The 51,593-nt window shown below is 61.3% G+C and carries 46 protein-coding genes and 2 pseudogenes; 24 read left to right on the forward strand and 24 right to left on the reverse strand.

Going from position 1 to position 51,593, the window contains the following annotated elements; genetic code table 11:
- A partial coding sequence (gene acs / locus GUY40_RS21910; protein ID WP_166571008.1) for an acetate--CoA ligase occupies window positions 1-1,408 on the forward strand: 1,408 nt, incomplete at its 5' end.
- 115 nt (window positions 1,409-1,523) lie between these two features.
- Here acs and GUY40_RS21915 read toward each other — a convergent pair.
- Entirely contained in the window at window positions 1,524-2,915 is a 1,392-nt protein-coding gene (locus tag GUY40_RS21915) for an FAD-dependent oxidoreductase (protein ID WP_166571009.1), read from the reverse strand.
- Window positions 2,916-3,066: 151 nt separating this feature from the next.
- On the opposite strand from GUY40_RS21915, the gene GUY40_RS21920 reads away from it, so the two are divergent.
- Window positions 3,067-3,942, forward strand: a complete 876-nt coding sequence (locus GUY40_RS21920; RefSeq protein ID WP_166571010.1) for a LysR substrate-binding domain-containing protein — start codon at window positions 3,067-3,069, stop codon at window positions 3,940-3,942.
- A 218-nt stretch (window positions 3,943-4,160) separates the two neighbouring features.
- On the opposite strand, the gene GUY40_RS21925 is transcribed toward GUY40_RS21920, so the two are convergent.
- The 3 genes from GUY40_RS21925 to GUY40_RS21935 are packed head-to-tail and all read right to left on the reverse strand — an operon-like array spanning window position 4,161 to window position 8,323.
- Window positions 4,161-5,492 (reverse strand): OprD family porin, encoded by a 1,332-nt coding sequence (locus GUY40_RS21925; RefSeq protein ID WP_166571011.1) that lies wholly within the window; start codon window positions 5,490-5,492, stop codon window positions 4,161-4,163.
- Between the two features lie 55 nt (window positions 5,493-5,547).
- The gene (locus tag GUY40_RS21930) at window positions 5,548-7,104 is read right to left on the reverse strand and encodes an MFS transporter (RefSeq protein WP_166571012.1); all 1,557 of its coding nucleotides are present in this window, start codon (window positions 7,102-7,104) and stop codon (window positions 5,548-5,550) included.
- Window positions 7,105-7,114: 10 nt separating this feature from the next.
- Window positions 7,115-8,323 (reverse strand): aspartate transaminase, encoded by a 1,209-nt coding sequence (locus GUY40_RS21935; protein WP_166571013.1) that lies wholly within the window; start codon window positions 8,321-8,323, stop codon window positions 7,115-7,117.
- Window positions 8,324-8,743: 420 nt separating this feature from the next.
- Here GUY40_RS21935 and nac point away from each other — a divergent pair, with 420 nt between their 5' ends.
- The 12 genes from nac to GUY40_RS21995 all read left to right on the forward strand — a co-directional run bounded on the left by nac (window position 8,744) and on the right by GUY40_RS21995 (window position 18,437).
- Window positions 8,744-9,655, forward strand: a complete 912-nt coding sequence (nac, locus tag GUY40_RS21940; protein WP_166571014.1) for a nitrogen assimilation transcriptional regulator NAC — start codon at window positions 8,744-8,746, stop codon at window positions 9,653-9,655.
- A gap of 107 nt (window positions 9,656-9,762) precedes the next feature.
- The gene (locus GUY40_RS21945; protein WP_166571015.1) at window positions 9,763-10,182 is read left to right on the forward strand and encodes an acetyl-CoA carboxylase biotin carboxyl carrier protein subunit; all 420 of its coding nucleotides are present in this window, start codon (window positions 9,763-9,765) and stop codon (window positions 10,180-10,182) included.
- 34 nt (window positions 10,183-10,216) lie between these two features.
- Window positions 10,217-11,569, forward strand: coding sequence for an acetyl-CoA carboxylase biotin carboxylase subunit (gene accC, locus GUY40_RS21950; protein WP_166571016.1), 1,353 nt, complete (start codon window positions 10,217-10,219; stop codon window positions 11,567-11,569).
- The gene (gene pxpB / locus GUY40_RS21955; RefSeq protein WP_166571017.1) at window positions 11,566-12,225 is read left to right on the forward strand and encodes a 5-oxoprolinase subunit PxpB; all 660 of its coding nucleotides are present in this window, start codon (window positions 11,566-11,568) and stop codon (window positions 12,223-12,225) included. The genes accC and pxpB overlap by 4 nt, the downstream gene beginning before the upstream one ends.
- A complete protein-coding gene (locus GUY40_RS21960) occupies window positions 12,222-13,193 on the forward strand; it encodes a biotin-dependent carboxyltransferase family protein (RefSeq protein ID WP_166571018.1) in 972 nt (323 codons plus the stop codon). Before pxpB ends, GUY40_RS21960 begins: the two co-directional genes overlap by 4 nt.
- Window positions 13,193-13,591: a biotin/lipoyl-binding protein gene (locus tag GUY40_RS21965; RefSeq protein WP_166571019.1), complete on the forward strand. Its 399-nt coding sequence runs from the start codon at window positions 13,193-13,195 to the stop codon at window positions 13,589-13,591. Before GUY40_RS21960 ends, GUY40_RS21965 begins: the two co-directional genes overlap by 1 nt.
- A 1-nt stretch (window position 13,592) precedes the next feature.
- The gene (locus GUY40_RS21970; protein ID WP_166571020.1) at window positions 13,593-14,363 is read left to right on the forward strand and encodes a LamB/YcsF family protein; all 771 of its coding nucleotides are present in this window, start codon (window positions 13,593-13,595) and stop codon (window positions 14,361-14,363) included.
- A 127-nt stretch (window positions 14,364-14,490) separates the two neighbouring features.
- Complete coding sequence (locus GUY40_RS21975) at window positions 14,491-15,243, forward strand: SDR family oxidoreductase (protein ID WP_166571021.1); 753 nt, start codon at window positions 14,491-14,493, stop codon at window positions 15,241-15,243.
- Window positions 15,244-15,351: 108 nt separating this feature from the next.
- Window positions 15,352-16,053, forward strand: a complete 702-nt coding sequence (locus GUY40_RS21980) for an amino acid ABC transporter permease (RefSeq protein ID WP_166571022.1) — start codon at window positions 15,352-15,354, stop codon at window positions 16,051-16,053.
- A gap of 6 nt (window positions 16,054-16,059) precedes the next feature.
- Entirely contained in the window at window positions 16,060-16,803 is a 744-nt protein-coding gene (locus GUY40_RS21985) for an amino acid ABC transporter permease (RefSeq protein WP_166571023.1), read from the forward strand.
- Between the two features lie 20 nt (window positions 16,804-16,823).
- Entirely contained in the window at window positions 16,824-17,552 is a 729-nt protein-coding gene (locus GUY40_RS21990; RefSeq protein ID WP_178117922.1) for an amino acid ABC transporter ATP-binding protein, read from the forward strand.
- A gap of 51 nt (window positions 17,553-17,603) precedes the next feature.
- Window positions 17,604-18,437 (forward strand): ABC transporter substrate-binding protein, encoded by an 834-nt coding sequence (locus GUY40_RS21995; RefSeq protein ID WP_166571025.1) that lies wholly within the window; start codon window positions 17,604-17,606, stop codon window positions 18,435-18,437.
- Between the two features lie 505 nt (window positions 18,438-18,942).
- Here GUY40_RS21995 and GUY40_RS22000 read toward each other — a convergent pair.
- The 3 genes from GUY40_RS22000 to GUY40_RS22010 form a co-directional block, all read right to left on the reverse strand.
- Window positions 18,943-19,830 carry an arginase family protein gene (locus GUY40_RS22000; protein ID WP_166571026.1) on the reverse strand — a complete coding sequence of 296 codons (888 nt, stop codon included), beginning with the start codon at window positions 19,828-19,830 and terminating at the stop codon, window positions 18,943-18,945.
- Window positions 19,831-19,869: 39 nt separating this feature from the next.
- Window positions 19,870-20,772 (reverse strand): DMT family transporter, encoded by a 903-nt coding sequence (locus GUY40_RS22005; RefSeq protein WP_166571027.1) that lies wholly within the window; start codon window positions 20,770-20,772, stop codon window positions 19,870-19,872.
- Between the two features lie 185 nt (window positions 20,773-20,957).
- A complete protein-coding gene (locus GUY40_RS22010) occupies window positions 20,958-21,887 on the reverse strand; it encodes a helix-turn-helix domain-containing protein (RefSeq protein ID WP_166571028.1) in 930 nt (309 codons plus the stop codon).
- A gap of 228 nt (window positions 21,888-22,115) precedes the next feature.
- On the opposite strand from GUY40_RS22010, the gene GUY40_RS22015 reads away from it, so the two are divergent.
- The gene (locus tag GUY40_RS22015) at window positions 22,116-22,445 is read left to right on the forward strand and encodes a hypothetical protein (RefSeq protein ID WP_166571029.1); all 330 of its coding nucleotides are present in this window, start codon (window positions 22,116-22,118) and stop codon (window positions 22,443-22,445) included.
- Between the two features lie 115 nt (window positions 22,446-22,560).
- Here GUY40_RS22015 and GUY40_RS22020 read toward each other — a convergent pair whose 3' ends face one another.
- From GUY40_RS22020 to GUY40_RS22035, 4 genes are all read right to left on the reverse strand, one after another.
- Complete coding sequence (locus GUY40_RS22020; RefSeq protein WP_166571030.1) at window positions 22,561-23,427, reverse strand: transporter; 867 nt, start codon at window positions 23,425-23,427, stop codon at window positions 22,561-22,563.
- Between the two features lie 95 nt (window positions 23,428-23,522).
- Window positions 23,523-24,875: a sugar MFS transporter gene (locus tag GUY40_RS22025; RefSeq protein WP_166571031.1), complete on the reverse strand. Its 1,353-nt coding sequence runs from the start codon at window positions 24,873-24,875 to the stop codon at window positions 23,523-23,525.
- A gap of 129 nt (window positions 24,876-25,004) precedes the next feature.
- Entirely contained in the window at window positions 25,005-26,684 is a 1,680-nt protein-coding gene (locus GUY40_RS22030) for a GMC family oxidoreductase (RefSeq protein WP_166571032.1), read from the reverse strand.
- 147 nt (window positions 26,685-26,831) lie between these two features.
- Window positions 26,832-27,767 carry a helix-turn-helix domain-containing protein gene (locus GUY40_RS22035; RefSeq protein ID WP_166571033.1) on the reverse strand — a complete coding sequence of 312 codons (936 nt, stop codon included), beginning with the start codon at window positions 27,765-27,767 and terminating at the stop codon, window positions 26,832-26,834.
- A 195-nt stretch (window positions 27,768-27,962) separates the two neighbouring features.
- Between GUY40_RS22035 and GUY40_RS22040 the strand changes: the two genes are divergently transcribed.
- The 6 genes from GUY40_RS22040 (at window position 27,963) to GUY40_RS22065 (ending at window position 34,570) form a co-directional block, all read left to right on the forward strand.
- Complete coding sequence (locus tag GUY40_RS22040) at window positions 27,963-29,609, forward strand: GMC family oxidoreductase (RefSeq protein ID WP_166571034.1); 1,647 nt, start codon at window positions 27,963-27,965, stop codon at window positions 29,607-29,609.
- 4 nt (window positions 29,610-29,613) lie between these two features.
- On the forward strand, window positions 29,614-30,660 hold the full coding sequence (locus tag GUY40_RS22045; protein ID WP_166571035.1) for an NADH:flavin oxidoreductase/NADH oxidase: 1,047 nt from the start codon (window positions 29,614-29,616) through the stop codon (window positions 30,658-30,660).
- A 1-nt stretch (window position 30,661) separates the two neighbouring features.
- Window positions 30,662-31,093 (forward strand): nuclear transport factor 2 family protein, encoded by a 432-nt coding sequence (locus GUY40_RS22050; RefSeq protein WP_166571036.1) that lies wholly within the window; start codon window positions 30,662-30,664, stop codon window positions 31,091-31,093.
- A 45-nt stretch (window positions 31,094-31,138) separates the two neighbouring features.
- Complete coding sequence (locus GUY40_RS22055) at window positions 31,139-31,573, forward strand: nuclear transport factor 2 family protein (protein ID WP_166571037.1); 435 nt, start codon at window positions 31,139-31,141, stop codon at window positions 31,571-31,573.
- Window positions 31,574-31,639: 66 nt separating this feature from the next.
- On the forward strand, window positions 31,640-32,731 hold the full coding sequence (locus GUY40_RS22060; protein ID WP_166571038.1) for an alkene reductase: 1,092 nt from the start codon (window positions 31,640-31,642) through the stop codon (window positions 32,729-32,731).
- 393 nt (window positions 32,732-33,124) lie between these two features.
- Window positions 33,125-34,570: a short-chain fatty acid transporter gene (locus GUY40_RS22065; RefSeq protein ID WP_166571039.1), complete on the forward strand. Its 1,446-nt coding sequence runs from the start codon at window positions 33,125-33,127 to the stop codon at window positions 34,568-34,570.
- Window positions 34,571-34,892: 322 nt separating this feature from the next.
- On the opposite strand, the gene GUY40_RS22070 is transcribed toward GUY40_RS22065, so the two are convergent.
- Window positions 34,893-35,369, reverse strand: coding sequence for a YbhB/YbcL family Raf kinase inhibitor-like protein (locus tag GUY40_RS22070; protein WP_166571040.1), 477 nt, complete (start codon window positions 35,367-35,369; stop codon window positions 34,893-34,895).
- Window positions 35,370-35,601: 232 nt separating this feature from the next.
- Here GUY40_RS22070 and GUY40_RS22075 point away from each other — a divergent pair, with 232 nt between their 5' ends.
- Together GUY40_RS22075 and GUY40_RS22080 are read left to right on the forward strand one after the other, a co-directional pair.
- Window positions 35,602-36,735, forward strand: a complete 1,134-nt coding sequence (locus GUY40_RS22075) for a hypothetical protein (protein WP_218585466.1) — start codon at window positions 35,602-35,604, stop codon at window positions 36,733-36,735.
- Entirely contained in the window at window positions 36,735-36,998 is a 264-nt protein-coding gene (locus GUY40_RS22080) for a MoaD/ThiS family protein (protein WP_166571042.1), read from the forward strand. Before GUY40_RS22075 ends, GUY40_RS22080 begins: the two co-directional genes overlap by 1 nt.
- A 19-nt stretch (window positions 36,999-37,017) precedes the next feature.
- Here GUY40_RS22080 and GUY40_RS22085 read toward each other — a convergent pair.
- The 11 genes and pseudogenes from GUY40_RS22085 to GUY40_RS22135 all read right to left on the reverse strand — a co-directional run.
- Window positions 37,018-37,128 (reverse strand): annotated as a pseudogene (locus GUY40_RS22085) (IS5/IS1182 family transposase); the annotation flags it as partial.
- A gap of 232 nt (window positions 37,129-37,360) precedes the next feature.
- A complete protein-coding gene (locus tag GUY40_RS22090; protein ID WP_166571043.1) occupies window positions 37,361-38,680 on the reverse strand; it encodes an OprD family porin in 1,320 nt (439 codons plus the stop codon).
- A gap of 192 nt (window positions 38,681-38,872) precedes the next feature.
- The gene (locus GUY40_RS22095) at window positions 38,873-39,706 is read right to left on the reverse strand and encodes a phosphodiesterase (RefSeq protein ID WP_166571044.1); all 834 of its coding nucleotides are present in this window, start codon (window positions 39,704-39,706) and stop codon (window positions 38,873-38,875) included.
- A 25-nt stretch (window positions 39,707-39,731) separates the two neighbouring features.
- The gene (locus GUY40_RS22100) at window positions 39,732-40,763 is read right to left on the reverse strand and encodes an ABC transporter ATP-binding protein (RefSeq protein ID WP_166571045.1); all 1,032 of its coding nucleotides are present in this window, start codon (window positions 40,761-40,763) and stop codon (window positions 39,732-39,734) included.
- Window positions 40,760-41,554, reverse strand: a complete 795-nt coding sequence (locus GUY40_RS22105) for an ABC transporter permease subunit (RefSeq protein WP_166571046.1) — start codon at window positions 41,552-41,554, stop codon at window positions 40,760-40,762. The genes GUY40_RS22100 and GUY40_RS22105 overlap by 4 nt, the downstream gene beginning before the upstream one ends.
- The gene (locus GUY40_RS22110) at window positions 41,551-42,369 is read right to left on the reverse strand and encodes an ABC transporter permease (protein ID WP_371924943.1); all 819 of its coding nucleotides are present in this window, start codon (window positions 42,367-42,369) and stop codon (window positions 41,551-41,553) included. The genes GUY40_RS22105 and GUY40_RS22110 overlap by 4 nt, the downstream gene beginning before the upstream one ends.
- A gap of 51 nt (window positions 42,370-42,420) precedes the next feature.
- Window positions 42,421-43,425 (reverse strand): ABC transporter substrate-binding protein, encoded by a 1,005-nt coding sequence (locus tag GUY40_RS22115; protein ID WP_166571047.1) that lies wholly within the window; start codon window positions 43,423-43,425, stop codon window positions 42,421-42,423.
- Window positions 43,409-44,428 carry a LacI family DNA-binding transcriptional regulator gene (locus GUY40_RS22120; protein ID WP_166571048.1) on the reverse strand — a complete coding sequence of 340 codons (1,020 nt, stop codon included), beginning with the start codon at window positions 44,426-44,428 and terminating at the stop codon, window positions 43,409-43,411. The genes GUY40_RS22115 and GUY40_RS22120 overlap by 17 nt, the downstream gene beginning before the upstream one ends.
- Before the next feature lie 447 nt (window positions 44,429-44,875).
- Window positions 44,876-45,649, reverse strand: a complete 774-nt coding sequence (hbdH, locus tag GUY40_RS22125; RefSeq protein WP_166571049.1) for a 3-hydroxybutyrate dehydrogenase — start codon at window positions 45,647-45,649, stop codon at window positions 44,876-44,878.
- A gap of 7 nt (window positions 45,650-45,656) precedes the next feature.
- A complete protein-coding gene (locus GUY40_RS22130) occupies window positions 45,657-47,048 on the reverse strand; it encodes a GntP family permease (protein WP_166571050.1) in 1,392 nt (463 codons plus the stop codon).
- Between the two features lie 292 nt (window positions 47,049-47,340).
- Window positions 47,341-48,759: a sigma-54-dependent Fis family transcriptional regulator gene (locus GUY40_RS22135; protein WP_166571051.1), complete on the reverse strand. Its 1,419-nt coding sequence runs from the start codon at window positions 48,757-48,759 to the stop codon at window positions 47,341-47,343.
- 147 nt (window positions 48,760-48,906) lie between these two features.
- On the opposite strand from GUY40_RS22135, the pseudogene GUY40_RS22140 reads away from it, so the two are divergent.
- Window positions 48,907-49,735 (forward strand): annotated as a pseudogene (locus GUY40_RS22140) (hypothetical protein); the annotation flags it as partial.
- 590 nt (window positions 49,736-50,325) lie between these two features.
- On the opposite strand, the gene GUY40_RS22145 reads toward GUY40_RS22140, so the two are convergent.
- Entirely contained in the window at window positions 50,326-51,021 is a 696-nt protein-coding gene (locus GUY40_RS22145; RefSeq protein ID WP_166571052.1) for a glutathione S-transferase family protein, read from the reverse strand.
- Window positions 51,022-51,593: the final 572 nt, after the last annotated feature.

Genomic DNA, 51,593 nt, shown 5'->3' on the forward strand with positions numbered 1-51,593 from the left:
CATCACCGCCGACGAAGGCCTGCGGGGCGGCAAGCGCACGGCGCTCAAGGCCAACGTCGACCTGGCGCTGACCAATCCCGAAACCAGCAGCGTGCAGAAGATCATCGTGTGCAAGCGCACCGGCGGCAACATCGCCTGGCACCAGCACCGTGACATCTGGTACGAAGACCTGATGAAGGTCGCCTCCAGCCACTGCGCCCCGAAGGAAATGGGGGCTGAAGAAGCGCTGTTCATCCTTTACACCTCCGGCTCCACCGGCAAGCCCAAGGGCGTGCAGCACACCACGGGCGGTTACCTGGTGTATGCCGCACTGACCCATGAGCGGGTGTTCGACTACCGCCCGGGCGAGGTCTACTGGTGCACCGCCGACGTCGGCTGGGTCACCGGCCACAGCTACATCGTCTACGGCCCGCTGGCCAACGGCGCCACCACCGTGTTGTTCGAAGGCGTGCCGAACTATCCGGACATCACGCGCCTGTCGAAGATCATCGACAAGCACAAGGTCAACATTCTCTACACCGCGCCGACCGCGATCCGCGCGATGATGGCTGAAGGCCAGGCCGCCGTCGCCGGTGCCGATGGCTCGAGCTTGCGCCTGCTCGGTTCGGTCGGCGAGCCAATCAACCCCGAAGCCTGGAACTGGTACTACAACACCGTCGGCAAGCAGCGCTGCCCGATCGTTGACACCTGGTGGCAGACCGAGACCGGAGGCGTGCTGATCAGCCCGTTGCCAGGCGCCACGGCCCTCAAGCCTGGCTCTGCAACCCGTCCGTTCTTTGGCGTGGTGCCGGCGCTGGTGGACAATCTGGGCAACCTGATCGAAGGCGCCGCCGAGGGCAATCTGGTGATCCTCGATTCGTGGCCTGGCCAGGCGCGGACGTTGTACGGCGACCATGACCGCTTCGTCGATACCTACTTCAAGACCTTCCGTGGCATGTACTTCACCGGCGACGGCGCCCGTCGCGACGAAGACGGTTACTACTGGATCACCGGGCGGGTCGATGACGTGCTCAACGTGTCCGGCCACCGCATGGGCACGGCCGAAATCGAAAGCGCCATGGTCGCGCACCCCAAGGTCGCCGAAGCGGCGGTGGTGGGCGTGCCGCACGACATCAAGGGGCAGGGCATTTATGTCTACGTCACCCTCAATGGCGGCGAGGAGACCAACGAGGCCTTGCGTATCGAGCTGAAAAACTGGGTGCGCAAGGAGATCGGCCCGATCGCTTCGCCAGACGTGATTCAGTGGGCACCCGGCTTGCCGAAAACCCGTTCGGGGAAAATCATGCGGCGTATCCTGCGCAAGATTGCCACGGGCGAGTACGACGCCCTCGGTGATATTTCCACCCTGGCCGACCCGAGCGTGGTCCAGCACCTGATCGACACGCACAAGACCATGAACGTCGCCTGATTGACCCAGGCGCTATCAAAACCCCGCCTGGCAAACAGCCGGGCGGGGTTTTCTGTCGGTGCGCCCGCCAGGGGCGCAAGGGTGTGTGTGAAAGTCTTGCGCAATGATCGGCGAGCTATCCCTTGTCCGCCTTGCCGGCGGCCGCGGCGAATTTTGCCAGGCGTACATCCAGTCGATGAGGGCGTCGGTCGTGATCCTCCGCATGCTCCTTGCGGCGAATGGCGTTGCGCACCATCAATGAACCCAAATAGCGGATGGGCTCCGGTGGGAAGTTGCCGAGCGGGCCTTGCACCAGCGGCGAACGCGTCCAGGGATTGTCCAGGCCCAGGGCCAGCGAGGAAAGGATCTGTCCGCCCATATGGCAGGGGCCGACGCCACTGCCGGAATAGCCGAAGCCATAGAAGATGTTGCCGCTTGCGCCCATACGGCCGAAGAACGGCAGGCCGGTGACCGAACGATCGGAGGGGCCATTCCAGGTGGCGGCGATGCCGACATCGGCAAAGTCCGGAAAGAACTCTGCCAGGGTGCTGCGCAACAACCCTGCATAGGGCGATGGCTGGTCGAACACTGGCAGGACGCGACCGCCGTAGGCGAAGGTGTTGCCGCCTTTACCGAGCATGATCCGGCCGTCCGGGGTGTTGTGGTAGTAGTGCACGAAAATCCGCGAGTCGAGTACGGTGACCCCGCTGGTCAGGCCGATTCGATCGAGCAGGTCAGGCCGCGGCTCGGTGATGATCATGTCGCTGGAGACGATGGCCACCGAACGCGAGAACTGTGGAAAGGCACGCGCCATCCAGGCGTTGATCGCCAACACCACGCGATTGGCGACGACTTGCCCGTGCGGCGTCTTGACGATCGCCGGCAGCCCCTGATCCAGGCCGGTCATCGGCGAGCCTTCGTAGATGCGCACGCCGAGTTCCAGCGCGACCCGGCGCAGGCCACGTACCAGCTTGCCCGGCTGCACACTGGCAGCCGCAGGCGAGAACCAGCCTTCGATGTGCCGGGCCGAGCCGGCCATGCGTTGCAGGTCGGGCAGCGGGCACCGGGAGAAGGAGTTGATGCCATTGCGCTCCAGGGCCGCGACCACGGCATCGGTCGCGCCCTGCTGTGCCCGGTTGGTGGCGGTATACAGGGTGCCGTCGAGGCGATAGTCGGCATCCACGGCGTACTGCTGACAGAAGTCGCCGATGGCACGGATGCTGTCTTCCGAGGCCTTCACCAGGCGCACCGCCTCGGCTTGGCCGAACAACCGCTCGAGGGTGAAGTACTTGGCTGACCAGGACAGTGCGCAGCCGCCGTTGCGCCCACTGGCACCAGCACCGCAGATGTCGGCTTCGACGATCACCACATCGAGGTCGGGGTTCTGCTCCTTGAGCATGATTGCCGTCCACAAGCCGGTGTAGCCACCTCCGACGATGCAGACATCGGCGCGGGTGTTCTGCCGCAGCGGCGGGCAGGGCGTGGCGGGTTGGTTCTTCAGGGCCTGGTCGAGCCAGTAGGGTCGCATGGGGTCGTCTCCGTGGGGTCAGTTCGGGTGGCGGTTCACTGGTCGAACAGTGGTCAAGCGGCTTGCGAAAACCATGCTTGCAGTTCATTGTCGATAAATAAAATCGATTTATCGTATGCACAAATAATTCAAACCTATACATGGTCCCCCAATGACTATTTCCCACGCACAACTCAAGGCCTTCCACGCCGTGGCCTTGAATGGCAGTTTTACGCGGGCAGCCGAACAGCTCTGCCTGTCCCAGCCAGCGGTGTCTGACCAGGTGCGCAAGCTCGAGGATTACTACGGGGTGATGGTGTTCTACCGCGAAAAGCGCATGGTGCGCCTGACTGACGTGGGCGAGCGATTGTTCGGCCTGACCCAGCGCCTGTTCGATATCAGCATCGATGCCCACGACATGCTGATGGACTACCGCACCCTGTCGACGGGAACCTTGAACCTCGCCGTGGATGCGCCGGTGCACGTATTGCCCTATGTCGCACGCTTCTGCACCCGTTACCCCGGCGTCGATGTGAAGATTGAAACCGCCAATACCGATGAGGTCCTGCAGCGGTTGTTCAGCCACCGGGCAGACATTGCCCTGCTGGGTCGCAGCATCGATGACGACCGCCTCCTTTCATTGCACCTGCGCAGCGACCCCATGCTCGCTTTCGTCGCGCAGGACCATCCCTGGGCGCAACGCGAATCCATTTGCCTTGCCGATCTGGACAACACGCCTCTGGTACTGCGCGAACAGGGCTCGGTAACGCGACTGTCCCTGGAAGAGGAGATGGCATCGGCGGGCTTGCGCATCCGCAAGGCGATCGTAGTGGAGGGGCGCGAAGCGGCGCGCGAGGCTGTGGCGATCGGTATGGGTGTCGGCGTCGTCTCGGCGAGCGAACTGGGCTCGGATTCTCGGGTTCGCGGATTACCGATCGTTGACTGTCAGCGGCGCTTCACCGAGACATTGGTGTGTCTGCGCGCGCAGAGTTCACGGCGTATCCTGACGACCTTTTTCGACATCGTTCGAGATGCGCTGATTGAGTGAAACTCATCATTCGGGCCAAGTGCACGTTGGCCCGGCTTATGCCGACCTGTTGAACAGCGGCTGCGTGGACCATGACTACCTACTGGATTCGACTGTAGGAGCAAGGCTTGCCTGCGATGCAGGCGCCGCTGTGTTTCTGATACAACGCGGCGCTTGCATCGCAGGCAAGCCTTGCTCCTACACAGGGGGTGTCATCAACCTGACCGCCAGGCGGCATTTTAGAAAATATCGATCGGATAGCTGACGATGACACGGTGCTCGTCCGAATCCCGCTGGCTGGCGAACTCGGTGCGCATCTGCGCATGGCGCAGCGCAACGCTCAGGTTTTTCGCCGGGCCGGACTGGATGACGTAACTCAGGGTCAGGTTGCGTTCCCATTCTTGCTTGTCGCCATCTGCCGTCTGGATGTTCGAGCCATGTTCATACATGGCGACGAAGTTCAGCCCCGGCACGCCAACGCTGGAAAAGTCGTAGCCGTAGCGCAACTGCCAGGTGCGTTCGCCGGCACGCTGGAATTTGCCGATCATCGATTCGGTCATGAAGTAGGCGGTGGAGCCGTCGCCCTGGTTCAGCCAGACCGCATCACTGTCGCCAGTCACCGCCTGATACCCCGCGGCGAAGGTGTGGCCCTTGATCAGGTAGGAGAACAGCGCGCTGGAGAGCTGGCTGTCGACTTTGCCCTTGGTGACACCATTGCCGTAGTAACCGACGGTGAAGAAGGCCGGGTCGTGGCCGTTGGCTCCGTCGGAGTGGTTGTTGAAATGGCGCAGGTCGGTGCGCAGGGTGCCGGCACCCAGGCTCATGTCGTACTTCAGACCCAGGAAGTGCTGTTTGTAAAAGTTTTCCAGATTGCCGTAGTAGTACTGCAGGGTCAGGTCTTTGCTCGGTTTGTAGTCGACGCCTGCGTAATAGAACGTGTTGACGAACTCGCCCGTCAGCGGATTGTTGGCACCGGGAATAGACATGCCCATCTGGTTGGTCGAACCCCGGCCCATCACGTGTTCCAACTGGCCGGCGGTGAAGGTGAAGTTGTTCAGATCCCTGGATTGCACCTGCGCACCACGGAAGGTCTGTTGCAGCATGCGGTCGGTGGACATCACCACCGGCAGCATCGGCACCAGCGTGCCGTAACGGACTTCGGTCTGGGCAAAACGGGCCTTGAGCGTGCCGCCCAGGCTACTGAACTCATCCACCGCGCGGCCGTCGCTGTCGGTCGGGAAGATGTTGCCGTTGAAATTGGTGCTTTGCGGGTTGTAATGGTGGGCTTTGCTCGAATCCAGGCGAATACCCAATTGGCCGATGGCGTCCACGCCAAAGCCGACGGGGCCCTGGGTGAAGCCGGACTGGACGTTGAGAATGAAACCTTGCCCCCATTCCTGCGTGTAGTTCGGGTCGGCGGCGCCGCTGCGGTTGTCGGCGTTGCTGAAGAAGTTGCGCGCCAGCAGGCTGGCCTTGCTGTCTTCCACGAAACCCGCGGCAAAGCCCTGTTGTGCGATCACCAGGCCACACAGGCCCACGGCCAGGCGGGGGGCGCGATTGGAACGCTCCATTGGTTCATCCTCATTCTGTCGTTAAGTGTTGTAAGAGGCAGGGGGAAGGCGGCAGTCAAGTTTTCTGTTGTTGTTCTGGAGTGGGAGCAACAGGTGGCGCCACGCGAGTCAGGATGACCGGCGGCAAGCGATAAAGGATGACCAGGGCCAGCACGCCCAGTGCGGCGCAGGTCAACAGACCGATGCCGACTGACTGAGCCAGGGCGGCCCGTGCAAGGTCGAGCAATGCGCTGTCGATAGCGGGGTTGGCCGGGTTTAGAAGCACCTGTGGGTCGATCAAGCGTGGCAGGGCTTCGCCCTGGCCGCTGGCAAGCAGGGCACGCTGCAGGTTGGCGGCATACATCAGTTTCACCAGCACCCCCATGCAGGCGGTGCCCAGCAGTCCGCCCACCAGCCGCAACGATTGCGTCAACGCCGTGGCAATTCCCAGAAATTGGCGCTCGGCCAGGGTCTGGGTGAAGACGGTCAGGTTCAGCAGGATAAAACCCAGCCCCAGACCCGCCAGCAGAATCAGCCCCAGCAACAGGTTGAAACTGGCCGACAAGCCCGCCATCGCCAGCCCCGCACAGGCGATCAGCAATGCGCAGAAGCCAGCCAGCGGCAAGCGGTTGGGGTTGTCCAGGCGGCTCATGATCCGGCTGTTGACGATGGCGCCCAACGTGATGCTCAGCGCCAATGGCGTGATCAGCAGGCCGGCTTCCTCGGGCGAATAGCCGTAACTGCCTTGCAGCAACAGCGGCAGGTAGAACAGCAGCGTGAACATGATTGCCCCCGCCAGCAGCGAGAGGACAAACAGCAGGCGAATGCTTGGGCTTTCGAACAGCGGTGCGGGCAGCAGCGCATGGCTGCACCGGCGCTCCCAGACCCACAGGCCGATTGCAGCGACCAAACAGACCGAGCCCAACAGCGCGCTGAGCCGCACGTCGGCATCGCCCATCCATTCCACGAACAACTGCAGGCTGCCCAGCGCCAGCACGATTAACAGCGCGCCGAGCCAGTCCAGATGGATGGCCTTTGTTTGCTGCGGGCGATACCAGGGCACAAAGCGCCAGGCGAAAAACAGCGCCAGCACACCCAGCGGAATATTCAGCCAGAACACCGAGCGCCAGCCGAACACGCCGGTCAGGTACCCACCCAGCCCCGGACCGATCGCGTTGACCGCGCTGAACATGGCGCTCAGCAGGATTTGCCAGCGCAGCCGCTGGCGGGTGTCGGGAAACAGCTCGGGCACACAGGCGAAAGCCGTACCGATCAGCATCCCTCCACCCACGCCCTGCAGCGCCCGCCCCAGCACCAGCACCCACATCTCATTGGCCAGCGCGCAGCCCAGCGACGCCAGCGTGAAGATCACCGTGGCCGCCAGCACAAAGGGCTTGCGCCCGTAGTAGTCGCCCAGCCGACCAAAGATCGGAATGGTGACGATGGATGCCAGCAAGTACCCGGTGGCGACCCAGGCGTACCAGTCAAAGCCCTGCAGTTCGGAGACGATGCTGGGCAGCGCGTTGCCGATCACGGTCTGGTCCAGCGCCGACAGCATCAACACCAGCGAGATGCCGAGCATGGCCAGCAATGCTTGCCTGAAGGTGAGTGAAGGCGGGCTCGGCATCGTCATTTTCAGTTCCTCAGCGCAGGGCGGCGACGGCGGCTGCGATGCGCGCGCAACCGTCTTCGAGAATGTTGATGGCGGTGGCGGTGGACATGCGGAAGAACGGCGCCAGGCCGTAAGCGGAACCTGCCACCACCGCAACACCCTGGCTTTCCAGCAGGTAAAGCACCACGTCGGTGTCGGCCTCCAGCACTTGGCCTTCGGGCGTGCGTTTACCCAACAGCGCGCCGCAGTTGACGTAGAGGTAGAACGCGCCGTCGGGCTTGATGCAGCTCAGCCCATCGATGGCGTTGATCAACTCGAGGCTGCGATCACGGCGCTGGCGATAGACCTTTACGCTCTCGCCGACGAAGCGCTGGTCACCTTCCAGCGCGGCGACCGCGGCGGCCTGGCTGACTGAGCAGGCATTGCTGGTGGACTGCGATTGCAGCATCGCCATGGCCGCGATCAGGTCACTGGGGCCTGCCGCGAAACCGATGCGCCAGCCGGTCATGGCGTAGGTCTTGGAGACGCCGTTGATGATCAGCACGCGTTCGCGCAGCGAAGGCTCGACGGTGAGCAAATGAGTGATGGGCTGGTCGTCGTAGCGAATGTGCTCGTAGATGTCGTCGGTCATGACCAGCACATCGGGGAAGTCCAGCAGCACGTCGGCCAGCGCGCGCCACTCGGCAGCGCTGTAGGTGGCGCCGGTCGGGTTGCTGGGGGAGTTCAACAGCAGCCAGCGCGTGCGCGGGGTGATCGCGTCGCGCAGTTGCGCTGCGGTGAGCTTGAACTGGTGTTCCTCGGGGCAGGGCAGTGTCACCGGCGTGCCTTCGCAGGCCAGCACCATGTCCGGGTAAGAGACCCAGTAAGGCGCCGGAATCAGCACCTCGTCATCAGCGTTCAAGGTCGCGGCGAAGGCATTGAAGATGGCCGCCTTCGCGCCTGTGGTGATCACCACTTGGCTGGCCGGGTAGCTCAAGCCGTTTTCCCGTTTCAGTTTCGCCACCACCGCGTTGCGCAGCGCCACGGTGCCGCTGTTGAGCGTGTAGCGCGTTTCACCGCTTTCGATCGCCGCGCAGGCGGCCTGGCGGATATGGGCCGGGGTGTCGAAGTCGGGCTCGCCGACCACCAGGTTGATGATCGATTTGCCGGCACGCCGCAGCTCGTTGGCGCGGTCGGCAGCAGCGCTGCTGGGCGAAGGTTTGATGCGGTGCATGCGGGCAGCGATGCGGGAGATGGTCACGGTGGCATTCCTCGTTGGTGTCCTTGACGAGGGTTACGTTACGAGCCGCGGCCGGGTGCGCCATAAGACGAGTTCGTTCTGGGTTGATAGGAAGTCCTTATGACCGAAGTTGAAACGTGCGCGCACCAAAACAGGGCAATCCCACCCCCCTGTTCGATGTTCCAGGGCATTTACCATTGCTGAGGCATGCCTTTGTGGGAGCGGATTTATCCGCGAATAGCTTCTCGCGGTTCGCTTGGCACACCGTGGTGAAGCTATTCGCGGAGAAATCCGCTCCCACATTCCCCGCTCAGGGCTGTTGGGGCAAAGATCAAAAGCGGCCTGCGCAGGTCCTGCTCTGCATGACGTCATATCGATTGCTTATGAAGCTGGCCCATCTCTTGCTCTGCAACCCCGGTCCACCCGTTAGAGCGCTGTGCCGTGAACCTTCGCCGTCTCAAATACTTCGTCAAAATCGTCGATATCGGCAGCCTGACCCAGGCCGCCGATATCTTGCATATCGCCCAGCCCGCCTTGAGCCAACAGCTGGTGACGCTGGAAGCCGAGCTTCAACAGCAACTGCTGATTCGCACCAAGCGCGGCGTGACGCCTACCGAGGCGGGCAAGGTGCTCTACGGGCATGCGCAACTGATCTTGCGTCAGTGCGAGCAGGCGCAAAGCGATGTGAATGCCAGCGGGCATGCCTTGTCCGGCCAGGTCTCGGTCGGGTTGGCACCTGGCACGGCGGCGTCGACCCTGTCGTTGCCACTGCTTCAACGCGTTCGGCAACGCCATCCGGGCATTCTGCTCTACCTCAACGAGAACTTCGGCACAACCCTCAGTGAGCTGATCATGAACGGCCGCATGGACATGGCCGTGCTCTACGGCGGCCGTGAAGTCCATGGCCTGAGCTTTGTGCCGCTGATGCACGAACCGCTGTTTCTGGTCAGCGCCGAGCCTTCACTGCAACCGCGCGAACAGATCCCGCTGGCGGAACTGGCCGGCATCGACCTGCTGTTGCCGCGCACCTACAACACCATGCGCAGGCTGGTCGACGAAGCCTTCCTGCGCATCGATCAAAGCGCCCGTGTGGTAGCCGAGATCGAGTCTTCGGCAACACTTGCCGCCGCCGTGGCCGACCAGTTCGGCTCCACCATCCTGCCTGAGTCCGCCGCCCGGGTGCTGGCCGATACCCATGCGCTGTACTTGAGCCGCATCGTCGAACCCGAGATCGAAGCACCCTTGGCATTGTGCCTGTCAGGGCATCTGCCGCTCTCGGTGCCTGCCCAGGCGGTCAAGGCCATCCTGCTTGAACTGGTGGCCGAAATGCGCGGCGACAGGCCCCGGCAATAGCGTCATAAGAGCGCCTTATTACCCCACAGCCAAACCGTCTTGGCCGCTCGAAAGCGGGCTCGATACATTGCCCTCATCGCATTTTTTACAGCGGGCAAGGGCAGCGCATGAAACCAGAACGTATCAAAGCACTGATTGACCTGATGGCCGATTCCGATCTGAGCGAGCTTCACCTGAGCGAGGGGGATGCCCAACTGCGTTTGCTTCGCGACGGCGGCCAACCCTTGGCGGTACCTGTGGCAGTCGCGAGCATCAAGGCTACTGAAGCGGCCCCCACGCCACCGAGCAGCACTGAATTTGAAGCCAGTGCATCGCTGTATGGCGTTCTGCACCTCACCCCGTCGCCGGACCAACCGCCCTTTGTCCAGGTTGGCAGCCAGGTCGAGGTGGGGCAGACGCTCGCGATCATCGAGGCCATGAAGATGTTTCACCCGCTCAAGGCCCAAGCCACGGGCGTAGTGAAAGCCATTCTGGCTTGCAGCGGCGACGAAGTTCAGGCCGGCCAGGCACTGATGCTGATCGGCTGATGCCGCCCAACCATTTGCAGATCAGGGAATCGTTATGTTCGACAAAGTGCTGATCGCCAACCGTGGCGAAATCGCCCTGCGCATCCAGCGCGCCTGCAAAGGCCTGGGCCTGAAGACGGTGGCGGTGTATTCCGAGGCGGACCGCGACGCCAGCTATGTGCAGCAGGCCGATGAGGCCGTGTGCATCGGCCCGGCCGCACCCGGCCAGAGTTACCTGAACCAGGCGGCGTTGCTGTACGCCGCCGAGCTGACTGGCGCCCAGGCTGTCCATCCGGGCTATGGGTTTCTATCCGAGAACGCTGCCTTCGCCGAACGGGTCGAGCAGGCCCAAATGACCTTTATCGGCCCCAGCGCGGCCTGTATTCGCACCATGGGTGACAAGGTCGCGGCCAAGCGCGCCATGCGTGAGGCCGGCGTGCCCTGCGTGCCCGGGCCGGACTCCAGCCTCCCCAGCGACCCGCAAGGCATTCTGGCGATTGCTCGCGACATCGGTTACCCGGTGATCGTCAAGGCCGCCGGCGGCGGAGGCGGGCGCGGCATGCGCGTGGTGCAGGAACAGAGCCAGTTGCTGGACGCCATCGCACTGACGGGAGAAGAAGCCCGCCGCGCCTTTGGCAACCCCGAGCTGTACATCGAGAAGTTTCTCGGCAAGCCGCGCCATGTGGAAATCCAGGTGCTCTGCGATGCCCACGGTCACGCCCTATGGCTGGGTTCGCGGGACTGTTCCATGCAGCGTCGGCACCAGAAGGTGTTGGAAGAGGCGCCGGCGCCGGGCATCGATCCGGCCTTGATGGCGCGAGTGGGCGAGCGCTGCGCCGAAGCCTGCCGGCTGATCGGTTATCAGGGCGTTGGCACCTTCGAATTCCTGTTCGAAAACGACGAGTTCTATTTCATCGAAATGAACACGCGGCTGCAGGTCGAGCATCCGGTCACTGAGATGACCACCGGCATCGACATCGTGCAGCAGCAGATCCGCATGGCACTGGGCGAGCGTTTGAGCTTGACCCAGGCCGACGTCGGCGCGGTCGGGCATTCGCTCGAATGCCGCATCAATGCCGAAGACCCGCACACCTTCATGCCCACACCGGGGCAGGTCACGCGCTGGCAAGTGCCCGGAGGCTTTGGCGTGCGGGTCGATTCCCATGTCAGCCAAGGTTATCGCGTGCCGCCTTATTACGACTCTATGGTCGCCAAGGTCATCACCCATGGCGCTACCCGCGAAGAGGCGCTGGCGCGGATGCGCCTGGCCTTGAGCGAGATGGTGGTCGAGGGCATTTCCACCAATGTGGCCTTGCATCGCGACCTGCTGCAAGACCCCGGCTTCTGCGCAGGCGGCGTCGATATTCATCACCTGGAACGCTGGTTACAGAAGAGGACGGCGGCATGAGCACTTTCCAGCCACGGATGACCTTGCTGGGCACCACCGCCCTGTTATTCGAAGCCCCGGGCGCACTGGACCTGGCCCCGCAGCAGCGGATCTGGGCGCTGGCCCTGATCGCCAAGGACTGGCCGCAAGTGCGTGAAGCGGTCCCCGGCATGAACAACTTGATGCTGACCTTCGCGCAGCCACCGCGAGACCTTTCCGGGCTCAAGACGCGCCTGCTTGAAACCTGGGAGCAGTGCCAACCGCTGCCCCGCGAAGGCCGAATCGTGGAGTTACCGGTGGTCTATGGCGGCGATGGCGGCCCGCACATGGCTGATGTGATCGCCCACACCGGGCTCGACATCGAGACCGTCTGCAACCTGCATTGCGAGCCGCTGTACCCGGTCTACGCACTGGGCAGCCACCCCGGTTATTGCTACCTCGGTGGCATGGACCCGCGCCTGGCGACGCCGCGGCGCCAGGTGCCGGTGCTCAATATCGGCGCAGGCTCGGTGTCCATCGGCGGCGTGCAAACCGGGGTCTCGGCCTCCGCCGGGCCCAGCGGCTGGAACACCATCGGTCGTACCGAAATGGTGTTCTTCAATGCCGAACAAGACCCGCCCGCGATGCTGCAACCGGGCGATCAGTTACGCCTGCGAATCGAGAGGATCATTCGATGATCGAGATTATCAGCGCCACCGCGCTGGCCACGGTGCAGGACCTGGGGCGCCACGGCAGCCTGGGTTACGGCGTCGGCACTTCCGGGGCCATGGACAACCTGTCGTTGATACTCGGCAACCTGCTGCTGGGCAACGACGAAAACGCCGCCGCAATAGAAATTCCGTTGTTTCCGTTCGAGGTTCGCTTCACTGAAGACTGCACCTTTGCGGTGACCGGCGCGGCCTGTGGCGCACGGCTGGACGATGTGCGCCTGCCGCCCAACTGGGTGGCCCATGCGCGCAAGGGCCAGGTGCTCAAACTGACGTATCCGAGCGCCGGCAGCCGGGCCTATCTGTGCCTGGCCGGCGGGGTCGATGTACCCGAAGTGCTGGGCTCTCGCAGCACCCAGTTGCGCGGCGAGTTCGGCGGCTGGCAGGGGCGTGCGCTGGAACGTGGTGACGTCATTCCGGCGGCACGGCCAGGCCTGGATCAACCGGCCGATTTCGGGCTGCAGACCGTGATGACGGCACTGGCGCTGACCGTCGACGGCTTGCCGGCCATCCGTGTGCTGCCAGCGGCCGAGTTCGAGTGTTTCAGCGAGCAGGCCCAGGGCGAATTCTTTGCCGGTGACTGGAAGATCACCACCCAGAGCAACCGCTACGGCTACCGCATGGAAGGCACGCCGCTGTTGCCAAGGGAAGCGCTGGAGATCCGCTCCCACGGCATCGTCCCAGGGGTGATTCAGGTGCCCCACGGCGGCCAGCCGATCGTGCAGATGCGCGACGCCCAGCCCAGCGGCGGCTACCCGAAATTCGCCGCCGTGATCGAGGCCGACCTCTGGCGCCTTGGGCAGGCACCCATCGGCAGCAAGGTGCGTTTCGTGCAGTGCAGCTATGACGAAGCCATCGACGCCCTGGAGCGCAATCGGGCGTTCATTGAAGACAATCGCCGCTGGTTGTCAGTGCGCAGCCTGGAAGGAAATCGCTGATGAGCATTGAAGAAATTCGCCAACTGGCGGGCTGGATTCGCGACGCGGGCCTGACCGGCATCGAGCTGAAACGCCCGGGGTTCGAGCTGCTGTTGAAGCGCCGTTCGCCAGCGCTGGCAACCGCTGCATCGGTGCTCGCCATACCTGAAAAAACTCAACGCCCGCACATCAAGGCCGATGGTCTCGGTGTTTTCCGGGCCAGCCATCCCGCTGAGCGAAACGCGTACGTGAAGGCAGGTGACACGGTGGCAGCGGGACAACTGCTTGGCCTGTTGCAAGTCGGTCTGCTGTACCTGCCGGTGCGCAGCGACCAGGCCGCAAGGGTGCGCGAGGTGTTGGTAACGCAAGGGCAGTCGGTGGGCTACGGCCAACCCTTGTTCGAGATGGAGGAGCAGTGACATGCGAATAGACCTGAACGCGGACCTGGGCGAGGGCTTCGGTGCCTGGACCATGGGCGAGGATGAGGCGCTGATGTCGCTGATTTCCTCGGCCAACGTGGCCTGCGGCTTCCACGCGGGCGACCCGCTGATCATGGACACCACGGTGCGTCGGGCCAAGGCCCTGGGCATCGACCTGGGGGCTCATGTCGGCTTTGCCGATCTGCAGGGTTTCGGCCGGCGGCGGATGAACGTCGACCTCAAGGAGCTCTGTGCCATGGTGGTCTATCAACTGGGCGCGCTAACCGGGATCGCCACCAGCGCCGGGCACACCGTCACCCACATGAGTTTCCACGGCGCGCTCGGCAACATGGCCGCCGCCGATGCCGCGCTGGCAGAACCGCTGGTGCGCGCCGTGGCCAGCTTCGATTCCCGGCTGATCATCAGCTCATCGAGCAGCCTGGCCATCGAGGGCGCGGCGGATAAATACGGCTTGCGCGTGGCGACCACCTTCCTGGCCGACCGTGCCTATGACGAAAACGGCCTGCTGGTGCCACGGGGCACCCCCGGGGCGGTAGTCGCCGACCATGAGCAGGTCATGGCACGGGTGATGCAGTTATTGGAAGCCGGCACCGTCACCACCCTGAGCGGCAAGCGCATCGCGGTCAACGCCTGCTCGATCCTGCTCCACGGCGACACGCCGGGCGCGGTCGGACTGGCTCGCAGCCTGCGGCAAAACATCGAAGCGCGGGGCGCTGTCATCACCCCGATTTCACAACTTGTGGGGTCATAAGCAGACCTTATCGCCACACAACCATTGCGTCTTGGTCGCCGTCATTCGTGCTGGGTAGAGTCCAAGACAAGACGATCATCAACGGCCTTGAAGGCGATGATCGAAGCAGAACCCGAGGAGCCTTGATATGCCATTTTCAGACTACAAAACCGCGCTGGTCACTGGCGCTTCATCCGGCATTGGCGAAGCCGTTGTCGAGCGCCTGTGCGCCGAAGGCCTGCAGGTGCACGCCCTGGCTCGCAGTGCCGACAAGCTGGCGGAGCTGGCCCGGCGTACCGGCTGTATTGCCCATGCCCTGGACGTCACCGACCTTGCCGGGGTGACCGAGCTGTTCCAGGCCCATCGCTTTGACGTGGTCATCAACAATGCCGGCGTCGACCGCCCGGGCTCCCTGCTCAAGGCGGACGCCGAAGGCATCGACCTGCTGGTGGACGTCAACCTGCGGGCGGTGCTCCAGATAGCACGCCTGTCGTTGCCCGGCATGATGGCGCGCGACTGCGGCCATATCGTCAACATCAGCTCGATCGCGGCGGCTTACAACTTCGGTGGCAACGCGACTTATCACGCCACCAAGGCGGCGGTCAGCATGTTGTCCAGGCAGCTGCGCGTCGATGCCTTTGGCAAGCGGGTCAGGGTCACCGAGATCTGCCCGGGGCGCGTCGCCACCGACATCTTCGCCCATGTGCACGGCGACTCCGAGGAGGTGCGCAAGCGCTTCGTCGAAGGCTTCGAATTGCCACTGGCCAAGGATATCGCCGACGCCATCGCCTACGTGATCGCCGCACCCATCGCCGTCAATGTCGGCCACATGGAAATCACCCCGACGCTGCAGGTGCCGGGCGGTTTGTCCACCGCACGCCCGCAGGAATACGAAGGCTGATTCCTTGCTTCATTCCCATCAGAGCGGCCCAAGCCGCCGTGCTGCACCCGCGTCGCAAGTTCCGGCGCCTTGCTCCTGCCCCAAGCTGAATGTCGATGGGAATTGACCATGACAACTGACTTCGATCTTTCCGCGATCCTGCACGGCGAGTACGCCGAGCTGATCCTCAAGGGCATCGAGATGACCTTGCAGCTGGCGTTTTTCGCCTGGTGCCTGGCCATGGCACTGGCGTTGTTGCTGGTGTCGATCCGCTTGACCGGCAACCGCCACGCCGAGCGCCTGGTGGCGGCTTATGTGTCGTACCACCGCAATGTGCCAACCCTGGTGCAACTGATGCTCTGGTACTTCGGGATCCCGACCTTGCTGTCGGAATCCACGCAGATCTGGCTGTCCAACTACAGCACTGAATACCTGTTCTCGATCATCGCCCTGGGCCTGTGCCAGGCGGCTTATTTCAGCGAAGACATTCGCAGCGGGCTACGTGCCATTCCGGCCGGGCAGACGGAAGCGTCGCGGGCGCTGGGCATGGGCTACGTGCGTTCGATGCGCTACGTGATCCTGCCTCAGGGTGTGCGCAACAGCCTGCCGTCGCTGATCAATCACAGCGTCCTGCTGTTCAAGAACACCAGCCTGGTGATGGCCATCGGCGTTGTCGAGCTGACCTACGCCACCCGCGAAGTCGAGAACTACACCTTCCGCACCTTCGAAGCGTATCTGGTTGCCACGGTGGTCTACCTGGCCTTCTCGCTGCTGCTGATGGGCCTTGGTGCCTTGCTGGCACGGCATTTCAGCAAAGCCATGGCGAGGTAAACGACGATGTTCGATCTGTTCACGATTGTTCGCGACAACTGGACGCTGTTCCTGGTCGGCCAGTATCCCCATGGCCCGCTGGGCGGCCTGGTGGCCACCTTGATTCTGGCGGCGCTGGCGCTGGTGCTGGCCTTCCCGCTGGGGCTGTTGCTGTCGCTGGCCCGGGTGTCACCGTGGCGCTGGCTGCGATACCCGGCCACGGTGTGGGTCTACGTGATGCGCGGTATCCCGCTGCTGATGGTGATCTTCTGGACCTACTTCCTGGTGCCACTGCTGATCGGCCACAACATCACCGGGTTCACCACCATGCTCTGCACCCTGGTGGTCTACCAGAGCGCCTACCTGTGCGAAATCATTCGCGGCGGCATTCAAGCGCTGCCGGCCGGCCAGTACGAGGCTTCACGGGCACTGGGCATGGGCTACGTGCGCACCACGGTGTGGGTGATCCTGCCTCAGGCGCTGTACAACGCGCTGCCCAGCCTGATCAGCCAGTTCATCTCGATCATCAAGGAAACCTCCCTGGGCTATGTGATCAACGTCCAGGAAGTCACCTTCGCCGCCAATCAGGTCAACAACCAGTTGCTGACCAAACCCTTCCAGGTGTTCTTCATCCTGGCCATCACTTACTACCTGCTGTGTTACGGCTTGACGCGACTGGCCGGCGCTCTGGAGCTGCACATTGCACGCAAGCGCCAGGGCACCGCAGCCAGCGTTGTGAGCGCTCGACCGGCACTGACTACTGATAACTGAGGGCTGCGCGCATGCATCCAATGATCATGTTTTCCCGGATCAACAAATGGTATGGCGAGTACCAGGCCCTGACCGATATCACGGCCGAAGTGAAACGCGGAGAGGTGGTGGTTCTGTGCGGCCCGTCCGGGTCCGGCAAGTCGACCCTGATTCGCACCGTCAACCGCCTTGAAGACATTCAGAAGGGCCAGATCCTCTTCGACGGCCAGGACGTCAATGGCACCGACGCCAACGTCAACCGCCTGCGCAGCCGGGTGGGCTTCGTGTTCCAGAGTTTCAACCTGTTCCCGCACCTGTCGGTGCTGGACAACATCATCCTGACGCCCACCAAGGTGCGCGGTCTCAAGGCCAGCGAAGCGAAGGCCAGGGCCATGGAGTTGCTCGACCGTGTCGGCCTGGCGCACAAGGCCGGGGCTTATCCGGCCCAGCTGTCGGGCGGCCAGCAGCAGCGTGTGGCGATTGCCCGGGCCCTGGCAATGGAGCCGCCGGTGATGCTGTTCGACGAGCCCACCAGCGCCCTGGATCCGGAAATGGTCGGGGAAGTGCTCAGCGTCATGAAAGGCCTGGCCAAGGAGGGCATGACCATGATGTGCGTGACTCACGAGATGAATTTCGCGCGTGAGGTGGCCGACACCATCTGGTTCATGGACGCCGGGCAGATCCTGGAAAAATCCAACCCCGAGACGTTCTTCCAGCAGCCCACCCACCCACGCGCCCAGCGCTTTATTTCCGACCTGCGCAGCCACTGAGTGGCGGGCAGGTTTGCACCCCGATTCGATCTGTGTCTGAGGAGTATCACCATGCGTATGAAGCATTTGCTGGCCCTGTTCGCCTTGTCGCCGCTGGTGGCCTCGATGGCCCACGCCGACCAGTTGGCCGATGTGATGAGCAAGAAAAACCTGAGCTGCGGCGTTTACGCCGATGTGCCGCCGTTCTCCGCGCCGGACCCGAAAACCCGCGAACTGGTGGGCATGGACGTTGACCTGTGCAAGGCGCTGGCCAGCCATATGGGCGTTGAGCTGGAGCTCAAGCCGCTGTCGGTCGAGGCGCGCATTCCGGAAGTGAAGATGGGCCGCGTCGACGTCATCTTCGCCAATCTCGCCTACACCAAGAGCCGCGCCGACCAGATCCAGTTCAGCGATCCGTACTACATCGCCAAGGAAACCCTGGTGGTGCGCGCGGCCAACGCCGAACAACCCAAAGCGTTCTTTGAAGGCAAGCGCATCAGCTCCACCAAGGGCTCGACCTCCGAGCAATCGATCCGCATGGCCAACGCCACTCCGGTGACCTTCCAGGACACGGGCTCGGCGTACATGGCCCTGCAGCAGAACAAGGTGGTGGGCCTGGTGACCAACACCATGACTGCCATCAAGCTGGTCGGACAGGCGAAGGCCGGTGGCGTTGAACTGGCCATCGCCAAGGAGCCGATGGCGCTGGAGCCGATTGGTGCCGGCATGCGCCAGGGCGAGCCGGCGTTTTTGGCCAAGGTCAACCAATCGCTGCGGGCGATGGAAGCGGCGGGAGAAATCGATGCGATCTGGGCGCGCTGGATCGGGCCAACCACCGAATACAAAATGGTGCGAGAGGACAAGGTCCAGAGTTTGAGCGAGCTGAAATTCGACCCATTACCTTGAAGTGGACAGGGAAAGTCCATCCATGAGGATAATGTTGCTCACTTGAGCAGCTGAGCTTGTGCGCCGCTTGCCAGAAAATCCGATGCCAGAAGTCTGGCATCGAAGACTGCTGACAAACCCAAATCTACCTGCTGGATTCGATGTAGGAGCCGGGCTGGCCCCAATGCCAGTCAGTTAAGGGATGAACCACCGAAATCCATGTAGGAGCGGACCTGGCCGCGATGGGCTGCGAAGCAGCCCCCGAGGCCGGTGATATCTACGACAAGCCCCGGGAGTGCGGACGGTTTCAGAATCGCCGGGGCCGCTTCGCAGCCCATCGCGGCCAGGTCCGCTCCTACAAGGGTTGCGTCGTTCTATTCCTTAACTGACTGGCATTAAGGCTTGCCTGCGATGGGCTGCGAGGCAGACCCTAGGGCCGCTGCGCGCCCCATCGCAGCGGTCCGGCGTCCCGGCAAGCCTTGCTCCTACAGGGGTTTGTCATCAATCGCCGCCCTCCACAAGCGCTTTATAGTGTCTGTGGCTTACCCAGCAACGGCAGTTTCGCCAGCATGTTTTTCAGCGCCAGGGTGTCCCACGGCAGGTGCTCGGCAATTCCCAGGCCCACCACGTCTACAACCTGTGCCACGTCTGCCAGAAGCCGAACCACTTGATCCATGGTCATCTTGCCCTGGGCGATGCCGTCGAATGTATCGGCGGGCACGTTCGGTTGCGCGAACAGCAGCGAGCGGAACAGTGTGGCGTCGAGTACGTCCAGGTCAAAGTGGATGGCCAGGTGCTGGGCACCGCTTGCCTTGAGCCATTGCAGGATCGGCTCACTGGACTGGGCAAGGTCCGCCGGGCTGGCGCTGCGCAGGCCGAGTCGTTTGATCATGGCGGTTTCCACGCCCATGGTTTCCTGCAGCCCGGCATACATCACATTCGCGGGTTTGAGCGGGCGCTTGACGGCCTGGCGAAAATCTTCATCGCCTTCGCCCAGCAGATTGCCCAGAACCATGGCATGGGCGTGCTGAAAGTCTTGTGGGGTAAGGACGTCCGGGTGGGCATCGACCCAAAGCACTGCCAACTCACCGTTGTAGCGTTCATTCAAATAGGCGAAGGGCGCCAGATCCACCAGGCAATCACCGCCCAGCACGACCATGCGATCCGGTTGGTGTTTTCCGATCAAATGCTGGGCGTGGCTCAGCTGTTCCAACAGTGCGCCACGTGCGATCAGGCCGTTCTCCAGCTCCAGTTTCTCGCCGTTGGGCTCAGGGACACGGACGTGTTCTACCGGCCCACTGGCCGCAGGCGCGAGCCAGGACAGCAGTTGGGCGCCGAAGTAATAAGGCGCATTGTTACCGCCCTGCCACTGAGGGAAGAGCAGCCGCAGGGTTTTATCGGTGGCAGCAGTCATCAGGATTTCCTTATGGCTAATCAGTAGTGAGGGGATGCATTACAGGGTTGCCGGTAGTGTTGGCTTGATCGGCTCTTTCGCCTCGGCAGCCAGGATCGACAGGGTGACCAGTACCAGGGCAACGCCATCGGTCAGGTGCAGTTGCTCGCGGTAAAACACCATGGAAAAGAACGAGGCTGTGAGCGGAATCACCGCCACTGCCATGCCAGTCGCGCTGGCGGGAATTTTCGTCACGCCCATGAAAAACAGCACATAGGGCACCGCCCAGACCAGCGCACCGTAATAGATCATGACCGCGCCGTTGGCAGCGCTCAGCAGGTACCAGTCGAACGAAAGCCCCTGCGCTATCGCCATCGGCAGCGTGAACAGCATGCCGGTCAGGCACACGCCGGCCGCCAGGGTGGCCGGTGGCAATTGCACGTCGAGTTTCTTGGCACTGATCACGCAACCTGCGGTCGAAAGCGTCGACAGCAACAGGAACAGCATGCCGAGCCAAGTGTTTTGTCCGGCACTGTCCGCTGTGGGAAGGGTCAGCACCAGTACACCGGCGACGGCCATGACAATGGCAAGGACCTTCCTGACGCTCAGACGCTCTTTGAGAAACACCGAAGAGAAGGTCAGTACCGCCGCAGGCGCCAGGCTGCTGAACACCGAAGCGACGATGGCGGTGGCGCCCGAAAATCCGTAAAGCAAAAACACGGTGTACAGCACTGCACCGAGCAGTGACTGGATGCTGATCGCCACCCAGGCTGGCAAGCCGATCTGGCTCAGCGCAATTCTGTCCAGGGTGCGAACGACGGGATAGAGCAAAGCAAACGCCACCGCGAAAGTGATCGAGGTAAAAATCCAGATGGGAATCAGCGTCATCGCCTCCTTGGCGATTGGATAGCTGATGCCGATCAATGCATAACACAACAGCACGTAAACGTAGCCAGGGTTCATGGCAGACCTCGATTATTGGCGTTATGGCAGCGATGAAATAAGGTGTGGCGTGTTCGGCAAAAGCACCGACTTCTAGTTATGGATGCGCGGACGCGACCGGGCGCCGTCAGCACGGTATTGATACTGAGCCTGATCGGGCATGGGGGCTCTACTGAAATGGCCAGGCGTTGTGCCTGGCACGCCAATCAGTGCGAAGGCAGCAATTGCGCTGGCGAGACGCCGTAGGCGTTTTTGAAGGCGCGGCTGAAATGGGAAAGGTTGGTAAAACCAAAACTCAGCGCGGCATCGCTCACCTGCTGGAACTGCCCCTTGAGCAAGGCCTTGTGGCAGGCCGACAAGCGCTGATGCCACAACCAGCGGATGGCGGTGGTGCCTTCCTTGGCAAACAGGCGGTTCAGGGTCCGAGGGGAGACGTAGGTGGCCTGCGCGACGCTGTCGATGGTCAAATCCGAGTCGTGAAGATTGGCCAGCAAAAACTGTTTTACCCGCTGCAGTTGCTGGCTTTGATAGGTGCTAAGGGTTGAGTCCGACGTCTGAAAGGCCGACTCGAAAGCAGTGGACACGACATCGAGCAGCGAGGCACTCAAGCGTTCAGCGAGCGGTAGGGGCAATGCAGCCGTGTTCCAGATTTCCGTCATCATGGTTCTGGCCAGATTGCCCAAGGGCGACTGGCTTTGCAGGGTCCGGCTCAGAAACTGTTCAGCATGGGCGATATGCTCCAGCAGCAAAGCGCGCGGCACGGCGAGTACGATCTGATTGTCGCCTTCGGGAAAACTGCAGAGGTAGGGTTGCGTGCTATCGAACAGCACAATGTCACCGATGCGCTGGGTGGATTGGCGGCCGTTCTGAGTGACATGCGCTTGCCGGCACAGCGACAGCGACAGAAAGAAGTGATCGCTGTCATCACTGTGTGGGCTGCGCTCGTACTCAACCGGCAAGGAGCGGATCTGGCTCAGCGTTACACTGCCCAACGTCTTGACGCTCAAAGAGCCGTCGAAAGGCTCATCGCTCAGCGCGCGATTGCGGGTGGGCACGTAAGTCGAGCACACCACGTCCTGCCAGTAGTCGAAGCGTTCGCTGGCTTGCAGGTCCTGAGTGGGATAGAGGAGGGTCATGAACGCCTCTACAGGCTGATAGTCGGGTCAGGTTATCAGACATTTTCTCGGGCGGCGTCCCAGGCGATGAAATGGGGGCTGCGGTGCATTGGCGCCAGGCAACGGGTGCCGTTCTGTTGCGGCGCTGATCAACCTGTCGCACCGAGCACAGTGCATCGACGTGTGGAGCCAAGCGGCCGTCTGGCGATTGGGTTGCAATGAGGGCCCATTTCTCGGGAAATACCCTTAATGCACATCATTGCCTACGTCATGCGTCGCAAGTCCGGGTTGAGTCAGGAAGCGTTCTTGAAGCTGTATGCCGAGCACGGCCAGGTCATGGCCATGGCAGCCCGTGGCCTGCTGCGCTATGAGCAATATCCACTGCGTAGGGCGCAGTTGCCGGGCGATGTTTACTGCACGCAGCCGCCTGCCTATGACGCGCTCTCGATCTACACCTACGCCACAGCCGAGGACGCTGACTACACCTCGCGCTTGCCTGAAGTCATTGAAGACAGTGAACGGTTCATCGAATTTGCTTCAATGATTACCTTGCCGGTCAACAAGCGCACGGTTGTCTGACGCTATCGGTGCCTGCAAAAAGTCTCGCGGGCAACCCCGCTCCCACAAGAGAAGGTGCTGGCCTTGTGTAAGCGGGGTTGCCCGCGAATGCAGTCGTGCCCTGGAGGGGGAGGCCTTAGAAGGCGTGCACAAACCTTACGCGCGCTCCGCGGTTCTCGAACGCATTGTCGACCTTCACGTCATGGATATATTCGACCTGAACGTTGTTCTGCGCATCGAGCTGCCTGGCCAAACCGAACACAACGGTTTGCCCGGTGGTTCGGTCATTCTGACTGATGCCGTCCACTTCGGTTTTACCGCCGGCGACGTAGGCGTACTTGGCCGAAACCCACAGTGTCGAGGTGAGGTTGTACGAATAGATGGCCTGGAAGGTAAACAGGTCGTCCTTTTTCTGTTCCTTGCCGAAGTAGTCGTCGTTTTTGCCGTAGAAGTCGACGGCGGCAATCAGGTCGACCCAAGTGTTCTCGCCAAAGCCCTGGGACATACCGAATTCGGCAGTGTAGCTCCAGCGATTGGCGCCCAGGCTGGTGCCTGGTCGGTTGGCGTTGTAGCTGCCGGTGGGAGCGGTGACGTACGGCGTAAAGGCAATGTAGGTCTTGCTGAGCGGGTCGTTCACGAACCAGAAGGAACTCAGCAAAATGACGTCACCCATGCTATTGCGGCGGTCATCGACAGCGCCCGGGATGTTCACGTTGAGATTGCCCATGGGCAGGATGATCTGCGGGTCGATGATCATCCCGCCCACTTCCATGAAGTGCACATACCGCGCGACTAACAGATCAGTGGAAAAATCAGCCTTGTTCTTGTCACCGTCATCGACATAGGTGTTCGACTGCTTGTGCACGTAGTAAAGAACGCCCAGGTCGACCCCGGCGGGTGCCGCGATGTAGTCGCGAGCCATGGCATCGCCGGCCGCATTGGCCGTGGCACAAAAAATGAGCGAAGCGATAGCGCCGAAAGCAAAAGTCGGTAGTGGTTTCATTGACGGTCCGATTCTTATTGTTGTGGTACAGGGTGTGGGGTGAATACCGGCCATGCGAAAAGCATGGCCGGGGGGCTAGTGAGGGCGCACTCGGTTCAGACTTGCGGACTGAGCACCTTGCTGGCTGGGGGAAGTGCATTGTTGCGTTTGCGGTCGTACAGCCAGGCCAGTGCGAAAAACACCACGAGTACGCTGGGCAGAAAGGTGGCCGTTTGAAAGATGGAAGTCGTCGCCGATACCAGTACCTGATCCAGCGCCGCACTGCCTTCGTTGAGTGCTTCAAAGGCGGCTTCACCCCCGGCGCTGGAGATCTTCGCCTGGTCGAACAGCTTGCCGAACAGTGGCATCAGCACGTAGGTCGACGACATGCCAGCCGAAGCCGTGACACCGATGGCCAGCGAGCCGCCACCGGGGAAGCGTTCCGACGTACTGGCGAGCATGGTCGGCCACATGACGCTGGTGCCGATGCCGAACAGCAATGCTGCGAACATGCCTGCCGACGGGCTGGCCGCCTGACTCAGCAGGAACAACCCAGCCAGCGCAAACAGCGAGCCGAAGAACAGGATGCCGCTGGAACCCAGCAGGCGATACAACACTCCGGTAAACAGCCGCACCACGATATGCACGGTGTAGATAAAGGCCACCAGCCAGAAGCCCTGGATGCCGACGATCCTGGTCAGGGTCAAATCAATCCAGCTGGCGGGTACCAGTTCGGTCGCGGCACTGATGAACATTGCGCAGAGAAACAGGTAGAACGCCGGGCGCGCAAAGGTCTGCTGGAACATGCCCTTGAACGACACCCCATGGACGACGCGCTCACTGGGCGGGTATTTGACCCGTGCGATCAGCAGCAGGGCGATCACTGCGGGAATGAACACCAGGCCCAACTGAATGCGCCAGCCCAGGGCCAGTTTTTCAACCATCACACATGCCGGGGCCGCCAGCAGCATGCCGAGCGCAAAGGCGGCATGGAACAGATTGAGTTTCGGCACCTTGCGCGTTGGGTAAATCGTCACCACCAGCGGGTTGAGCACGGCTTCGATCGAGCCCCAGGCGAGCCCCTGCAGCAAAGACCCTCCCCAAAGCAACAGGTAGGCCTGATCGGTACCGGGCACGGCGGTAACGATGGTCGCGGTGCCCACCAGGTACAGCAGCAGGCTGAGGATATGTACGCGGCGCAGACCGATGGCATCCACAAAGGGCGACATCACCAGGTTGGCGATGGCGAACCCGAGAAACAACACGCCGAGCACTTCGCCAATCATGGCTCCGGACGTCAGTACATTGGTTGCATCAAAGAAATCGTGTTTGATGGAACTGGCGGCATTCAGCCGGAACAGCACTTCAAAGCCCATGCAGAACTGGGTGACGAAGGCGGCGATAAAGATCTGTGTAACGGGGACGCCTTTCAAGTAATTCGCAAGTTCTGATTGAGGATGGTTTTTCATTGCAGCAGAGCTCCTTTCGCCAACACTTGATCAGTGGCGAATGCGCGGGTTGTTTTTGTTTTCAGTGCAACGCGGATAGAGAGAGCGGTGTGTGGCGGTGGCCTCCCGAGATGAAAGGGGTGGAGCGGCTCAAACCACTCCGGCGGGGGTTTTGCTGACCCATTGCGTAGAGCCGGTTGCAGCGGGGGCTTTTTCGTCTTGCGCAATGAAATCCACCACCCGTTCGGCAATCATCACCACCGGCGCAGTGGTATTGCCGCGCACCAGCACTGGCATCACCGATGCGTCGGCAACCCTGAGCCCGGCCACCCCGCGAACACGCAGTTGCAAATCCACCACCGCGGCCTCATCGGTACCCATGGCGCAGGTCCCGGCAGGGTGGAAAGCATTCTGAGCATGGTTGCGCACGTATTCTTCAAGCGAATCCTGATCATCGCCGACCGCTGTGCCGGGCATCAGTTCACCCTCGAGAAAGCATGCCAGCGACGGTGCCTTGAGAATTTGCCGGGCCAGTCGCACACCACGCACCAGGTTCTGGACGTCGGCAGGGTCACTGAGGTAATTGGCATTGAGGATCGGCGCGGCGCTCGGGTCTTTGCTGCGCAGGCGTACCCGCCCACGGGAATGGCTGGTCAGGCAGCAGGGTGCCACCGAGTAGCCGTGTTCAGGCGGGGCGCCGTCGAGCTTGCCCCAACTGGTCGAAGCCATTGCCAGGGTGTGGATCTGGATTTCCGGCCGGCCATCGCCATCCAGATCAAAGAAGCCGCCATTCTCCACAAGGTTCGAGCTGAGCAAGCCGCTGCGATAGAGCATCCATTCCAGGCCATGACGCAGCGCCTTGAGGCCGCGGTCCTGCCCCAGCAGGCTGATCGGGTCCTTGAGCTTGCCATCGACCGGCACCACGAGATGGTCCTGATAGTTTTCGCCGACCCCAGGCAGGTCGCTGACCACCTCGATACCCTGTGCCTGCAAGTGCTCGGCCGGGCCTATCCCCGACAACATCAGCAGCTTGGGCGAGATCAGGGTTCCAGCGCACAGAATGACCTCTCTGAGCGCGCGGATCTGAATCTCTTTACCGGCCTCACCGGCCAATACAACGCCAACCGTACGCCGGTTTTCGATCAGCAGACGAGATACCCGGCTATGGGTGCGCACCACCAGATTGGGTCTTTTCAGGGCCGGACGAAGGTAGCCGCGGGCGGTGCTGCAGCGTTCGCCATTGTGGCTGGTCGTCTGGTAGTAACCGACACCGGCCTGAGAGGTGCCATTGAAGTCGTCGTTATAGCGAATGGGCACTCCACAGGCTGTTCCGGCTTCCTGGCTGGCACGGATGAAGGCTTCGCTCAGCACATGGCGATGACCGATGTCGGACACCGCCAAAGGGCCGTCATTGCCGTGTAGTACGCCACTGAGGCGCTGATTGTTTTCGGCTTTCTTGAAGTACGGCAGCACATCGGCGAACCCCCAGCCTTCGCAGCCCCTGGCGGCCCAGTCATCGTAGTCTTCCGGTTGGCCGCGGATGTACACCATCGCATTGAGCGAGTGGCCGCCTCCCAGGGTGCGCGCCTGCATGACCTGAATCGAGCGGTTGTTGGCATGGGGTTCGGGTTCTGTCTGATAGGCGACCGTACGCTGCGTGCCCATCGTTCTGAAATACCCGCCATTCATGCGAATGAACAGGCTTTTATCGTGTGTGCCTTCTTCAAGCAACAACACGCGTCTGGACGCCTCTTCGCTCAGGCGCGAAGCCACCACGCAACCGGCCGCGCCGCCACCGACAATGATGTAATCGAAGGCCTCTGTACTCATGAACTCACCTGCTGATTGTATTTTTTATAGATGCTGCATGGGGCTCATCCTAGGTGCCTGGCATGGGCACGGCTTGGGTGGGCGCGCCAACCATTGGGTTGCTCGCGCCACTTTTTCAGGAGGGGGGATTTGCGCGGTAGGGCAGGCTCAGCGAGCGCTGCGCAGCAGCTGCTGGGGGGAGATACCGTAGGTTTTCTTGAAGGCTTTGCTGAAGTGCGAGAGGTCATTGAAGCCACAATCGAGCGCCGCTTCGCTGACTTGCCGTACGCGCCCTTCGCTCAAGTATTTATGGCTGGCCGCCAGGCGTTGCTGCCACAGCCAGCGAATCGCGCTGGTGCCTTCGGCGGCGAACAGACGGTTGAGTGTGCGCACTGACACATTGTGCCTGCTGGCGATATTGACGATCTGCAAGTCCGGGTCACTGAGGTGGGCTTGCATGTGCTGTTTGATGTGTTCAAGGGGGTTGTGTCGCGAGGTCAGAACCGGCATGCCTGCACCGTTTTCCAGGGCGGCGCTGATGATGTCCAGCATGCCGCTGGCAAGCCGCGCATCGTGGGGCAGGCACAGCGCTTGTTCAAGTGCAAAGGATTCGCGCATCAAGTGACCGATCATCGAGCCGATTCCCGAATCGCCCTTCAGCGTGACCGCTGTGATGGGTTCAGTGCGCGCGACCCGGGCGGCGAGGAGCGCCCGAGGGATTTTCAGTACCAGAGAGCGCGAGCCTTGCGGATAGCTGACCAATGAAGGCTGGGCCGCGCTGTAGAGCGCCATATCGCCGGTGTTGAGCATGGCCTGGCGACCGTCCTGTTCGATGCAGCCGTTACCCTCGGTCACCAGCACTAACTGGTAGTGTTCCTCGTGATGATCCTTGAGTTGGGCGGTGCTGCGACGGTAGTTCATCGCCGGCGAAAGCACGTCACTGAGCTCCAGTTGCCCCAAGGGTCGGACCTTGAGGTGGCCCTCCAGAGGCGTGTTCATCTGCGGTTGGCAGTCAACGGCCAGGTAGGTTTTGCAGATCACTTCATTCCAGTAGGCAAGGCGTTGGCTGCTATCGATCTGCTGGGTGCTGAAAGTGGTGGGCATGGCGGGCAGGCCTCGACGTTTTTATGGTTATTGGTTAACAAGTTAACTACGTACCTTGCACCCGTCAATCGGGCCGCCGACCTGTGGCAGTGGTTGGCGCGAGGAGCCCAGCGCATGGCGCGTGCAACCAAGCGCTGCGATCTGAATCTCCCTAGCCTGAACCCCGTATCAACAACAATAAGAAAGGGGTTCGCCATGCCGACATCATCCGATCAACTGCCTGTTGATTCGGCCTTCGACTATATCGTCGTTGGGGGAGGGGCAGCAGGCTGCGTGGTCGCCGCTCGCCTGAGTGAAAACCGGGATCGTCGTGTATTGCTGCTGGAGGCGGGCCCCCATGCTCGGCATCCACTCATTCGCATGGCCGGTGGCTTTTTCAAGTTGCATGGCACGGCACGTAGCTACCTGTTCAAGAGCGAGCCAGCGGCGGCGGCGAACGGGCGACAGATGCCATTGCTTCAGGGCCGTACCCTGGGTGGCGGGACGGCGATCAACGCCATGTGCTACATCCGCGGCCAGAAAGAGGATTTCGACGGCTGGGCTGCCAGCGGCTGTGAGGGCTGGAGCTATGAAGAGGTGCTGCCTTTTTTCAGGCGCGCCGAAAATAACAGTCGACTGGCGGACCGCTTCCACGGTGTCGATGGCCCGCTGCGCGTCTCTGACGGAGCGTATCGGCATTTGCTGAGCAACGCGTTCGTGCTCGCGGCCCAGCAGACTGAAGGGGACGATGGACAGCCAATTGCCTTCAACCATGATTTCAACGGCGAACAGCAGCGGGGTGTGGGTTTCTACCAGACCATGAGTTATCGGGGGGAACGCAGCAGCAGCTATAGCGCCTACATCGGGCATGGTCACACCCGCAGCAACCTGACCGTCTGGACCGATGCGCAGGTCAACAAAGTGCTGTTCAGCGGCACCTGTGCTACCGGTATCAGGGTGCGCAGGGCTGACAGGGAGCTGGATGTGTTCGCCCGGCGGGAAGTGGTGTTGTCGGGTGGCGCGTTCATGACGCCCAAGCTGCTGATGTTATCGGGTGTCGGCCCCGCAGAACATCTTAAGGAACACGGCATCGAGGTTGTGCTCGATGCCCCCGGTGTCGGTGAGAACTACCAGGATCATATGCTGGTTCCGGTAGACGCAGACCTTAAGGAACCGATCAGTCTGATGGGCCAGGATCGCGGTTGGCGCGCGCTTTCCAATGGCTTGCAGTGGACGTTCTATCGCAGCGGCGTGCTGACCTCCAACGTGGTCGAGTGCGGTGGCTTTTTTGACGTGGATGGCGATGGGCGTACGGACATTCAGCTCAATGCCCTGGCGGCCTCCTCCTGTGGTTGGGGTGATCCCATCCCGCAGGTGCACCGGTTTTCGCTGGCGCCGTTATGCAACACCTGTCACTCGCGCGGCACGGTTCGCCTGAGCAGCGCAGACCCAGCCGCCATGCCCAGCGTGCAGGGCAATTACCTGAGCGATCCGCGGGAGCTCAACAACCTCGTCAAGGGCATTCGCCTGGCCCGAAAAATCATGGCTGCCCCAGCACTGGCGCGCCATCTCAAGGCTGAGTCCTTGCCCGGCCCGAGCGTCAGCAACAGCGACGCCGACCTGCAAGCTTATGTGCGCGCCCGCGCCGGCACCGCACTGCACCCGGCGGGCACCTGCGCCATGGGTGTCGGCCCCCGTGCGGTGGTCGACCCACAGTTGCGTGTGCAGGGTTTGCAAGGCCTGCGCATCGCCGACGCGTCGATCATGCCGAACATCGTGCGCGGCAACACGGCCGCCTCGACGATCATGATCGCCGAACGCGCTGCCGAGTTTATCCGTCATTTTGAAACCGTACAGAGGTAGTCCCGTGAGCAGAATTTTTCAGCCCCTGACCTTGCGAAGCGTCACCTTCAAGAACCGCATCGCCATGGCGCCCATGCTGATGTATACCGGCCAGGAGGACGGCAAGGTCAATGATCTGCACCTGGCGCACTATGCCGCTCGCGCCTTGGGCGGTGTCGGTCTGATCACCACTGAGGTGGTAGCCGTGGAGCCTGCAGGGCGCATCAGCCATACCGACCTTGGGATCTGGGACGAGGCGCAGGTGGCCGGGTTGCGGCGACTGGCCGAAATGATCGCGGCTTGCGGCGCCAAAAGCTGCTTGCAACTGGCGCATGCCGGGCGCAAGTCGATGGTGGATGGGGCCATTTTTGCTCCGTCGGCGATCGCTCATAGCGCCCAGCACCGCACACCGCAGGTGCTCACCATCGAGCAAGTCCAGGCGGTAGTCCGCGCCTTTGAGCGCGCTGCAGAACGTGCAATCGAAACCGGGTTTGACTGCCTGGAAATTCACGCGGCGCACGGCTACTTGATTCACGAGTTTCTCTCGCCGCTGAGCAATCGTCGAGATGACGGGTACGGTGGCAGCCCGGAAAACCGCAATCGGCTGCTGGTAGAGGTTGTCACCGCTGTACGCCGCGCATGGCCTGAAGACAAACCTCTGATCGTGCGTTTGTCGGCCGATGACATGGCAGGCGAGGGCGGTAACACCGTCACTCAAACCACCCGCCTGGGCTATGTGCTCAAAGCGCTTGGCGTTGATCTGCTGAGCGTTTCGGCCGGTGGGCTGACGCCTGTTTTCCACGGCGAGATTGTGCCGGGCTATCAAGTCGAATTCGCTGCTCAATTGCGCCAGGGGCTCGAGTTGCCGGTGGGCTGCAATGGCTCGATCACCTCAAGCGAACTGGTAGAAGCTGTTCTGTATTCCCAGTCAGCGGACCTGGTGTACATGGGCCGAGAGCTGCTGCGCAATCCTTTCTGGCTGTTGAATGTGGCGCGTGCTGCGGGGGTGGAGCCACCCTTGGCGATACCCACCTATGCGCGCGCGACTGGACCCTACGAGCGAGGCCACTGATATGGGGCAGTCCTTTGCTGATACCGCTGCGCTCGAAATCCTTCACCTGCTCCACCAGTACTCGTGGGGCTATGACATCCACGATATGGCGTTACTGGGCAGTGTCTTCAGCGATCACGCCAGAACGGGCGGGGTGGTGGCCAACACCGATATTGGCTGGGGGCCGTGGGTGGGACGCGACAACATCGTCAACGAGCTGTCGGCCATTCGCTGCTCGCAATCGGACCGTCGTCGGCATGTCATCACCTCCAGCCTGTTCGAAGCCCTGAGCCAGCAACAGGCGACCGTGCGGGTGTACCTCTCGCTGTTTTCATTCGGCGATGGCCAGCCACCGCACCTTGTGACCACCGGTGAGTACGTCATGGAAGCCTCGCGCCATGACGGGCGCTGGTTGATCGACGTGCTGGAAGAGGTTCTGGAGTCTGCGTTTTAAAACCAACAAGTGGTTTCACCGACAGAACACGTGGGGAGTACAGCAATGAGCAATCAAACATTCGCCTGGGCAAACGGACAGGCCGTCCTGAATGTTCTTCATCAATACGCCTGGGCCTTCGATGCCAATGACATGGCGCTCCTGGCTTCGGTGTTCAGCGAAGGTGCCAGAACCGGTGGCGTCGTCGCTGGCACTGCGCTGGGGTGGGGGCCTTGGGAGGGGCGGGATGAAATCGTCAGCAGCCTGGGGGCCATTCGACAGAACCAGCAAGACCTGCGCCGTCATCAGATCACCACGCCGGTGTTTGTGACCCTGACCGAAAACAATGCGGTGGTGAAGGCTTACCTGTCGCTGTTCTCGACGGATGCGTCGAAACAACCGCGATTGCTGACCACGGGCGAATACGTGGCGAAGCTGAGCAATGTCGATGGGCAATGGCGCATCGACACGCTCGACGCGGTGCTGGACGGCGCTTACTGACGTCCGGTTGTTCAGTGCAGTTCGCAGCCCGTGAGTGGGCTTTCAAAATTTCAGGTTGGGAAGGCAATGGCAAATTTGTTTGAAACATTCCAGTTGGGTGATCTTCAGTTGTCGAACCGCATCGTCATGTCGCCGCTGACACGTGCTCGCGCCGGTGCCGGTGACGTGCCGACCGCCTTGATGGCCGAGTACTACCAACAACGCGCCAGTGCCGGGCTGTTGATCAGCGAGGCCACCAATGTGAGCCCGCTGTCGCGGCCCTTCGACAGGGCGCCGGGGCTTTTCACCCAGGCGCAGGTCGAAGGTTGGCGCCAGGTCACATCAGGCGTGCATGACGTCGGCGGCAAAATCTTCGCGCAGCTGTGGCACGGAGGCCGGATCGGCGCCATGGGCTTGCTCGATTGGCAGCAACCACTGTCGCCGTCCGGATTCAATGATGACGTTGAGAGCCTGCATGTGTGGGGCTTGCTGCACAACGAAAACTACGTGCGTGTCAGCGCCACACCTTCGCGGGCCATGACAGTTGAAGATGTTCATTCGACCATTGGCGAGTACAAGCAGGCGGCGGTCAATGCGCTGGAGGCGGGTTTCGATGGGGTGGAAGTTCATGCGGCCAACGGCTATTTGCCGCACCAGTTTCTGTCGGCTCATGTGAACCGCCGTGTCGATCAATACGGCGGCACGGTCGCCAACCGTACGCGCTTTCTGGAGGAAATCATCGATGCCGTCGGCGAGGTGATGCCGCTGTCTCGCGTGGGCGTGCGTGTTTCGCCTTACACGAACTACAACAGTGCCCTCGACGACCAGGTACCGCAGCTCTACAGCCATGTCGCTGATGTCATGCAAGCCAGGGGCGTGGGGTATTTGCACATTGCCGATGTGAACGGCTGGTACGGTGCACCGGATCTGGACAAGATCATGGATATCGTCGCCGGGCGCTATCGGGGCGTGATCATTGCCAATGGGGGGTTGAGTGTCGAGAAGGCCAAAACCCTGGTGCAGGACCAGACAGTGCCCTTGGTCGCGTTCGGGCGCTACTTCATCGCCAACCCGGATTTGGTTGAACGCATCCGGACTGGCGCACCCTTGAATGAACTGAACGAACGCGAGCTCTATGGGAGAGGGACGGAAGGATATACCGACTATCCAATGCTTTAATTGAGAGTCATAGTCCGAATATATAGGCTTGCGCCATTATTTTTCATCAAGGCCCTGAGTTTTCAGGGCTTTTTCGTATCCGGTGTTTGCCAGCCCATACTTCAGTCCACGCGTAGCTGTTTGACGTTCATTGATTTGAAATACCAATCAATCGGCAATAAAAACAAAATTAACAAATTATTCCAGCCGGGTGAAGATGCCCCCACGCTTCCGACAGCCTAATGTCGGCCCTACAACGGCAAGCCAGCTCCTTGGTCCCGCGTCAACCGGGATATTGTGTACGCCATATCCCCCTGCAGGAACTGGCTTGCCAGCGATGGAGCCCTGTCAGCCAGCGAAGATTTTCCCGCAAATCACTCCCTCCATAACAACGCCAAAACTAAGGAAGTCCCCATGGCTGCCGAAATCGAAGCTAGCCGCTACGAACGCTCTATCGAAGAGAGCCGCTTCGCCCGTTTCGCCTTGCATTGCTCCAACTGGGCCGAGCGCTGGTTTCCCGACTCCTGGGTATTCGCCGCGCTGGCCGTGGTCACCGTCGCCGTGGCGGCCATGGCCATGGGCGCCGCACCGACCGTCACCGCCAAAGCCTTTGGCGATGGCTTCTGGAGCCTGATCCCGTTCACCATGCAAATGGCTTTCGTGGTCATCGGCGGCTACGTGGTCGCCAGCTCCCCACCGGCGGTGAAACTGATCGACCGCCTGGCGCGTATCCCCAAGAACGGCCGCTCCGCCGTATGCTGGGTAGCATTGATTTCCATGGTCGCTTCATTGCTGAACTGGGGCCTGTCGCTGGTCTTCGGCGGCCTGCTGGTTCGCGCGCTGGCTCGGCGTACCGACCTGCGCATGGACTATCGCGCTGCCGGTGCCGCGGCCTACCTGGGCCTGGGAGCGGTCTGGGCTTTGGGCCTGTCATCCTCGGCGGCGCAACTGCAAGCCAACCCCGGCAGCCTGCCACCGTCGATCCTGGCCATTACCGGGGTGATTCCGTTTACCGAGACCATCTTCCTCTGGCAGTCGGGCGTGATGCTCGGTGTCCTGGTGCTGGTCTCGCTGGTGGTGGCTTATGCCACCGCACCGGGGCCAGCCAGCGCGCGTGATGCGCACTCGTGTGGTGTCGATCCCAGCTTCAGCCTGCCGCCAGCGCCCAAGCGCACGCGCCCGGGCGAGTGGCTGGAGTACAGCCCGATATTGATTTTGCTGTTGGTTGCCCTGGCTGCGGGCTGGCTGTTCCACGAGTTCTCGACCAAGCCGGCGATCACCGCGATCTCGGGCCTGAACACTTACAACCTGCTGTTCATCATGCTCGGTGCGCTGCTGCACTGGCGGCCGCGCAGCTTCCTCGACGCGGTCACCCGGGCGGTGCCGACCACCACCGGCGTGATGATCCAGTTCCCGCTGTATGGCTCGATCGCGGCGATCCTGACCACGGTCAAAGGCAGCGATGCCCAGACCCTGGCGCACCACATTTCGACCTTCTTTGTGCAGATCGCGTCCCATGACACCTACGCGTTGCTGATGGGCGTGTACTCGGCTGTGTTGGGCTTCTTCATCCCCTCGGGCGGTGGCAAATGGATCATCGAAGCGCCCTATGTGATGCAGGTTGCCAATGACCTGCAATACCACCTGGGGTGGGCGGTGCAGATCTACAATGCCGCTGAGGCGTTACCGAACCTGATCAACCCGTTCTACATGCTGCCGTTGTTGGGTGTGCTGGGGCTCAAGGCGCGGGATTTGATTGGTTTTTCGTTTGTGCAGTTGTTGGTGCACACTCCGTTGGTGCTGGTGCTGCTTTGGGCGTTGGGGATGACGTTGCAGTATGTGCCGCCGGTGATGCCTTGAGTTTGATAGGGCATCATCGCTGGCAAGCTCCACAATGATTTGTGCCAGCCCCATTATCTGGGAGCACAGATAATCTTATGATCGGGTCGAGGTAACGGGACTACGCCCGTTACCCCTCCCACACCACCGGACGTGCGGTTTTCCGCATCCGGCGGTTGGACTGCTCAGCATTGCACTGAGGCGAGATCCTGCGCGGTGATCAGGCCGTATTGCCGCAAGCGCCGGTTGCTCAGCGCTTTTTGCATGGCCGGATGTGCCGCGGCCTTCCAGGCTCCATCGTAAAAGCTCATTTGTGTGAGCCCACTGAATGAGCTCTTCCTCGTCAACCCTCACCTCTCCTGCGGTAAGTGCCGGTCAACTCGGCCTGGGCCAGGACATGTCCGCGCATTGCGCTTTCGAGCTGGGCTTTGGTTGGCTGCCCCAGGTTCGGCAGGACGGTGTCGAGCGCGTAAAGCTTGTGAAAGTACCTATGGGTGCCGATGGGTGGACAGGGCCCCCCATAGCCGGGTCTCTGCCAGTCGTTGAGCCCCTGCAAGGTGCCAGGCGGTAGCGTGTGCAGGTCTTCGGGCAGTTCTGTCGTGCCCGCGGGCAGGTTATAGAGAACCCAATGGACCCAGGTGATCTTGGGCGCCGCGGGGTCCGGGGCGTCCGGGTCATCGACGATCAGCGCCAGGCTCTTGGTGCCTGGCGGCGCACCGCTCCAGGCCAACGGTGGGGAAACATCCTTGCCTTCACAGCTGTAGCGCTGCGGAATCGGACCTTGAGCTTTAAAAGCGGGAGAGCTGAGCATGAGTGACATAGCCGTTACCCCTTTTTGAAGTGGCGTTTGGCAGCGAACTGTAGGGTGGATAACGCTTTATTATCCACCAGCATTTGCGCCAGGTTGCACAAGGCTCGGACCGCTCGGTGGAAAACCGCTGAGCGGTTTTTCCACCCTTGGTGAAGGGTATCGCTTATCGGCTAGTCCTGGGCCCCCGGGATTCCTGGCCTAAAATCCCTTCAGTCAGATGCCTCCCAGGGAGAGATATGCCATGCGCCCCTCGATCCACCTCTGGATTGCGACCCGCAAAGGCCTGTGGCGACTGTCCGGCACCGCAGAGCGGCGGCGTTGGGAGTTGTCCGGGCCGCACTTCCTCGGTCACATCGTCCATCATGCCCTCACTGACCCACGCGCCCGCAAGGTGGTACTGGCCACGGCCCGCACCGGCCACCTCGGGCCGACCGTATTCCGCTCGACCGACGGTGGCGACAACTGGCAGGAGGCGCAGACGCCGCCCGCCTTCCCCGTCGAGCTGAACGGCCGGGTGCTCGATCACGTGTTCTGGCTCACCCCCGGGCACGCCTCGGAGCCCGACGTCTGGTACGCCGGCAGCACCCCGCAAGGCCTGTTCCGCAGCACGGACGGCGGCCGTAATTGGGTAGGAGTGGATGGTTTCAACCTGCATCCGAGCTACCGCGCCTGGGCCGGTGATCCGAATGAGGGGCCGCCAGGTGGTGCCAAGCTGCATTCCATCCTGGTCGACCCGCGCGATGCCCAGCATCTATACGTCAGCCTATCCGCCGGCGGCACCTTCGAGTCCAACGACCGCGGCGAATCCTGGCGCCCGCTCAATCGTGGCGTGCGCGCCGACTTCCTGCCCGCGCCGCCGCCCGGCACCTATCACGAATTCGGCCACGATCCGCACTGCGTGCGACAACACCCCGCGGCCCCGGATCGGCTGTACCAGCAGAACCACTGCGGGGTGTTCCGCCTTGACCGGCCGGACGAGACCTGGCGCGATATCGGCGCCAACCTGCCAGCGCCGGATGGGGTGCGCTACGACATCGGCTTCCCGGTCGGCCTGCACCCGCGCGACCCGGATACGCTGTGGCTGTTCCCCATGGACGGCAGCGACGTCTGGCCGCGCGTTTCGCCGCTGGGGCGACCGGCGCTCTATCGCTCGCGCGACGGCGGCGAATCCTGGGCACGGCAGAACTCGGGGCTACCCACCGAGCAGGCCTGGTTCAACGTCAAGCGCCAGGCCCTCAGCGTGGATAGTTTCGACCCGGTCGGCCTCTACTTCGGAACCAGCAGCGGCGAGGTCTGGGGCAGTGCGGACGAGGGCCAATCATGGACCTGCCTGGTGCGCCATCTACCGGAAATCTATGCGATCGAGGCTTGCTGATGCAGTTGCACCTCCCCACCCACGTGCAGAGCTACACCGGCGGGATCGCAGAATTGACCCTGGCGGATGCGCCGACGCTGGCCGAGCTGTTTGTCGAGCTGGACGCGCGCTACCCCGGCCTGCGGTTCCGCGTCATCGATGAACAGGGTGCACTGCGCCCGCACTTCAAACTGTTCGTCAATGGCGAGATCGAGCGTGCCATGACCGCCCCCCTGCCGACCGGTGCGGAGGTGGTACTGGTCGCCGCGCTGTCGGGCGGCTGACGCACCTGCGCGCCTGACTCCCCGGCGAGGGAGGCTGACCACTGGCCGCACCGGTACTGTGCTGATGAGCCTTTACATAGGTGCCGTCGATGAATGCCCACTCAAAGTCGGGCTCCTCGACCAAAGCTCGTCACTGAGCATCCATCGGGGCATTGCAAACCCGCAGGGTTATTGGTGTAGGAACCTCAATTCTGCGGGTTTGCTCTTCTTTCTCAAGTCCCTGCCGCAAACGTCAACAGGCCCAAACCTGTTCTAAAACGTTTTTACACAGCCTCGGCCAATAGCAGTCGTGCGCTTTAAGGTTAAATCAACGCCTGCCAGATAAATTCGCGCTCCAGGGTTTCGTAAATAACGTTCACGCCTTACATCAATGGAATTGTATAGCTCACGATCAGGCGATTCTGGTCCTGGTCGCGGGCGATATCACTTCGGGACATCGCGTTCCGCCAGCCGAAACTGACGTTCTTCAACGCACCGCTCTGGATCACATAGTCCAGAGAGATATCGCGCTCCCATTCGCCTGCGTCCTTGCCGCTGGCAGTCTGAATATTGTCGCCCTTGAGGTACATCACCGATGCCTTCAAGCCTGGAGCACCCAGAGCAGCGAAGTCGTAGGCATACTGCGCGAATGCGGTCCGCTCACCCGCCTGGATGAAGGTCTGAATGGTGCGGTCGGTGTAAAGATAAAGGCTGGCACCTGCCTCGCCTTTATCGACCAGGCCACCCTGATTGAGTTGCGCAAAGTTGCTGTCATCGGAAACGCTTTGATAGCCCGCCGTAATCGCATGGCCGCCCAACGAATAAATGAACGCCGCGCTCCAGGTATCGTTGTCGATTTCACCGGTACCGCCTTTGGTGTAACCGCTGAACTTGTAACCACTGGCGCGACCGGCCGCACTGCTGTTCTTGCCATCGGACGTGGTCTTGAAATAACGCAGGTCGGTTTTCAGCGAACCGTATTCACCGAGCGGCAACACATGCAGCAAACCGGCGAAGTGCTGCTGGTAATAGTCTTCGAGATTGGCGTAGTAATACTGAGCGGTCAGATCCTTCGTCAGTTTGTAATCGCCGCCGGCAAAGGTAAATTTATTGCTTTCCTGCGTGCCGCCCGCAACGGCCAGACCTGCACTATCGCTGGAAGCACGCCCGGTGGAGTGTTCAAGTTGGCCGACGGTGAAGGTCAGGTTATCGATTTCATTACTGGTAACTTGCCCGCCCTCGAAGGTTTGAGGCAACAGACGGCCATCGTTGGAGACCAGAATCGGCAACTTCGGTTGTAAGGTGCCGTAACGCAGTTCGGTCTTCGAGAAACGCATCTTGGCGGTCGCACCGACACGGCCCCATTGGTCCGCAGCCTTGTCGCCGTTATTGGGGAACATCGAACCGCCGACATGACGACCCGCGCCGCTGTCGAGCTTCAAACCCAGCAGGCCAATAGCATCCAGGCCGAATCCCACGGTGCCGTCGGTAAACCCGGATTGATAATTGAGCATGAAGGCCTGCCCCCATTCTTCGGTCTTCGAAGGAGCGGCGGCACCATCGCGGTTATCGTTGTTGAAGTAGAAGTTGCGCAAGCTCAAATTGGCTTTGCTGTCTTTAATGAAATCAGCAGACGCCAAAGGACTCATGGCAATACTCAGGCCGCCGGTCAAAAAACTAAATACTTGAAGCGTGGCTTTCATCAGGACGAACTCCAGCGCAGAACCTATGTTCCGGGCACATTGAAAGGGCAGCGGGAAGCACTCAGCCAATCAGGCGATTGACCAATGCGTTAATTAATCATCAAGAAAAACTTCAACCATACGCAGAGAATGATATCGGTTAAAGCTTCCGAAGAACCTCGTCAAAAAAGCGCCTTGAACATCCCTGTGTCATCAGTCGATCAATCCATGAGCGTCATAAAACGGATACGGTCCGGGATACTCACCAAACACGGCGTTATGGGTCACCAGCTCCTGCTGCGCTTGCCAGCGATGCAGCAGATACCCGGCCGGTTCCAGATTGAAATGCGCCGGGGCAGTTTGCTGTAGATCCAGCACGATTTGATGTGAGGTACCGGGGCACACACAACTCAGGCTGCCACCGAAACGCCGCTGCATCGGCCGGTGCAAATGCCCGCACAGCAAGCGCTCCACCTGCGGGTGACGGGCGATGACCTGCTCCAGTGCCGACGCATTGATGAACGGCTCGCGGTCCATATGGCCGATACCGCTGATAAACGGCGGGTGATGCAGAACCAATAGCGTCGATACATCGGGACGACGTGCCAGCTGTTCATCGAGCCAGAGCAACTGGCTGTCCAGCAACTGACCGCCATGGGCGCCAGGGATCGTCGTGTCCAGACCGATCAGGCGCACCGGATGCTCCTCAACCACCCAATCCAGTGGCGCGCTGGCCAACATCGGTAAGTAGGCATGATCGGCAAATGCCGCCAGCAAATGCTCGCGATTGTCGTGGTTGCCGGGCACGAGGTAGCAAGGCATGTGCAGGCGCGCCAGCTCGGGATGCAGCACGGCATATTCATCAGGACGACCGAAGTCCACCAGGTCGCCACTGATCACCACGATGTCGGGACGCGGATGGCTGGCATTCAAATGATCAATAGCACGCCGCAACGCGCCAAGGGTATCGACGACGCCATAAGTCAGTCTTTGACCGGCTTTAAGGTGCAGATCGCTGATCTGCGCAATGAGAAACGGACGGTTCAAAATAAGTTCTCTGAAAACAAAAGCATCACGAATGCAGGGTAAACAGCACTTGCGGCTCGATGTCCAAGGCAATCAGCGCGCCGGGCGCGTGAATGATACCGTCGGTGCTGTCCACCAACAGCGGCTGTGCGGCGCCGACATCCACCAACAGGCGGCTTTGGGCACCCTGGAAAAACTGCCCCACCAGACGCCCGCGCAGATGACCCTGGCTGTCCATCACCCGCAAATGCTCAGGGCGGCAATACACTGTGGCGGGCAGACCGGCGCCATTCCATGGCAATTCGCCACCGCTGACTTTCAAGCCATGGGGCGTGCGCTCGATCACCGAAAAAGCATTGAGGTTGCCAACGAAACTGGCGACGAAAGCGTTGGCCGGCTGCTGATAAATTTCCCGCGGGCTGGCCAATTGCGCGACTCGGCCGTGCTCCATGACCAGGATGCGATCCCCCAGTGCCATGGCTTCGCCCTGATCGTGGGTGACGAACACCGCGGTGATTCCCAAACCACGTAGCAACTGATCCAGTTCGCTGCGCAAACGTTCACGCAACTGAGCATCCAGCGCTGCCAAGGGTTCGTCGAGCAGCAACACCCGAGGCCGGGGTGCCAGCGCACGGGCCAGGGCGACCCGCTGGCGCTGACCGCCGGACAACTCGTGAATGCTGCGCTTGCCGTGATCATGCAGGCCGACCAGTTCCAGCAACTCCGAGCAACGCTTGTTGCGTTCGGCGGGTGAAAGGCCGCGAATCTTTAGGCCGTAAACGATGTTGCCGGCCACATCCAGGTTCGGAAACAACGCGTAGTTCTGGAACACCATGCCCACGTCGCGGCGCTCGATGGGCAGGCGTGTGACGTCGCTGTCGCCAAAAAATATCTGCCCCACGTCCGGGCGTTCCAGACCGGCGATCAGGCGCAAGGTGGTGGTTTTACCGCAACCGGACGGGCCGAGAATCGCCAAGGTTTCCCCGGTCTCGATGGTCAGGTTCAGATCATGCACAGCAACGGTGCCGTCAGAGAACGCCTTGCGGCAACCCTCCAGGCGAATGGTGGTTCCGGTCATCGACTCTCTCCTTGGGAAAGACGGGCGCTGATGGCCTGCAACGCAATGAGCAGCGGCACGATCATCAACAGGAATATGAGGGTGTAGGCGCTGGCGACTTCCAGCCTGGCCGAGGCATAGCTGTCGGCCAGGCCCACCGGCAATGTCTTGGTCATCGGGGTGTGGAGCATCCAGGTCAGGTTGAACTCACCCAACGACAGGGTGACAACCATCAACACCCCGGCGAGAATCCCCGCCCGGCAGTTGGGCACCACCACACTGAAGAAACGCCGGATCGGCCCGGCGCCAAGGCTGGCCGCCGCTTCTTCCAGCGTCGGCAGGTGCTGACGTTGCATCACCGCCATCACCGGGCGCACCAGAAATGGCAGCGTGAACAGCACATGGCCGACGAGAATGAACACCCAGCTGCTACGAAACCCACCGAACTGACCATAGGTGAGCAGCAACGCCAAAGCGCTGGCCAGACCTGGCATCGCCACGGGCAGCACCATCAGCTCTTCGAACGCGCGGCTGAAGCGATTGTTCATCCGCACCAGCGCGTAAGCCGCCGGTACACCAATCACGCAGACACATAGCGCACAGGCCGCGGCCAGTTGCAGGGATAGCCAGACGGTCGGTGAGTAGGTCTGCCAAACCTGTATCAGCCAGTCGAATGTGAGTCCGCTGGACAGGCCCACGAAATAATTGCGCGTCAGCCCGGCCAGCAGCGACATCAGCACGGGCACCAACATGAAGGCGCAAACCAGCAAGGTAAAAACCAGTTGCCCGACAAACAGCGTTGAGCGTTTCACAAGACAGTCCCCGATTGTTTGACCAGCCGCCGGGCCAGCAACAGCACGGCCCAGGTCACCGCACCCAACACCACCGACAGCGCAGCGGCCACGGCGAAGTTGGCGTAATTGGTGAACACGTTGTAGATCGCCACCGGGGTCACGTTCAGCCGAGTGCCCAAAGTGAAGGCCGTACCGAATGCGCCCATGGAGGTCGCGAAACAGATCGCCCCGCATGAGACCAATGCCGGCGCCAGGCCGGGCACGATGACATCGCAGACCACTCGCCAATGACCCGCCCCCAGTGAATGGGCGGCTTCTTCCAGGCTACGATCCAGGCTTTCGCAAGCGGCCATCACCGTGAGGATCACCCGCGGAATCGAGAAGTACAGATAGCCGATGAACAACCCCATCAGCGAGTAGGCAAAAATCCAGCGCTCTCCCGCCAGCTCAAGGCCAAGCGTGGCGAACAACCCCTGACGACCGGCCAGCAGAATCACCAGAAAGCCGACCACCACGCCGGGAAACGCCAGCGGGAAGGTCAACAAGGCGACCAGTGCCGAGCGGCCGAAGAAGCGCTGGCGAGCCAGAAACACACCACTGATGCCGCCCACCAGCAGCGCCGCAAGGGTCACCACGAGGGCAAGAATGCAGGTCTGCGCCAGACTGCCCAGATATTGCGCGCTGCTCAGTACCTGCCAATAACCGCTGTCGCTGCCGTCGCGGCTTTGCCCACCCAGCACGATCAGGTGCGCCAGCGGCAATAACCAGAACGCGAACAGCACCGCTGCTGCCGGCGCCAGCGCCCAGGCAGCGGTCGGCCGCAAGCGAGGCACGATGGCCCGACCCGACCGGACTTCCTGAGCTTTTACTACCGAGGCCGTCACTTACTTGACCTCACTCAGATAACGCGCGGAGAAGGCTTCCTGCACTGCCGCCATGTGTTCGTAATTGACCACGCCGGCCCGGGCATAGTCGCTGTCCGGCAGGAACTGCTCGGCGACGTCAGCAGGCATCTTCATCGCCCGCACTGGTCGCAGGTACGCCTTGGCCCACAGTGCCTGGCCTTGATCGGAGAGGACGAAATCCAAAACCTTCTCGGCGTTGGCCCGATGCGGGGCGTTGCCGACCATGCTCATCACGTAAGGCACGCTGATGCTGCCTTCCTTGGGAATCACGAACGCGACGTTGGCGCTGTCCTTGTAGCGAGCGCGATAAGCGTTGAAGTCGTAATCGACCAGAATCGGCAACTCGCCGGACAGCACCCGCGCATAAGCCGTCTGCTTGGGCACTATGGGCGAGTTTTTCGCCAGTTTCTGGAAGTAATTGATGGCGGGTGCGAAGTTATCCAGGGTGCCACCCATGGCTTGGTTGATCGCCACCGCAGAGACGTAACCCACGAAGGCGCTGGACGGATCAAGATAACCAACCATGCCTTTGTATTGGGGCTTGAGCAGGTCGGCCCAGCTTTGTGGAACCGGCAGTCCACCCAGCGCATCGACGTTGACCATGATGCCCAGGGTTCCGGAGTGAATCGCAAACCAGCGCCCCTCAGGGTCCTTCAAGCCCGTTGGAATCTGGTCCCAACCCTTCGGTTTATAAGTGCCGACCACCCCGGCTTTTTGCGCCTGCAAACCGAACGTCACGCCGTAATACACCACGTCAGCCACCGGTGCGGCTTGTTCGGCTACCAGCTGCGCCAATGACTGGCCGGAATTCTTGTTGTCCAGCGGGACCTGCACGCCGGTGGTGTCGGCAATCGCCTTGAGCTGCGTGCCCCAGTCCGCCCATTCCGGCGGGCAGTTGTAGCAAATCGCCGTTTCGGCGGCTTGGGCCAGGCTGGCCAAGCCGCATAGCAGCAACGCCGCCAGGGTTTTACTGAAGCGGATCATCAAGCGTCTCCTCGTAGGGTTGAGTACTTTCACCCGGCCGGATATGGCAAGGCAGGCAATGGGAAACCGGTGCGGCGCCAGCGATCTGCGCCAGCAATTGATCGATCACGGTGCAAGCCAGCGCCGCGATGGGTTGAACAACGCTGCACAGCGTCGGGTGCATCTGGGTGCCGAGCGCGATGCCGTCAAAGCCAATGACTGAGAACTGCCGAGGGACGCTCCAGCCGTTGCGCCGCAACTCGGCGATCAGGCTGATCGCCAGCAAATCGTTGGAACAGACCAGCGCACTGGGCGCCTGAGGCCCTTGCAACAACGGCTCAATGGCGGCGAAGTCGGCCTGGGTATGGGCGGGCATTTCGATCACCGGCAGGCTGTCGACGCCGGCCTCGCGCATCGCATCGCAGTAACCGGCGTAACGCAGGCGAGCGCGGTCGGACTGCAAGGCCGGACCTGCGACCATGCCGATACGTCGATGCCCCGCGTCCAGCAGATAGCGGGTCGCGAGCGCCATGCCTGCGCGGTTATCCACCGACACGGCGCTGTAGTCCGGATTGCCCGGATGGTGATAGGCCAGTACGAAAGGCGTGTCTTCGCTGGCAAGGCTTTGCAGCACGCGGTTGCTCTCGGCGTCGGTCACAGTGAGGACCAGACCATCGACCCTCTGCCGCAACAACTCCTCGACCACCGCGCTTTCGCGCTCGCTGCTGTAGTCGGTAGTTGCCAGCAACAGGTTGTAACCGCGTAAGCGCGCAGCGCGCTCCATCGCCTGAAATTGCTCGGCGAATACCGGGTTGAGCAGATTGGGCACCACCACACCGATCAGGTTGGTGGTTTGCAGGCGCAACTGACGGCCGAGGTGATTGGGCCGAAAACCCAGCTGACGCGCAGCGGCGAATACTTGCTCTCGGGTGGTCGGACGCACCACTTCGGGGGAGGCAAAGGTCCGCGCTGCGGTCGCCCGCGAAACACCTGCCAGCCGTGCAACCTCTTTCAAATCAGTCATTGTCACTCGCTTGAGATCGATCTCATTGGCGAGAACATTACTCAGGAAACATGGCATTCCCGCGATGAATAGATGACGTTTAGATGTCAGAAACGACGTTCAATAGACTGAACAACATGGATGACCAGTCATTGGAACATGCTGTATTGACCTCATACGCTCGCAAAAAAGAGCAGCCGTTAGGCTGTAAGAGCCCTCAGCAGATCCTTAGTACCGAAGGAGGGCTTGCAGCGATGAGATATTTCGTTCCGGTCTGCCGAAAGACCAAGTGCCGGGAGGCACATAAAGATTGGAACCACACCACGAAAAAAAGGCGCGACTCGGCCGTGGAGGGATCGTTTGGATTTTTTGATCCGCGGTGGAAACGGCGGATTTTAAGGTTCGGAGCCGACTCGAGTCGGCTAAATATTTTTTATGCGTACTGTCGAGTTTTGTGGATGAGGTGGCTTACTGCGCCAGCCACCCGCCATCGATATTCCACGCTGCGCCGCGCACCTGGCTGCCGGCTTCGCTGCACAGGAACAGCACCAGTTCGCCCAATTGCGGCGGTGTGACGAACTCCAGCGACGGTTGTTTCTCGGCCAGCAAATCATGTTGTGCCTGCTGCGGATCGACGCCTGCGGCGGCGCGAGCATCAATCTGTTTCTGCACCAGTGGGGTCAGCACCCAGCCTGGGCAGATGGCGTTGCAGGTGACGTTGCTGGTCGCGGTTTCCAGGCCGACCACCTTGGTCAGGCCAATGACCCCATGCTTGGCGGCGACATAGGCCGCCTTGCCGACCGAGCCGACCTGGCCGTGCACCGAGGCGATATTGACGATCCGCCCCCAGCCTTTGGCGCGCATGCCCGGCAGGCTCAGGCGGGTGCTGTGGAACACCGAGGAAAGGTTGATGGCGATGATCGAGTCCCAGCGCTCCACGGGGAAGTCTTCCACCGCAGCCACATGCTGGATGCCGGCGTTGTTCACCAGAATATCGACGCCGCCAAATTCGCGTTCGGCGTAGGCGAGCATCTCGGCGATCTGTGCCGGGTCGCTGACATCGGCCGGGTGATGCCCGACCTTGCCACCGAACTGTTCGACTTCAGCGATCACCGTCGAGGCATCGCCGAAACCGTTGAGAATCAGGTTGGCGCCGGCCTTGGCCAGGCTCAAGGCGATGCCCAGGCCGATGCCGCTGGTGGAGCCGGTGACCAGTGCGGTTTTGCCGGAAAGAGTTGTCATGAATGCCTCACACAATGCCGGTGGAGTAGAAAGTGCCGATGACCACGAAAACCGCCAGGGTCTTGATCAGCGTAATACCGAAAATATCTTTATAGGCTTCGCGGTGGGTCAGCCCGGTGACCGCCAGCAAGGTAATCACCGCGCCGTTGTGTGGCAGGGTGTCCATGCCGCCACTGGCCATGGAGGCGACCCTGTGCAGGACTTCCAGGGGGATATTCGCCGCGTGGGCTGCCGCGATGAAACTGTCGGCCATCGCTGCCAGGGCGATACTCATGCCGCCCGAGGCCGAGCCGGTGATGCCGGCCAGCAAGGTGACGGTGATGGCTTCATTGACCAGCGGGTTGGGGATGCTTTTCAGCCAGTCGGCCAGCACCAGGAAACCAGGCAGGGACGCGATCACCGCGCCGAAGCCGTATTCCGAGGCGGTGTTCATCGCCGCCAGCAAGGCGCCGCTGACCGCGCTTCTGCTGCCTTCGGCGAGTTTGCTGCGGATCGCCTGGAAGCCAAACACCAGCACCATGATGATACCCACCAGCAGTGCTGCCTGGACCGCCCAGATGGCCGTGATCTTGGCGATTTCGGTGGTTACCGGCGCGGCCATGCCTGGCAGCGCAAGGCTGTGGGTCTTGCCGTACCACTGTGGAATCCAGTGGGTGAACAGCAGGTTCATCAGCCCCACCAGCAACAGCGGCGAGAGCGCGATCCACGGGTTGGGCAGCTTCAGGTCTTCAGCGGTGTCTGGCTCGTTGCGCAACTCGCTGCCGTAGCCTTCGCCGGCGCGTTGGGCTTTATTGCGCTGGCGCTGGAGGAACAGCATGCCGGCGCAGAACACAAAGATCGTGCCGATCAGCCCCAGCCAGGGCGCGGCCCAGGCGGTGGTGTTGAAGAAGGTACTAGGGATGATGTTCTGGATCTGCGGCGTACCGGGCAAGGCGTCCATGGTGAAGGAGAACGCGCCCAGGGCGATGGTCGCTGGAATCAGACGTTTGGGGATATTGCTCTGACGGAACATTTCAGCGGCAAACGGATAGACCGCGAACACCACCACGAACAGCGATACACCGCCGTAAGTGAGCAGGGCGCAGACCAGTACGATCACCAGCATCGCTTGGCGGGTGCCGAGCAAGCGAATGGCTGCGGCGACGATTGACCGCGAGAAGCCCGAAAGCTCGATCAGCTTGCCGAACACCGCGCCGAGCAGGAACACCGGGAAATAGAGTTTGATGAAGCCGACCATTTTCTCCATGAACACCCCGGTGAAGGCGGGCGCAACGGCGGAAGGGTCAGTCAGCAGCACCGCGCCCAGGGCGGCGATCGGTGCGAAGAGGATAACGCTGTAGCCACGGTAAGCCGCGAGCATCAGCAGCGCGAGGGCTGCCAAGGCAATGATCACACTCATGGGTGTGTCTCCTGAAATTGTTATTTTTGTAAGGCGAATCTATTGTGACTGTAGGCTTAGCGAATTTCGTGCCATCTCTCTAAGTCATTGAAATATATGAATATTTATTGTTTTTTTGAAGTATTTTGGCAATAAGCGTCTCTTTTATGAGACTTTTGTGGGCAGGGAGGGTGCTATCGCAGGCAAGCCTTGCTCCTACATTAAGGGAGGCGCTAACCGTAGGAGCAAGGCTTGCCCGCGATGAGCGCGAAGCGCTCCAAAGGGTTGTCTCAATACAGAGATGCGCATCTCTTTATTGAGACTCGACGATCCCCAGCGCCACCATCTTCTTGTACAGCGTCGAGCGTCCAAGCCCCAGGCGCGTGGCTGCTTCGATGACTTTTCCGCCGCACTGCGCCAGCGTTGTCTCGATCAGTTGCCGATCAAAGCGTTTGCGCGCTGCACTGAAGGTTTCATTAGGGGTCGGTTTCGCGACGCTCGCCGCCAGGGTTCTTGGCACCGGGCTGAACGTCCCGATCGCCGCGCGAATCTCTGCCGCATCCAGGATCAGGTCATCGCTGAGCAGCGCCGCCCGTTCCAGCACGTTGCGCAGCTCACGAATATTTCCCGGCCAGGCGTGCTGACAGAGTAGCTCCAGCGCCTGGCTGTCGAGTTCATGCTGGCTACGCAGTTCCTCGAGAATGGCTTCGCTGAGCGCTGGCAGATCGTCGAGCCGCTCACGCAGCGGCGGCACCTGAATCGGCAGCACGTTGAGGCGGTAATACAGGTCGGCGCGGAACTCGCCGCGTTTGATCGCCGCTTCGAGGTCGGTGGAGGTGGCGGCAATCACCCGCACATCACTCTGGATGATCTCGTTGGAGCCTACCGGTTCGAACTCCTTCTCCTGCAATACCCGCAGCAGTTTGCTTTGCAGTGGCAGTGGCATGTCACCGATCTCGTCGAGAAACAGGGTTCCGCCCTGGGCGATCTGCAGTTTGCCGGGGCGAGCCTTACGGTCTGCACCGGTGAAGGCGCCGGGTGCGGTACCGAAAAATTCGGCTTCCAGCAGCGACTCCGGGATAGCTGCACTGTTGATGCTGACAAACGCTTTGTGTGCTCGCGGTGACGCGCCATGGATCGCCTGGGCCAGCAGCTCCTTGCCGGTGCCGGTTTCACCGAGCAGCAAGACCGGTGACTCGGCGCTGGCGCTGCGGCGGGCGCGACGTTTGACTTCGAGGCTGGCGGCACTGGTGCCGATGAAATGCGCGAAGTTGTATTTGCTTTGCCGCGCACGCAACAGCGAGCGGGTCGAAGCCAGCTCTTGCTGCATGCTCAGGTAGCGTTTGAGCATCGGCGACAGGCTGTGCAGTTCATCGAACAGGGCAAAGCCAATGGCGCCGATTACCGCGCCAACATCGTCATGGATCGGCAGGCGCATCACCACCAAAGGCTCTTTGGGCGTGTCTTGCATGTCCAGCAGAATCGGCCTGCCCGTGCGCACCACTTCGCGCAGCAGACTGCCGGGGATCACGCTTTCGCAGGGCTTGCCGATTGCTACCTCGGCCGAGGGCAGGCCGAAACGTTTGGCATAGCGCTCGTTCATCCAGACGATGTTCGCGTCCCGGTCGACGATCACCGTGCCTTCGCTGGACTGCTCGATGATCTCGAACAGTGAACGGATAGCCAGCAGGCGCACCTGTTGATAATCCTTGAGGCTTTCGGTGTTGTTCATGGCGGCAGATCCTGAATGTGTAGTGCCGGTCAGGCCGTCATCGTGGGCAAGCCCGCTCCCACACTAGACCAGCGGTATGGCGCGCATTATGCCCAGCCAGGATGCGCTGCGGCCAACAGCTCTTTGGTATAGGGGTGTTGTGGTGCGTTCGCGGACCCTGTGCTGAACGTGCACAACATCGATCGCGGCCTGGGTAATATCTTTACCCATGACCACCTTGGCCCTTCGACCCACCAGCAGATCGGCCTGTATGCCACCGTGCTTGCCGAACCTGCCGGTTCCAGCTGGTTCCACGCCGAAACCGGCGAGCCCTTGTACAACGGTGGTGGGCGCCAGGACGGCGGCCCGACTTCCTGGCAAGCCGTGATCGCGACCGGTGATCTCAACGGCGACAACAAGAACGACAGTTTCCGCGAGTTCTTCCTCGAGTTCAGCGACTTCCAGCACGCCTATGAGGCCGGCGTCTACGTCGGTGCGGGCCCCGATGGTATTCCCGATGCGGGCGCCTTCCCGGCCACGGCGGACAGCTTCCGCTATGCCATCAACCCGCCTGCGCGCAAGACGGCCGCCAACCTGCTGGAGTCTGTCCTGGAAGTCGCAGGTGGCCAGCTGCTGACGTGGCCGTCGCGGCCGTGCCCGCAAGCGATCTCGGCTTCGGACCCTGCGTGTGAATGCCGGGGGCCACGAAGAGGAGCACAACGTGACGCTACACGGAGTGAAGTGGCTGCATTCGGGCAGCGGCTTCGGCAATAGCTCCAACACCGGCTGGAAGGCATCGCAAATGGTGGCGATTTCCGAGCAGTTGGGCTTCATGGCGCCCGTGGCGATGATGTCCAGTGCGGCCAGCGAGACCGGCGATTACCTGTATTCCATGGACGCTTCCCTGGAGGGCTACTGGAGTGGCCTGTGGGGCATCATGCTCAACCAGTCGCAAATGACCCATTGCTTCACCGTCGAGGTCAAGGAAAACCCCGCGCTGGTCAAGCTGCGCGCCATCGCGCAGGTGCAGTTCATGTTCGAGGCGCCGAGCGTACGTGCCGGCAGTGAGCCGGTGATGGCGCGGTTCCGTGTGGTCAAGGGCAGTACCGGCACACCCTGGCAAGGCCTGCAAGACCTGCAGGTGCGTTACTACCTGGCGCCATTCTCCTGGCAGGCCACCGCCGTGGCCCGGGAAGTCGGGGAGGGTATCTACGAAGCGCCGTTGCAGCTCAAGCGCGCGGGGGCTTATTACCTGCAAGTGCAGTCGAGTTCGGCAGGGCTCGGGGGCAATGGGCAGAGCTTTGCCAGCCTGCGTGCCTTGCCGTCGCAACAGCCCTGAATACTCGTTCCCACGCTCCGCGTCAGTAGTGTCCGGTAAATATGTTTCATAGCCGAAGGCTGGCTTGGGCAGCCTTCAGCTTTTCTCGCTCCTGCCTTCGTCGATCCCTGAACGCTTGGGCGGTGGGCCGTTCATGCAGGACATGAGCAATGCGAGCACTCCGGTGGCAGACGAATCCGAGAGGCACAAGGTAGCACTCGCCGTTCGCATCGAATCCCACGCGCACAATGCGCTCGACACTGAGTAGATCATCGATCTCCGCCTGGCTCAGCTGCTTGAACATGATTCTTCTCCAAAGCTGGTGGCTTGCCGGTGTTGATCGCCAATTGAGCGGCGAAAGCCCGCTTATAGGCGGGCCGCGCTTCGCCACGCGCGACATAAGCGGCCAGGTTCGGATATTCGTCCAGAATGCCCGATGATTTCAGCCTGAGCAGCACCGACACCATCATCAGGTCGCCCGCGCTGAACGCACCATCGAGCCAGTCGGCATCACCCAGGCGACGGGAAAGCTGGTCCAGCCGGGCGCAGACGCGATCCTCGACCAGAGGCAGGCGCTCCTTACACCAAGGCTTGTCGCCCTCCAGAAGCCTGGCGTTTCCGAGTTCAAGGATCGGCGGCTCCACTGTGTTGAGTGCGGCAAACATCCATGTGATCGCGCGAGCCCGGGCATTGGCATCGTCCGGCAGCAGGCCCGCATGGTGCTCGGCGATATGGAGCACGATCGCCCCTGTTTCGAACAGGAAAAGATCGCCTTCCTCATAGGTCGGAATCTGACCGAAAGGATGAAGCGCCTGATGCGTGGGTTCCTTCATCGCACGGAACGAAACAAGGCGAACCTCATAGGGTTGGCCCACTTCTTCAAGCGCCCAGCGGACGCGCGTATCACGCGCCAGTCCTTTGCCGCCGTCAGGTGACCGTTCAAAGGCGGTAATGGTGATGGTCATCGTGAGGCTCCTCCTGGCGAAAATCATCGGCTGCGGGGCTGGCAAGCTGTCAAGGCAAACTCACCGAGATTGAAGACGATCCCTTTCCGTGTCCGGTTTGTCTGCATAGCACACTTGCGCCCGGCGGAATTATCGACTGACATGGAAATACTCAGCTGTGGGTTGTGTGCGTCCTAACTACTGCCGTGGAGTCGATCATCCAGGTGTCCAGATCGATCAGCCCTTCCCCCACGATTCCCAACACACGCATCGTTCGCCACACGTACGCATTATTCAAACTGCTGGAGCGAAAAAAATACTTTGCCCTCAGCGCAGCCTAATCCCTCATTCAAGCTGACCCGACTGCGTTGGGCCGCTTCATTAACACCGTGCACCCCCGGTGTAGGCACAGCACATTTGGCACAAAGCCGCTTGCAGCGGTCGCGTGGCCTAGCAGGGAAACGTACCTTTAAGGGTGTCGAATGGACTTCAATTCGACACTCCTTTTGCGTTTCCGGCTTATACGGTTCTCAGCGACCCAGCGGGTCACCGTGAAGTCGATCTCCGGGACACCTTGGAGCATTTCGCTCGGG

The organism is Pseudomonas sp. R5(2019), from assembly GCF_009905435.1.
GTDB lineage: Bacteria > Pseudomonadota > Gammaproteobacteria > Pseudomonadales > Pseudomonadaceae > Aquipseudomonas.

What these genes read in the sequence shown, in the direction of transcription:
- GUY40_RS22080 (WP_166571042.1), top strand. Translation starts at nt 36,735, where the DNA reads ATGCAGTTGCACCTCCCCACCCACGTGCAGAGCTACACCGGCGGGATC.
- GUY40_RS22010 (WP_166571028.1), bottom strand. Translation starts at nt 21,887, where the DNA reads ATGACCCTCCTCTATCCCACTCAGGACCTGCAAGCCAGCGAACGCTTC.
- accC (WP_166571016.1), top strand. Translation starts at nt 10,217, where the DNA reads ATGTTCGACAAAGTGCTGATCGCCAACCGTGGCGAAATCGCCCTGCGC.
- GUY40_RS21980 (WP_166571022.1), top strand. Translation starts at nt 15,352, where the DNA reads ATGACAACTGACTTCGATCTTTCCGCGATCCTGCACGGCGAGTACGCC.
- pxpB (WP_166571017.1), top strand. Translation starts at nt 11,566, where the DNA reads ATGAGCACTTTCCAGCCACGGATGACCTTGCTGGGCACCACCGCCCTG.
- GUY40_RS22055 (WP_166571037.1), top strand. Translation starts at nt 31,139, where the DNA reads ATGAGCAATCAAACATTCGCCTGGGCAAACGGACAGGCCGTCCTGAAT.
- GUY40_RS21920 (WP_166571010.1), top strand. Translation starts at nt 3,067, where the DNA reads ATGACTATTTCCCACGCACAACTCAAGGCCTTCCACGCCGTGGCCTTG.
- GUY40_RS22075 (WP_218585466.1), top strand. Translation starts at nt 35,602, where the DNA reads ATGCGCCCCTCGATCCACCTCTGGATTGCGACCCGCAAAGGCCTGTGG.
- GUY40_RS22090 (WP_166571043.1), bottom strand. Translation starts at nt 38,680, where the DNA reads ATGAAAGCCACGCTTCAAGTATTTAGTTTTTTGACCGGCGGCCTGAGT.
- GUY40_RS21930 (WP_166571012.1), bottom strand. Translation starts at nt 7,104, where the DNA reads ATGACGATGCCGAGCCCGCCTTCACTCACCTTCAGGCAAGCATTGCTG.
- GUY40_RS22015 (WP_166571029.1), top strand. Translation starts at nt 22,116, where the DNA reads ATGCACATCATTGCCTACGTCATGCGTCGCAAGTCCGGGTTGAGTCAG.
- GUY40_RS22020 (WP_166571030.1), bottom strand. Translation starts at nt 23,427, where the DNA reads ATGAAACCACTACCGACTTTTGCTTTCGGCGCTATCGCTTCGCTCATT.
- GUY40_RS22005 (WP_166571027.1), bottom strand. Translation starts at nt 20,772, where the DNA reads ATGAACCCTGGCTACGTTTACGTGCTGTTGTGTTATGCATTGATCGGC.
- GUY40_RS22070 (WP_166571040.1), bottom strand. Translation starts at nt 35,369, where the DNA reads ATGTCACTCATGCTCAGCTCTCCCGCTTTTAAAGCTCAAGGTCCGATT.
- GUY40_RS22135 (WP_166571051.1), bottom strand. Translation starts at nt 48,759, where the DNA reads ATGAACAACACCGAAAGCCTCAAGGATTATCAACAGGTGCGCCTGCTG.
- GUY40_RS22000 (WP_166571026.1), bottom strand. Translation starts at nt 19,830, where the DNA reads ATGACTGCTGCCACCGATAAAACCCTGCGGCTGCTCTTCCCTCAGTGG.
- GUY40_RS22145 (WP_166571052.1), bottom strand. Translation starts at nt 51,021, where the DNA reads ATGACCATCACCATTACCGCCTTTGAACGGTCACCTGACGGCGGCAAA.
- hbdH (WP_166571049.1), bottom strand. Translation starts at nt 45,649, where the DNA reads ATGACAACTCTTTCCGGCAAAACCGCACTGGTCACCGGCTCCACCAGC.
- GUY40_RS21995 (WP_166571025.1), top strand. Translation starts at nt 17,604, where the DNA reads ATGCGTATGAAGCATTTGCTGGCCCTGTTCGCCTTGTCGCCGCTGGTG.
- GUY40_RS22030 (WP_166571032.1), bottom strand. Translation starts at nt 26,684, where the DNA reads ATGAGTACAGAGGCCTTCGATTACATCATTGTCGGTGGCGGCGCGGCC.
- GUY40_RS22035 (WP_166571033.1), bottom strand. Translation starts at nt 27,767, where the DNA reads ATGCCCACCACTTTCAGCACCCAGCAGATCGATAGCAGCCAACGCCTT.
- GUY40_RS22050 (WP_166571036.1), top strand. Translation starts at nt 30,662, where the DNA reads ATGGGGCAGTCCTTTGCTGATACCGCTGCGCTCGAAATCCTTCACCTG.
- GUY40_RS22130 (WP_166571050.1), bottom strand. Translation starts at nt 47,048, where the DNA reads ATGAGTGTGATCATTGCCTTGGCAGCCCTCGCGCTGCTGATGCTCGCG.
- GUY40_RS21990 (WP_178117922.1), top strand. Translation starts at nt 16,824, where the DNA reads ATGATCATGTTTTCCCGGATCAACAAATGGTATGGCGAGTACCAGGCC.
- GUY40_RS22120 (WP_166571048.1), bottom strand. Translation starts at nt 44,428, where the DNA reads ATGACTGATTTGAAAGAGGTTGCACGGCTGGCAGGTGTTTCGCGGGCG.
- GUY40_RS22065 (WP_166571039.1), top strand. Translation starts at nt 33,125, where the DNA reads ATGGCTGCCGAAATCGAAGCTAGCCGCTACGAACGCTCTATCGAAGAG.
- GUY40_RS21915 (WP_166571009.1), bottom strand. Translation starts at nt 2,915, where the DNA reads ATGCGACCCTACTGGCTCGACCAGGCCCTGAAGAACCAACCCGCCACG.
- GUY40_RS22115 (WP_166571047.1), bottom strand. Translation starts at nt 43,425, where the DNA reads ATGATCCGCTTCAGTAAAACCCTGGCGGCGTTGCTGCTATGCGGCTTG.
- GUY40_RS22100 (WP_166571045.1), bottom strand. Translation starts at nt 40,763, where the DNA reads ATGACCGGAACCACCATTCGCCTGGAGGGTTGCCGCAAGGCGTTCTCT.
- GUY40_RS22040 (WP_166571034.1), top strand. Translation starts at nt 27,963, where the DNA reads ATGCCGACATCATCCGATCAACTGCCTGTTGATTCGGCCTTCGACTAT.
- GUY40_RS21925 (WP_166571011.1), bottom strand. Translation starts at nt 5,492, where the DNA reads ATGGAGCGTTCCAATCGCGCCCCCCGCCTGGCCGTGGGCCTGTGTGGC.
- GUY40_RS22060 (WP_166571038.1), top strand. Translation starts at nt 31,640, where the DNA reads ATGGCAAATTTGTTTGAAACATTCCAGTTGGGTGATCTTCAGTTGTCG.
- GUY40_RS21965 (WP_166571019.1), top strand. Translation starts at nt 13,193, where the DNA reads ATGAGCATTGAAGAAATTCGCCAACTGGCGGGCTGGATTCGCGACGCG.
- GUY40_RS22025 (WP_166571031.1), bottom strand. Translation starts at nt 24,875, where the DNA reads ATGAAAAACCATCCTCAATCAGAACTTGCGAATTACTTGAAAGGCGTC.
- GUY40_RS21960 (WP_166571018.1), top strand. Translation starts at nt 12,222, where the DNA reads ATGATCGAGATTATCAGCGCCACCGCGCTGGCCACGGTGCAGGACCTG.
- GUY40_RS21945 (WP_166571015.1), top strand. Translation starts at nt 9,763, where the DNA reads ATGAAACCAGAACGTATCAAAGCACTGATTGACCTGATGGCCGATTCC.
- GUY40_RS21970 (WP_166571020.1), top strand. Translation starts at nt 13,593, where the DNA reads ATGCGAATAGACCTGAACGCGGACCTGGGCGAGGGCTTCGGTGCCTGG.
- GUY40_RS21975 (WP_166571021.1), top strand. Translation starts at nt 14,491, where the DNA reads ATGCCATTTTCAGACTACAAAACCGCGCTGGTCACTGGCGCTTCATCC.
- GUY40_RS21985 (WP_166571023.1), top strand. Translation starts at nt 16,060, where the DNA reads ATGTTCGATCTGTTCACGATTGTTCGCGACAACTGGACGCTGTTCCTG.